The sequence below is a fragment of the Bacillus sp. SB49 genome, from assembly GCF_000469135.2.
Lineage (GTDB): Bacteria > Bacillota > Bacilli > Bacillales > Halobacillaceae > Halobacillus.
Window position 1 is genome coordinate 598,014 of the sequence record NZ_CP048117.1, and the last position, 57,671, is coordinate 655,684.

Annotated in this window: 56 protein-coding genes and 3 riboswitches (2 of these 59 cut by a window edge); of the genes, 47 read left to right on the forward strand and 9 right to left on the reverse strand. The window is 45.6% G+C overall.

From position 1 onward, the window contains the following. From M662_RS03070 to M662_RS03085, 4 genes are all read left to right on the forward strand, one after another. A protein-coding gene (locus M662_RS03070) for a DUF58 domain-containing protein (protein ID WP_026578751.1) crosses the window boundary here: on the forward strand, positions 1–202 show its final stretch. The gene continues 1,064 nt to the left of window position 1, outside the view; only the last 202 of its 1,266 coding nucleotides appear in the window; the start codon falls outside the window, past its left edge; it ends in the stop codon at positions 200–202. Beyond that, entirely contained in the window at positions 199–2,400 is a 2,202-nt protein-coding gene (locus M662_RS03075; protein ID WP_152413305.1) for a transglutaminase TgpA family protein, read from the forward strand. Before M662_RS03070 ends, M662_RS03075 begins: the two co-directional genes overlap by 4 nt. Before the next feature lie 31 nt (positions 2,401–2,431). After that, positions 2,432–2,533, forward strand: a riboswitch (purine riboswitch). 116 nt (positions 2,534–2,649) lie between these two features. After that, the gene (gene guaA / locus M662_RS03080; RefSeq protein WP_008633576.1) at positions 2,650–4,188 is read left to right on the forward strand and encodes a glutamine-hydrolyzing GMP synthase; all 1,539 of its coding nucleotides are present in this window, start codon (positions 2,650–2,652) and stop codon (positions 4,186–4,188) included. Between the two features lie 78 nt (positions 4,189–4,266). Continuing rightward, a riboswitch (purine riboswitch) is annotated at positions 4,267–4,369 on the forward strand. Between the two features lie 158 nt (positions 4,370–4,527). After that, complete coding sequence (locus tag M662_RS03085) at positions 4,528–5,862, forward strand: NCS2 family permease (RefSeq protein WP_026578750.1); 1,335 nt, start codon at positions 4,528–4,530, stop codon at positions 5,860–5,862. A 152-nt stretch (positions 5,863–6,014) separates the two neighbouring features. Here the strand turns inward: M662_RS03085 and M662_RS03090 are convergent, their stop codons facing one another. Beyond that, positions 6,015–6,443 (reverse strand): Hsp20/alpha crystallin family protein, encoded by a 429-nt coding sequence (locus tag M662_RS03090; protein WP_008633570.1) that lies wholly within the window; start codon positions 6,441–6,443, stop codon positions 6,015–6,017. Positions 6,444–6,586: 143 nt separating this feature from the next. Between M662_RS03090 and M662_RS03095 the strand changes: the two genes are divergently transcribed. The 14 genes from M662_RS03095 to purD all read left to right on the forward strand — a co-directional run bounded on the left by M662_RS03095 (position 6,587) and on the right by purD (position 20,256). After that, positions 6,587–7,156, forward strand: coding sequence for a DUF2179 domain-containing protein (locus M662_RS03095; RefSeq protein ID WP_008633569.1), 570 nt, complete (start codon positions 6,587–6,589; stop codon positions 7,154–7,156). Then, positions 7,125–7,325, forward strand: coding sequence for an NETI motif-containing protein (locus M662_RS03100; protein ID WP_026578749.1), 201 nt, complete (start codon positions 7,125–7,127; stop codon positions 7,323–7,325). The genes M662_RS03095 and M662_RS03100 overlap by 32 nt, the downstream gene beginning before the upstream one ends. A gap of 80 nt (positions 7,326–7,405) precedes the next feature. Further along, positions 7,406–7,506, forward strand: a riboswitch (purine riboswitch). A gap of 93 nt (positions 7,507–7,599) precedes the next feature. Continuing rightward, complete coding sequence (purE, locus tag M662_RS03105; RefSeq protein ID WP_026578748.1) at positions 7,600–8,091, forward strand: 5-(carboxyamino)imidazole ribonucleotide mutase; 492 nt, start codon at positions 7,600–7,602, stop codon at positions 8,089–8,091. Next, positions 8,081–9,208 (forward strand): 5-(carboxyamino)imidazole ribonucleotide synthase, encoded by a 1,128-nt coding sequence (gene purK, locus M662_RS03110; RefSeq protein WP_026578747.1) that lies wholly within the window; start codon positions 8,081–8,083, stop codon positions 9,206–9,208. The genes purE and purK overlap by 11 nt, the downstream gene beginning before the upstream one ends. An 18-nt stretch (positions 9,209–9,226) precedes the next feature. Next, the gene (gene purB, locus M662_RS03115) at positions 9,227–10,519 is read left to right on the forward strand and encodes an adenylosuccinate lyase (RefSeq protein ID WP_008633561.1); all 1,293 of its coding nucleotides are present in this window, start codon (positions 9,227–9,229) and stop codon (positions 10,517–10,519) included. Positions 10,520–10,585: 66 nt separating this feature from the next. Beyond that, positions 10,586–11,308, forward strand: a complete 723-nt coding sequence (gene purC, locus M662_RS03120) for a phosphoribosylaminoimidazolesuccinocarboxamide synthase (RefSeq protein WP_026578746.1) — start codon at positions 10,586–10,588, stop codon at positions 11,306–11,308. Beyond that, positions 11,296–11,541, forward strand: coding sequence for a phosphoribosylformylglycinamidine synthase subunit PurS (purS, locus tag M662_RS03125; protein WP_008633557.1), 246 nt, complete (start codon positions 11,296–11,298; stop codon positions 11,539–11,541). Before purC ends, purS begins: the two co-directional genes overlap by 13 nt. Position 11,542: 1 nt before the next feature. Beyond that, positions 11,543–12,226, forward strand: coding sequence for a phosphoribosylformylglycinamidine synthase subunit PurQ (gene purQ, locus M662_RS03130; protein WP_008633556.1), 684 nt, complete (start codon positions 11,543–11,545; stop codon positions 12,224–12,226). Further along, a complete protein-coding gene (gene purL / locus M662_RS03135; RefSeq protein ID WP_026578745.1) occupies positions 12,210–14,438 on the forward strand; it encodes a phosphoribosylformylglycinamidine synthase subunit PurL in 2,229 nt (742 codons plus the stop codon). Before purQ ends, purL begins: the two co-directional genes overlap by 17 nt. After that, positions 14,414–15,826 carry an amidophosphoribosyltransferase gene (gene purF / locus M662_RS03140; RefSeq protein ID WP_008633552.1) on the forward strand — a complete coding sequence of 471 codons (1,413 nt, stop codon included), beginning with the start codon at positions 14,414–14,416 and terminating at the stop codon, positions 15,824–15,826. Before purL ends, purF begins: the two co-directional genes overlap by 25 nt. An 18-nt stretch (positions 15,827–15,844) precedes the next feature. Then, entirely contained in the window at positions 15,845–16,855 is a 1,011-nt protein-coding gene (gene purM / locus M662_RS03145; protein ID WP_026578744.1) for a phosphoribosylformylglycinamidine cyclo-ligase, read from the forward strand. Continuing rightward, entirely contained in the window at positions 16,852–17,430 is a 579-nt protein-coding gene (gene purN, locus M662_RS03150; RefSeq protein ID WP_008633546.1) for a phosphoribosylglycinamide formyltransferase, read from the forward strand. Before purM ends, purN begins: the two co-directional genes overlap by 4 nt. Continuing rightward, complete coding sequence (gene purH / locus M662_RS03155; RefSeq protein ID WP_026578743.1) at positions 17,427–18,959, forward strand: bifunctional phosphoribosylaminoimidazolecarboxamide formyltransferase/IMP cyclohydrolase; 1,533 nt, start codon at positions 17,427–17,429, stop codon at positions 18,957–18,959. Before purN ends, purH begins: the two co-directional genes overlap by 4 nt. Before the next feature lie 22 nt (positions 18,960–18,981). Further along, positions 18,982–20,256: a phosphoribosylamine--glycine ligase gene (gene purD / locus M662_RS03160; RefSeq protein ID WP_026578742.1), complete on the forward strand. Its 1,275-nt coding sequence runs from the start codon at positions 18,982–18,984 to the stop codon at positions 20,254–20,256. Here purD and M662_RS19670 read toward each other — a convergent pair. Together M662_RS19670 and M662_RS03165 are read right to left on the reverse strand one after the other, a co-directional pair. Further along, complete coding sequence (locus M662_RS19670; protein ID WP_328700171.1) at positions 20,221–20,328, reverse strand: EYxxD motif small membrane protein; 108 nt, start codon at positions 20,326–20,328, stop codon at positions 20,221–20,223. The two genes, purD and M662_RS19670, sit on opposite strands and share 36 nt — an antisense overlap. Before the next feature lie 59 nt (positions 20,329–20,387). Next, positions 20,388–20,633, reverse strand: coding sequence for a YgaP family membrane protein (locus M662_RS03165; protein ID WP_026578741.1), 246 nt, complete (start codon positions 20,631–20,633; stop codon positions 20,388–20,390). Between the two features lie 74 nt (positions 20,634–20,707). Between M662_RS03165 and M662_RS03170 the strand changes: the two genes are divergently transcribed. The 16 genes from M662_RS03170 to rlmD all read left to right on the forward strand — a co-directional run bounded on the left by M662_RS03170 (position 20,708) and on the right by rlmD (position 41,377). Next, on the forward strand, positions 20,708–22,453 hold the full coding sequence (locus tag M662_RS03170; RefSeq protein ID WP_026578740.1) for an adenine deaminase C-terminal domain-containing protein: 1,746 nt from the start codon (positions 20,708–20,710) through the stop codon (positions 22,451–22,453). 38 nt (positions 22,454–22,491) lie between these two features. Then, positions 22,492–23,505 carry a DUF3048 domain-containing protein gene (locus M662_RS03175; protein ID WP_026578739.1) on the forward strand — a complete coding sequence of 338 codons (1,014 nt, stop codon included), beginning with the start codon at positions 22,492–22,494 and terminating at the stop codon, positions 23,503–23,505. 14 nt (positions 23,506–23,519) lie between these two features. Further along, positions 23,520–23,822: a YerC/YecD family TrpR-related protein gene (locus M662_RS03180; protein ID WP_008636379.1), complete on the forward strand. Its 303-nt coding sequence runs from the start codon at positions 23,520–23,522 to the stop codon at positions 23,820–23,822. Positions 23,823–23,882: 60 nt separating this feature from the next. Next, entirely contained in the window at positions 23,883–24,365 is a 483-nt protein-coding gene (locus tag M662_RS03185) for a GNAT family N-acetyltransferase (protein ID WP_008636376.1), read from the forward strand. A gap of 71 nt (positions 24,366–24,436) precedes the next feature. After that, positions 24,437–25,033, forward strand: a complete 597-nt coding sequence (locus tag M662_RS03190; RefSeq protein ID WP_008636374.1) for a YitT family protein — start codon at positions 24,437–24,439, stop codon at positions 25,031–25,033. A gap of 253 nt (positions 25,034–25,286) precedes the next feature. Then, positions 25,287–25,976, forward strand: coding sequence for a heptaprenylglyceryl phosphate synthase (locus tag M662_RS03195; RefSeq protein WP_026578738.1), 690 nt, complete (start codon positions 25,287–25,289; stop codon positions 25,974–25,976). Between the two features lie 16 nt (positions 25,977–25,992). Beyond that, positions 25,993–28,230, forward strand: a complete 2,238-nt coding sequence (gene pcrA / locus M662_RS03200) for a DNA helicase PcrA (protein WP_026578737.1) — start codon at positions 25,993–25,995, stop codon at positions 28,228–28,230. 13 nt (positions 28,231–28,243) lie between these two features. Then, positions 28,244–30,244: an NAD-dependent DNA ligase LigA gene (gene ligA / locus M662_RS03205; RefSeq protein WP_008636357.1), complete on the forward strand. Its 2,001-nt coding sequence runs from the start codon at positions 28,244–28,246 to the stop codon at positions 30,242–30,244. Between the two features lie 61 nt (positions 30,245–30,305). Beyond that, on the forward strand, positions 30,306–31,451 hold the full coding sequence (locus M662_RS03210; RefSeq protein ID WP_008636356.1) for a CamS family sex pheromone protein: 1,146 nt from the start codon (positions 30,306–30,308) through the stop codon (positions 31,449–31,451). Positions 31,452–31,614: 163 nt separating this feature from the next. Continuing rightward, positions 31,615–33,165 (forward strand): L-glutamate gamma-semialdehyde dehydrogenase, encoded by a 1,551-nt coding sequence (pruA, locus tag M662_RS03215; RefSeq protein WP_026578736.1) that lies wholly within the window; start codon positions 31,615–31,617, stop codon positions 33,163–33,165. 494 nt (positions 33,166–33,659) lie between these two features. Continuing rightward, entirely contained in the window at positions 33,660–35,171 is a 1,512-nt protein-coding gene (putP, locus tag M662_RS03220; protein WP_026578735.1) for a sodium/proline symporter PutP, read from the forward strand. 180 nt (positions 35,172–35,351) lie between these two features. Next, positions 35,352–35,642 carry an Asp-tRNA(Asn)/Glu-tRNA(Gln) amidotransferase subunit GatC gene (gene gatC / locus M662_RS03225; protein WP_008640230.1) on the forward strand — a complete coding sequence of 97 codons (291 nt, stop codon included), beginning with the start codon at positions 35,352–35,354 and terminating at the stop codon, positions 35,640–35,642. Positions 35,643–35,654: 12 nt separating this feature from the next. Further along, on the forward strand, positions 35,655–37,124 hold the full coding sequence (gene gatA, locus M662_RS03230) for an Asp-tRNA(Asn)/Glu-tRNA(Gln) amidotransferase subunit GatA (RefSeq protein ID WP_008640228.1): 1,470 nt from the start codon (positions 35,655–35,657) through the stop codon (positions 37,122–37,124). Continuing rightward, positions 37,124–38,554, forward strand: a complete 1,431-nt coding sequence (gene gatB / locus M662_RS03235) for an Asp-tRNA(Asn)/Glu-tRNA(Gln) amidotransferase subunit GatB (RefSeq protein ID WP_008640227.1) — start codon at positions 37,124–37,126, stop codon at positions 38,552–38,554. Before gatA ends, gatB begins: the two co-directional genes overlap by 1 nt. Before the next feature lie 153 nt (positions 38,555–38,707). Beyond that, positions 38,708–39,613: a diacylglycerol kinase gene (locus M662_RS03240; protein WP_008640224.1), complete on the forward strand. Its 906-nt coding sequence runs from the start codon at positions 38,708–38,710 to the stop codon at positions 39,611–39,613. Positions 39,614–39,994: 381 nt separating this feature from the next. After that, positions 39,995–41,377 carry a 23S rRNA (uracil(1939)-C(5))-methyltransferase RlmD gene (gene rlmD, locus M662_RS03245; protein ID WP_035388715.1) on the forward strand — a complete coding sequence of 461 codons (1,383 nt, stop codon included), beginning with the start codon at positions 39,995–39,997 and terminating at the stop codon, positions 41,375–41,377. Here the strand turns inward: rlmD and M662_RS03250 are convergent. Both M662_RS03250 and M662_RS03255 read right to left on the reverse strand, forming a co-directional pair. Beyond that, positions 41,367–42,851 carry a recombinase family protein gene (locus M662_RS03250; RefSeq protein ID WP_026578733.1) on the reverse strand — a complete coding sequence of 495 codons (1,485 nt, stop codon included), beginning with the start codon at positions 42,849–42,851 and terminating at the stop codon, positions 41,367–41,369. The two genes, rlmD and M662_RS03250, sit on opposite strands and share 11 nt — an antisense overlap. Beyond that, on the reverse strand, positions 42,848–43,000 hold the full coding sequence (locus M662_RS03255) for a hypothetical protein (protein WP_162129274.1): 153 nt from the start codon (positions 42,998–43,000) through the stop codon (positions 42,848–42,850). The genes M662_RS03250 and M662_RS03255 overlap by 4 nt, the downstream gene beginning before the upstream one ends. Before the next feature lie 637 nt (positions 43,001–43,637). Between M662_RS03255 and M662_RS03260 the strand changes: the two genes are divergently transcribed. The 12 genes from M662_RS03260 (at position 43,638) to M662_RS03310 (ending at position 53,144) form a co-directional block, all read left to right on the forward strand. After that, positions 43,638–44,114 carry a hypothetical protein gene (locus M662_RS03260; RefSeq protein ID WP_026578732.1) on the forward strand — a complete coding sequence of 159 codons (477 nt, stop codon included), beginning with the start codon at positions 43,638–43,640 and terminating at the stop codon, positions 44,112–44,114. Between the two features lie 138 nt (positions 44,115–44,252). Further along, a complete protein-coding gene (locus tag M662_RS03265; RefSeq protein WP_026578731.1) occupies positions 44,253–45,542 on the forward strand; it encodes a hypothetical protein in 1,290 nt (429 codons plus the stop codon). Beyond that, on the forward strand, positions 45,542–47,614 hold the full coding sequence (locus M662_RS03270) for an McrB family protein (protein ID WP_051348991.1): 2,073 nt from the start codon (positions 45,542–45,544) through the stop codon (positions 47,612–47,614). The genes M662_RS03265 and M662_RS03270 overlap by 1 nt, the downstream gene beginning before the upstream one ends. Next, a complete protein-coding gene (locus M662_RS03275; protein WP_026578730.1) occupies positions 47,598–49,448 on the forward strand; it encodes a DUF2357 domain-containing protein in 1,851 nt (616 codons plus the stop codon). Before M662_RS03270 ends, M662_RS03275 begins: the two co-directional genes overlap by 17 nt. A 1,064-nt stretch (positions 49,449–50,512) precedes the next feature. After that, complete coding sequence (locus M662_RS03280) at positions 50,513–50,818, forward strand: hypothetical protein (protein ID WP_026578729.1); 306 nt, start codon at positions 50,513–50,515, stop codon at positions 50,816–50,818. A gap of 35 nt (positions 50,819–50,853) precedes the next feature. After that, positions 50,854–51,255 carry a hypothetical protein gene (locus M662_RS03285; protein ID WP_152522241.1) on the forward strand — a complete coding sequence of 134 codons (402 nt, stop codon included), beginning with the start codon at positions 50,854–50,856 and terminating at the stop codon, positions 51,253–51,255. 96 nt (positions 51,256–51,351) lie between these two features. After that, positions 51,352–51,675, forward strand: a complete 324-nt coding sequence (locus M662_RS03290; protein ID WP_026578727.1) for a hypothetical protein — start codon at positions 51,352–51,354, stop codon at positions 51,673–51,675. Between the two features lie 24 nt (positions 51,676–51,699). After that, positions 51,700–51,897, forward strand: coding sequence for a hypothetical protein (locus M662_RS03295; protein ID WP_026578726.1), 198 nt, complete (start codon positions 51,700–51,702; stop codon positions 51,895–51,897). 203 nt (positions 51,898–52,100) lie between these two features. Continuing rightward, positions 52,101–52,226: a hypothetical protein gene (locus M662_RS19625; protein WP_268897237.1), complete on the forward strand. Its 126-nt coding sequence runs from the start codon at positions 52,101–52,103 to the stop codon at positions 52,224–52,226. Beyond that, positions 52,177–52,518, forward strand: coding sequence for an LA2681 family HEPN domain-containing protein (locus tag M662_RS19720; RefSeq protein WP_442858828.1), 342 nt, complete (start codon positions 52,177–52,179; stop codon positions 52,516–52,518). The genes M662_RS19625 and M662_RS19720 overlap by 50 nt, the downstream gene beginning before the upstream one ends. Beyond that, entirely contained in the window at positions 52,500–52,868 is a 369-nt protein-coding gene (locus tag M662_RS19630) for an LA2681 family HEPN domain-containing protein (protein ID WP_268897557.1), read from the forward strand. Before M662_RS19720 ends, M662_RS19630 begins: the two co-directional genes overlap by 19 nt. A gap of 153 nt (positions 52,869–53,021) precedes the next feature. After that, a complete protein-coding gene (locus M662_RS03310) occupies positions 53,022–53,144 on the forward strand; it encodes an NUDIX hydrolase (protein ID WP_236096535.1) in 123 nt (40 codons plus the stop codon). A 269-nt stretch (positions 53,145–53,413) separates the two neighbouring features. On the opposite strand, the gene M662_RS03315 is transcribed toward M662_RS03310, so the two are convergent. From M662_RS03315 to M662_RS03330, 4 genes are all read right to left on the reverse strand, one after another. Next, a complete protein-coding gene (locus M662_RS03315; RefSeq protein ID WP_026578723.1) occupies positions 53,414–54,058 on the reverse strand; it encodes a hypothetical protein in 645 nt (214 codons plus the stop codon). Beyond that, complete coding sequence (locus M662_RS19725) at positions 54,048–54,251, reverse strand: helix-turn-helix domain-containing protein (RefSeq protein WP_026578722.1); 204 nt, start codon at positions 54,249–54,251, stop codon at positions 54,048–54,050. The genes M662_RS03315 and M662_RS19725 overlap by 11 nt, the downstream gene beginning before the upstream one ends. Next, positions 54,220–54,999 (reverse strand): rolling circle replication-associated protein, encoded by a 780-nt coding sequence (locus M662_RS03325; RefSeq protein WP_026578721.1) that lies wholly within the window; start codon positions 54,997–54,999, stop codon positions 54,220–54,222. The genes M662_RS19725 and M662_RS03325 overlap by 32 nt, the downstream gene beginning before the upstream one ends. A 428-nt stretch (positions 55,000–55,427) precedes the next feature. After that, complete coding sequence (locus M662_RS03330; protein ID WP_026578720.1) at positions 55,428–55,985, reverse strand: hypothetical protein; 558 nt, start codon at positions 55,983–55,985, stop codon at positions 55,428–55,430. Between the two features lie 182 nt (positions 55,986–56,167). Here M662_RS03330 and istA point away from each other — a divergent pair, with 182 nt between their 5' ends. Then, positions 56,168–57,671: the 5' portion of an IS21 family transposase gene (gene istA / locus M662_RS03335; RefSeq protein WP_051348847.1), read on the forward strand. The gene runs 44 nt beyond the window's last position; 1,504 of the gene's 1,548 nt are visible here — the first part of the coding sequence; the start codon lies at positions 56,168–56,170; its stop codon lies off the right edge, out of view.

Consider the following 57,671-nt stretch of genomic DNA (forward strand, 5'->3'; position numbering starts at 1 on the left):
TCATCTGGATAAAGATCTGCAGGTAGCTCTTGTCAAACTGGCTAAGAAGAGCAAGCGCCTTCTCTTTTATTACGTACATCCATACAATCGAATCGGACTTCAGGAGCACCAGACGTTAAAGCAGTTGAAAAGAGAAGGTGTGACGGTGGAACTGCTGACGGAAGAGCAGCTTGTGAAGCCTGGATTTGAGGTGAGTACATGATGCAGGACCGGCAGACGTTCTACTATCGGCTGGCTTTATATGTAATTGGTTTTTTACTGTTTTGTGAGTGGTTGCGGCCGTTGGAAGAAATTTCGGAAACGAATGATACGAGGATCTTCTTCCTCTATGCGGGATTCTGCTTCTTTCTCTCTTTTCTGCAGGTGCCTTGGTGGATTTCAGTCCCGCTGAAAGGATTGGGACTTGCCTTTATTCTCGACGGGATGTATATAGCGGAACGAATTTTCTCGCCGGAGTGGTTTTCGGTCCTCTATGATCAAACCGTTTTCAATTTTGAGATGATGCTTTCCCAGGAATGGTGGCAGATGACGCCGCTGTTTCGCAGCTTGTTGTTCCTTATTCTTCTGTGGTTAATGAGTTACTTATTGTATTACTGGTTCGTTATTGCAAGACGTATGTTCTTTTTCGTTGTTCTTACCTTAGTGTTTATAACCGTAACCGATACGTTTACAACGTATGAAGCTGATTGGGCTATCATACGAACCTTCATTCTTGGAATGGCGGCACTCGGTGTTTCGAGTTTCTCCAGAGAGATGGACAGGGAAGAGATTCCTTTCAAGGATTTCAGGCGTGCGAATGTCTGGATCCTTCCCCTGATCGGAATTATCCTCCTGTCTTCCGCAATAGGATACGCAGCTCCGAAACTTTCCCCTCAGTGGCCCGATCCACTTCCATACCTGCAGAGTGCGACAGGCGGTGAGGGTGGCAGTGGAACGGTCCGGAAAGTAGGGTACGGGGAAGATGACAGCTCGCTTGGTGGTTCCTTCGTCCAGGATGATACACCGATGTTCCGTGCTACGGTGGACGGAGATCGTTATTGGCGAATCGAATCGAAGGATACTTACACAGGAAAAGGCTGGGAAGATACACTCGCTGAGCCTGTGGACACGGTAAACCCATCCTCGATTCCTTTTGAAACGTTCACGAACGCCGTGGAATCCGAAGAACAGAGTGCTCTCGTGCAAATGACGGAGGATGCTCCTTTCCGTAAGCTCGTCTATCCATACGGAATTACCGGACTTGTAGAGTATCCGGAGCAATATAACCTTGCAGTCCATGAAAATACCGGGGAAATGGATACGATTTACAACGGGTCGGAAGCGAAGATGAATACGTATGTGCTGAATTATGACTATCCTTCCTTTGAATACAACCAGCTGCGGGAAGCAGACGGGGAAGATCCGGAAGAGATTCAGGACCATTACCTGCAGCTTCCGGATAATCTTCCGAACAGAGTCAGGAATCTTGCCTCCCAAATTGTCGAAGGGGAAGACAACAGGTATGATCGTGCCAAAGCGGTGGAGTCCTACTTTGCAGCAAACGGGTTCGAATATTCGACGACGGATGTTGCCGTTCCGAGAGATAATCAGGACTATGTCGATCAATTCCTGTTTGAATCACAAGTAGGGTATTGTGATAACTACTCCACTTCGATGGTGGTGCTGCTGAGGTCGGAAGGGATTCCTGCCCGTTGGGTGAAAGGGTTCACTGGTGGGGAGCGTCTCGGTGCGGAGGAGAATCCTTTCGCAGAAAACGAAGTCCAGAACGTTTATGAAGTGACAAGTGCCAATGCCCACTCCTGGGTGGAGGTTTATTTCCCTGAAATTGGGTGGGTTCCATTCGAACCGACGCAAGGGTTTTCCAATAACGCCGATTTTTATACAGATATCGAGCAGGATACGGAGACGGAAGAAAGCGATGCTCGTGAGCAGGAGACGACTCCTGAGGAAGGAGCCGGAAATCCTCAGGAGATGGAAGAGGAAGAGAACAGCTCGGATTCTGCTGCGCTGGAAGGTACATCTTCCGAGCAGAACGGAATGTGGGGTTGGATCATACTGTTTGTCCTTGTGATTCTGGCCGCTGTCCTCGTTTTCTTGATGAGATATCGTTTGCTTGCCTTTTTCTATATCCGCAGGCTTCGTCAGACGAATAAGGAAGATACGTTTGAGAAGGCCTATGCGTTTCTGTTAAAAGCGCTGCACCATAAGGGTCTGAAGCGCAAACAGGATCAAACCCTCCGGGAATACGCGGAAGAGGTGGACCGGCGTTATCAGTCGAACGAGATGCGCCGACTGACGAATCATTATGAACGTCTCCTCTATGGAGGAGGGGACTCTATGAAGCGCTGGCCGGAAGTCACTGAATTATGGGAAAATTTAATTAAAAGGACATTGTCTTGATTACTTTTGTCGCGGTTGATAGAATGAATGGCAATTAGATGCGTTCTTCCTTCGTATATCCTCGAGAATATGGCTCGAGAGTCTCTACCGGGATACCGTAAATTTCCTGACTATGAAGGTGGAAATCACGTGACATGTCTCGGCATGGGATGGATTTCTGCCTTCGTTTATATTAGACGAGGCGGGAATCCATTTTTTTATTGCCGGCAGGAAAGAAGGCAGTCGAACATAAATAAGGAGTGGAAGAGTATGGAACAAGTGAAAGGCATGATTCTAGTGCTTGACTTCGGAAGTCAATACAACCAGTTGATCACCCGGAGAATCCGTGAATTCGGAGTGTACAGTGAACTTCATTCTCATAAAATGACTATTGAAGAAATCAAGGAATTGAATCCCAGCGGGATCATCCTGTCCGGTGGACCGAACAGTGTATACGGGGAAAACAGCTTCCGTTGCGATGAGCAGATCTTTGAATTAGGCATTCCAGTACTGGGAATCTGCTACGGCATGCAGCTGATGACGCACCACTTCGGCGGCAAAGTAGAGCGTGCGAAAGAACGGGAATACGGCAAAGCGGATATCACTGTTAAAGAGAGCCCGGTCATCTTCCGTAAAACTCCTAAAGAGCAGACCGTTTGGATGAGTCACAGTGATAAGGTAATTGAAGCGCCGGAAGGTTTCCGCGTCGACGCGACAAGTCCTTCCTGTCCTGTAGCAGCGATCAGCAATGATGATGCACGTATGTACGGCGTCCAGTTCCACCCGGAAGTGCGTCACTCTGAATATGGAAACGATATTCTGCGCAGCTTCGTTTTCGACGTTTGTGAAGCGACGGATGACTGGACGATGGAGCACGTCATTGAAATGGAAGTGGAGAAAATCCGTGAGCAGGTAGGAGATCGTAAAGTACTCTGTGCATTAAGCGGAGGAGTCGATTCTTCTGTCGTCGCCGCTTTGATTCACCGCGCGATCGGAGACCAATTAACCTGTATCTTCGTTGACCACGGTCTTCTTAGAAAAAACGAAGCGGATGATGTCATGCGTTTCCTTGGAGAAGGATTCCAAATGAACATTATCAAAATTGATGCTAAAGAACGTTTCATGAGTAAGTTGGCAGGCGTTTCCGACCCTGAAAAGAAACGTAAGATCATTGGTAACGAGTTCATCTATGTGTTCGATGATGAAGCAGCCAAGCTGAAAGACATCGATTTCCTTGCTCAAGGAACGCTTTATACAGATATTATCGAAAGTGGTACGGAAACAGCGCAGACGATTAAATCCCACCACAATGTTGGTGGTCTTCCTGAAGATATGGAATTTGAATTAATTGAGCCTTTGAATACGTTGTTTAAAGACGAAGTCCGTGCGCTCGGGCTTGAACTTGGTGTGCCGGAACATATCGTTTGGCGCCAGCCGTTCCCTGGTCCCGGCCTTGCCATCCGTGTCCTCGGTGAAGTGACGGAAGAGAAGCTGGAAATCGTTCGCGAGTCGGACGCTGTTCTTCGTGACGAAATCAAGAAGGCAGGGCTTGACCGCGACATTTGGCAGTACTTCACAGTTCTTCCTAACATCAAGTCCGTCGGTGTCATGGGAGATGAACGTACGTATGATCACACGATCGGCATTCGTGCCGTAACATCCATTGACGGTATGACATCTGATTGGGCGCGTATCCCATGGGATGTGCTGGAGAGGATCTCCACGCGTATCGTCAACGAAGTCGATCATATTAACCGCGTTGTGTATGATGTAACGAGCAAGCCGCCGGCAACCATTGAATGGGAATAAGCGAACGATTTTAATTTTATTAAGTGTAATGTTCGGAAATAGGCTTGACTCTCTTCTTCTGACCTAGTAAGATAGAATCAAATAATAAAGTATCACCGTCGTATAATTTTGGGGATAGGGCCCATGAGTTTCTACCAGACCGCCGTAAATTGGTCTGACTACGTTGGTGGATGGATGTTGTGGTTATGTGAATTTACTTCAGGGCCCTCGTCCATCTCCTTCGTTTTCGTAGACACTCTCGGGAATCTCCCGGGGTGTCTTTTTTATTTGTTCAACCATGTTCTTGGAATGCCGGGCATTTCAAGAAGGATCAGGGAAAGAAAAGGGAGGAAAAAGAACGTGCGCAATTATTTTAAATTCAAGGAGAACGGCACGACCTATCGTCGTGAAATCATAGCAGGACTAACGACCTTCCTGGCTATGGCATATATTTTGTTCGTCAATCCATCGACGCTTGCGTTGGATGGAATCGATCAGCTTCCTGAAGGTGTTACGCGGATGGATAAAGGGGCTATCTTTACAGCTACTGCGATCGCAGCTGCTATCGGAACATTAATCATGGGGGTATTCGCGAAATATCCGATTGCTCTCGCTCCGGGTATGGGCTTGAACGCCTTCTTCGCCTATACGGTTGTTCTTGGCTATGGAATTCCTTGGGAAACGGCACTTGCCGGTGTATTGGCTTCCGGACTTATTTTTATCGTTTTAACTCTTACAGGACTACGCCAATTAATCATCGATGCCATTCCTGGAAACCTTAAGCTCGCTGTAGGTGCCGGAATCGGCCTCTACATCGCTTTTATCGGCTTTCAGAATGCAGGAATTGTCGTGAACAGTGATGCGACTCTTGTTCAAATGGGGGACCTTACTTCAGGCCCTGTACTGCTTGCTGTCTTCGGAATTGTCATCAGCGTCATCTTGATGGCGTTGGGGATGAAGGGCGGCATTTTCTACGGTATGGTGCTGACAGCTGTAGCGGGTATGGTTTCCGGACTGATTGCACCGCCTTCCGGGTTGAGCGATATCGTCGGTTCTGCACCTTCGGTTGCGCCGACGTTCGGGGCAGCATTGGAGCATTTCGGAGATATCTTCACGATGGAGATGCTTGTCGTCATTTTGACTTTCTTGTTCGTTGACTTCTTTGATACAGCTGGAACGCTCGTAGCAGTGGCGACCCAGGCTGGATTTATGAAGGATAACAAGCTCCCAAGAGCGGATAGAGCTCTATTTGCTGATTCTACAGCGACTGTAGCAGGTGCTATTGTAGGAACGTCTACGACGACTTCTTATATTGAGTCGACTGCAGGGGTTGGGGCCGGCGGGCGTACCGGATTCACTTCTGTTGTGACGGCTTTGTGCTTTATTCTTGCATTGTTCTTCTCGCCTCTCTTGTCCATCGTGACTGCTGAAGTGACGGCTCCTGCCTTGATCATCGTCGGTGTATTGATGGCTTCTGCTTTGAAAAGCATCGATTGGGACGAGTTCGAAGTTGCTGTTCCGGCCTTCTTCACAATCGTAGCGATGCCGTTGACGTACAGTATTGCGACGGGGATTGCAATCGGGTTTATCTTCTATCCGATTACGATGCTTCTAAAAGGGAGAACAAAAGAGATTCATCCGATCATGTACTTCTTGTTCGTTATCTTTATTTTGTACTTCATCTTCCTTGCGTAAGGCAGACAGGATGAGGGAAACCGTCAGCCGCAGGCTGGCGGTTTCTTTTGAAAGGTGATGGCGGGCTCCCGTGAGACGGTTTTCGTTCCTTCCCGATACGGACAAGTATATAGGGGGAGATCCGGAGAGCTGCCGCATACTCTTCTCTCCTTTTATTCCTTTTCTTCCAGGTGGCGGATCTGGATAGGGCGCTGGTTGGTGGCATCTGTGATATAACGTTGCAGCTTGATAATCAGCAGCCCGTGCTGATAAGTCGCGTCGATTTTATCATGACGAACAGGGAACGGGAGATCGATCGTCCTTTCAAACATGCCATCCGGAATTTCGGATTTGACCTGCTTGCCGCCGCGCTTGTTGAACGAAATTTTCCCTTTTAAGGTTAGTGTCGTATGATCGACAAGCACGTCGATGTTCTTTGGTTTATCCATTCCGGGAATATTCACATAGCATAAGAGCTCCTGGTCATATTGATAGATGTTGACAGCTGGAATGGGGGGCTTCATCATCCCGTCGAAATCATCCCAGAATTCATGGCCGAAGAAGCGGTCCATGTTGGTTTTCCAATCCTTGAATTGGTTCATGTCATCAGCCTCCGTAAATTGTCATTAATTGCGGTAAAAAAAGATTGTGTATGGACATTCCCATGGTTTATAGTGTATGCATGAATATTGACGAGAAGAATTTCTTGGGTCTATATTTGCAACATAAGTAGGGGGATGCATCCATGTTAGAAAACCCATTATTGCTCATTGTGATCATTTTAGCCGTTAACATTGTCTATGTTTCGTTCTTTACATTACGGATGATTTTTACGTTGAAAGGCCGTCGTTATATTGCCGCGTTCATCAGTACATTTGAAATAGTTACCTACGTCTTTGGTCTTGGGCTCGTCCTTGATCGTCTGGATCAGATAGAGAATGTCCTTGCCTATGCTCTTGGTTATGGTCTTGGTGTTATCGTTGGTATGAAGATTGAAGAGAAATTGGCTCTCGGTTATATTACAGTGAACGTGATATCGTCCGATCCGGATATCGAATTCACGCGGAAGCTCCGGGATAAGGGGTACGGCGTGACGAGTTGGTATGCTTATGGAATGGAAGGGGATCGGCTGGCCATGCAGATTCTGACTCCAAGGAAATACGAGCTTTCCTTATATGAAACGATTCGTCATATCGATCCGAAAGCGTTTATCGTCGCTTATGAACCGAAACAGATCCATGGCGGGTTCTGGGTGAAATCCGTTAAGAAAGGAAAGATACGTCATGCCCAGCAAGAACAGCAAGAAGCGCTTTGAAGTGCAGGAGAATGAAACCATCGGCCAGTGCCTCGATCGGATGAAGCGGGAAGGCTACAGGCCGATCCGCCGGGCGGAGGAGCCGATTTTTCGGGAGGAAACCCGAAATGGGGAAAAAGTAATGGAACCGATAGAGAAAAGGATTGTTTTTCACGCAGTGAAAGAATAAAACCGAACGATTAGTATTTTTATTTTCTTTAATGTTCGACTTTGCGTTGACATCGACAAGTTTCTCCTGATATGATGAAAGCAGAATTGCATAGGCGACCTCATATAAGACGGGAATAAGGCCCGTTCGTCTCTACCTGGGAACCGTAAATTCCCGGACTATGAGGGGAGTTTAAGCTTGGATGCTTTCAAGTGGGACACGTGTGCCTGCTCGACTCCTCTCATTAGTTGAGAGCGTCGAGCAGGTTTTTTTATGAAGAAAGGGATGAATATGAATGGCTAGTGTTGGCGTAATCATGGGCAGCATTTCCGATTGGGAGACAATGCAGGGGGCATGTGCCGTCCTGGATGAACTTGGGATCGGATACGAGAAGGAAATCATATCAGCTCACCGGACACCGGAGGATATGTTCACTTACGCAGAAGATGCGCGCGGACGAGGGTTGAAGGTCATCATTGCCGGAGCGGGAGGGGCAGCCCACCTTCCGGGAATGGTTGCTTCTAAAACGACCCTGCCTGTCATCGGAGTCCCTGTTGAATCAAAAGCATTGAAAGGAATGGATTCCCTTCTATCTATAGTACAGATGCCTGGAGGAGTTCCTGTGGCGACTGTAGCGATCGGAAGTGCCGGTGCAAAGAATGCAGGTCTTCTTGCTGCGGAAATCATCGGAGCTTTTGATGAAGAGGTGGCCGGCAGATTGTCGGTGTACAGAGAACAGATGATGGAGAAAGTAGAAGGAATGAGGAGGGATTTGCGTGAGTCCTAAGGTTATTCGACCAGGTCAGACGATCGGAATTCTTGGAGGCGGCCAGCTCGGAAGAATGATGGCGGTCGCTGCCAGACACATGGGATACAAAATCGCCGTCATGGACCCGGCGGAAGATTGTCCGTGTGCACCGCTTGCAGATGAGCAGATCATCGCTGCTTATGACGATAAAGAAGCTGCTCAAAAACTGAGTGAAGTCAGTGACGTCATTACGTACGAATTCGAAAATGTCGACCTTGAAGTCGCCAAGCTGTTTGAAGAAGCCGGCAAACTGCCTCAAGGATCTCTGGCCCTCGCCGTTACGCAGAACCGTTCCAAAGAAAAGCAGGCAGCGGTCGATGCAGGCTTGTCTGTTCCGGAATACCGGATTATCGAATCCTATGACCAATGCAAAGAAGCATTGGAAAGCATCGGTTACCCTGCCGTCGTTAAGACGATCAGCGGGGGGTACGATGGTAAGGGACAGCTGAAGCTGGAAGATGAGAGCAGCCTGGACGAGCTATCTTCTTTCATTAAAGAGGGCGGCATCTATATTGTCGAACAGTGGCTGCTATTTGATTTAGAAATCTCTCAAGTATTCACTAGAGGCATGGACGGAATCATCCGGACCTTCCCGCTTGCAGAAAATATCCATAAGAATCATATCCTTCATGAAACAAGAGTCCCTGCCAACGTATCAGAGGCCGTCCGTCAGAAAGCGGACGAGGCGGTTCGAGTGCTGGCAGATGAGATCGGAGTCGTCGGAACGTTCGCAGTGGAGATGTTCGTCAAAGGAGACGACATCTATATCAACGAAATGGCACCAAGGCCGCATAACTCCGGTCACTTCACGATCGAGGCTTGCAACGTATCCCAGTTTGAACAACATGTCCGTGCAATCTGCGGTCTTCCGCTTCTTCCGGTGCATACATTCGGAGCGGCAGTGATGGTCAATGTCCTAGGCAAGCACCGCGGGATACTAATTGACAAGATCGAGCAATATGAGGGTTGTCATTTTCACGATTACGGTAAAGGAGAAGCAAGGACCAACCGTAAGATGGGGCACCTGACTTTTATCGGTAATGATCTAAAAGAAATTGCAACATACATGGAAACCAACCAGATACATTTATGGTAGAAACCAAGGAGGAAGACGATGATAGAACGTTATACAAGACCGGAAATGGGCGCCATTTGGACAGAGGAAAACCGCTATCAAGCATGGCTGGAAGTCGAGCTGCTTGCCTGTGAAGCTTGGAGTGAGCTTGGAGTCATCCCGAAAGAAGATGTAGAGAAACTGCGTGAGAAAGCTTCCTTTGATATCGCGCGTATTCATGAAATTGAATTGGAAACACGTCACGATGTCGTAGCGTTCACACGTGCTGTGTCCGAGACGGTCGGCGATGAGCGGAAATGGGTGCACTACGGACTTACATCTACAGACGTGGTAGATACGGCACTCTCTTACCAATTGAAGCAGGCGAATGAGATCATTCGTAAAGACCTTGTCAACTTCATCGAAATCCTTGGTGAGAAAGCGAAGGAACATAAGCACACGGTCATGATGGGTCGCACGCACGGGGTCCACGCAGAACCGACGACGTTCGGGTTGAAGCTTGCCCTTTACTATGAAGAAATGAAACGGAACCTGGAGCGCCTGGACCTTGCAATCAAGCATATTCAAGTCGGAAAGCTTTCCGGCGCAGTTGGAACGTATGCGAACATCGATCCTTTCGTAGAAGCTTATGTATGTGAGAAGCTGGGCCTTGATTCGGCATCTGTTTCTACACAGACACTTCAGCGCGACCGTCACGCTCATTACGTTTCCACACTGAGCTTGATTGCAACATCCATCGAGAAGATCGCTGTAGAGATCCGTGGTCTCCAGAAGACGGAAACAAGGGAAGTGGAAGAGTACTTTGCCAAGGGACAGAAAGGTTCTTCTGCTATGCCTCACAAACGTAACCCGATCGGATCCGAAAACATGACAGGGATGGCACGTGTGATCCGCGGACACATGTTGACAGCATTTGAGAACGTTCCTCTTTGGCATGAACGGGACATTTCCCACTCCTCTGCAGAGCGCGTTATTCTGCCGGATGCCACGATTGCTTTGAACTACATGTTGAACCGCTTTGGAAATATCGTGAAGAACTTGACGGTATTCCCTGATCGTATGCAGGAAAATATGGAGAAAACGTACGGCTTGATTTTCTCCCAGCGTGTGCTGCTTACATTAATTGATGAAGGCATGGTACGCGAAGAAGCATACGACCTTGTCCAGCCGAAAGCGATGGAAGCATGGGAGCGTGGAGTACCGTTCCGTGAGCTGATTGAGGCGGATGAGAAGATTACGGCTGCCCTGTCTGAATCCCAGCTTGATGCCTGCTTCGATTACAAGCATCACCTGAAGCAAGTGGATCGTATTTTCGACCGTATCGGTCTGTAAGTAAACTGTTTTATCCGGGGATGTCGAGGACATCCCCGGCCAATCCCCATGAGTGAGGTGTTCTTCATGAAAGGTTCCTTATTGTATGAAGGTAAAGCGAAACGTGTGTATGTGACGACTGATGACCAGGAGCGTCTGGTTTTATCCTATAAAGATGATGCGACAGCATTCAACGGTAAAAAGAAAAGCGAGTTTGCAGGCAAAGGCCGCCTGAATAACTTGATCACCTCTAAAGTCTTTCAATACTTGCATAAGCAAGGAATTCCCACCCACTTTATTGAAGCGCTGAACGATACAGAGCAGTTGGTAAAGCGCACGACGATCATTCCACTGGAAGTCGTGGTCCGGAACAAAGCAGCCGGAAGTATTACGAAAAGGCTCGGTATTGAAGAGAAGACGCGCTTCCACCCGCCGATCATCGAACTGTTCTACAAAAAGGACGAATTGAATGATCCACTAATCAACGACGTTCATGCCTATCATCTGACAGACGTCAAAGAACAAGAACTCACATTCATCAAAGAACAAGCCCTGATTATTAATGAACAATTGATTGCATTATTCCAATCCGCAGGCTTGGAACTCGCTGATTTCAAATTGGAATTCGGCCGTCTGCCGGACGGGACAATCGTATTGTCGGACGAAGTTTCACCGGATACATGCCGCTTATGGGATATCAAAACAGGTCAGAAAATGGACAAAGACGTATTCCGGGAAGAAATCGGCAGCCTGATCGAGGTTTATGAGAACATACTACAACGACTGGAGGAGAACGTATGCGCAAAGTAAAGATCCACATCACACTCAAAGAGGGCGTTTTAGATCCACAAGGAAAGGCTGTTCAGAACTCATTGAAGTCTTTGGAATATAACAATGTCCAGGACGTACGCGTCGGTAAATACATGGAGGTCCTTTTAGAAGACTCGGAGAATCTGGATCAGCAGGTCGATCAGATGTGTGATCAACTACTTGCCAACCCTGTCATCGAGAACTATACGTACACGATCGAGGAGGTAGGCTGACGTGAAATTTGCTGTCGTTGTTTTTCCAGGTTCCAACTGTGACCGTGACATGTACCACGCTGTCAAGGACGGTTTGGGGCAGGAAGCGGACTTGGTTTGGTACCAGGAAGCGAATCTAGCAGACTATGATGCCATCCTTCTGCCAGGAGGATTCTCATACGGAGATTACCTTCGCTCCGGAGCGATTGCTTCTACGGCTCCGATTGTCGAACAAATTCGTGAAGCTGCCGAAGCAGGAAAACCGATTCTCGGTGTATGTAATGGATTCCAGGTCCTGCTTGAGATGGGGCTGCTTCCAGGTGCGATGCTCGCGAACGAACGCCTGAAGTTCATGTGCCATTATGAAACACTGACTGTGGAAAATGCAGATACCCTTTTCACCCACCACTATGAAGAGAAAGCAAAAATCCAGATTCCGATCGCTCATGGCGAAGGAAACTATTATTGTGATGAAGAAACATATGCGAAGCTGCGCGAAAATAATCAGATTGTCTTTACTTATGAAGAGAACCCGAACGGCTCTGTAGGGGATATCGCAGGCATTATGAATGAGCAGGGGAATGTCCTCGGTATGATGCCGCACCCGGAACGGGCAGTGGAAGCGCTGCTTGGCAGCGATGACGGTCTGCGCTTATTTGAATCCATTCTTACACACTGGAGGGAACACCATGCCATCAATGCTTGAGATCACCCCGGAAACGATTGAAGAACAGCGCGTCTATGCGGAAATGGGTCTGACGGATGAAGAATATGAATCGGTCAAAACCATTCTGGGACGCCGTCCGAATTATACAGAAATCGGTTTGTTCTCGGTCATGTGGTCCGAACACTGCAGTTATAAGAATTCAAAACCGCTTCTAAGGAAATTCCCGACAGAAGGCCCTCACGTGCTGCAAGGTCCCGGGGAAGGAGCCGGCATCATCGATATCGGTGACGATCAGGCCGTCGTTTTCAAAATTGAAAGCCACAACCATCCTTCTGCAGTCGAGCCGTATCAGGGCGCTGCAACAGGTGTCGGAGGGATTCTTCGGGACGTCTTTTCCATGGGTGCCCGTCCGGTTGCGCTTCTGAACTCTTTGCGCTTCGGTTCATTGGAACAGCCTCGTGTGAAATACTTGTTTGAAGAAGTCGTACGCGGAATCGCGGGCTACGGAAACTGTGTCGGTGTACCGACCATTGGTGGAGAAGTCCAGTTCGACGATGCCTATAACGGCAATCCACTTGTGAACGCCATGTGTGTTGGTTTAATTGATCATAAAGATATTCAAAAAGGGATCGCAGCCGGAATCGGTAACACGGTCATGTATGTCGGTGCGAAGACCGGCCGGGACGGGATCCACGGAGCGACATTCGCATCAGAAGAATTGTCGGAAGAGTCCGAAGAAAAACGCCCTTCTGTCCAAGTAGGCGACCCATTCATGGAGAAATTGCTGATCGAAGCCTGCCTTGACGTCATTCACCATGACGCGCTTGTCGGGATTCAGGATATGGGAGCAGCCGGTCTCACTTCCTCTGCCAGTGAAATGGCGAGTAAAGCAGGTACGGGAATGACGATGAACCTTGACCTTATCCCGCAGCGGGAACAGAACATGACAGCCTATGAAATGATGCTGTCCGAGTCACAGGAACGCATGCTTCTTGTCGTAGAAAAAGGTCGGGAAGACGAGATAGCGGAAGTATTCCGTAAGTATGATCTGGAAGCTGTCGCTGTCGGAGAAGTCACGGATACGAAGCGCTTCCGCCTGGAACATAAAGGAGAAGTCGTCGCTGACGTGCCTGTCGATTCTCTTGCCGAAGACGCTCCAGTCTATCATAAGCCGTCGAAGAAACCGACGTATTACGAAGAATTTCAGGCAATGGACGATTACGCGCCTGTCGTCGACGATTATGCAGCAACGCTGAAAAGTCTGTTGAAACAGCCGACGATTGCAAGCAAGGAATGGGTTTACGATCAGTATGACTCGATGGTACAGACAAACACGGTCGTCGCTCCAGGGTCCGATGCAGCCGTATTGCGTGTACGTGGAACAGAGAAGGCTCTTGCAATGACGACGGATTGTAACTCCCGCTATATCTATGTCGATCCGGAAGTCGGCGGACAAATCGCTGTTGCTGAAGCAGCCCGTAACATTATCTGCTCCGGTGGTCGTCCGTTGGGAATCACAGACGGATTGAACTTTGGTTCTCCGGAAAATCCGGAAATCTTCTGGCAGATGGAGAAAAGCGTCGACGGCATGAGTGAAGCGTGCCGCGTCCTGAACGCACCGGTCATCGGAGGGAACGTTTCCTTGTATAACGAATCATTTGGTGGCAAAGCGATCTATCCGACACCGATCGTCGGCATGGTCGGCCTGATTGAGGATGTAGCTCACATCACCCAGTCCCACGCTAAGAAAGCAGGCGATCTCCTTTATGTCATCGGGGAGACGAAGCCGGAATTCGGTGGAAGTGAACTGCAGGGGATGTTGGAAGGAAAGCACTTCGGCAAAGCGCCGGCGCTTGATCTGGAAGTGGAAGCGAAGCGCCAGAACGCTCTTCTATCCGCTATTCAAAAAGGTCTCATCGAATCTGCTCATGATTTGGCAGAAGGTGGTCTTGCGGTCGCTCTTGCAGAGAAGCTTTTCGATCAGGAACTCGGTTGTGATGTCCAGGTAGAAGGGGATGTCCTTGCAGCCTTGTTCTCAGAAACGCAGTCCCGTTTCCTTGTAACTGTAAGTCCTGAGCAGCAAGATGCGTTCGAACAATCGGTGAATGACGCAGTCCGGATCGGAAAAGTGACGGAGGACGGCATCTACCGTGTAAGCAATAAGGATCGAATCGTAGTGGAAGAGCAGACAACAACGTTGAAGGATACTTGGAAAGGAGCTATTCCATGCTTGGTGAAATCAAAGGCTTAAATGAGGAATGTGGCATTTTCGGAGTCTGGGGCCACCCGGACTCCGCCCAACTGACGTATTATGGTTTGCACGCTTTGCAGCACCGCGGTCAGGAGGGCGCCGGAATCGTCACAACAGACGGAGACCATCTGAAGCTTGCTAAAGGACACGGATTGATCAATGAAGTTTTTTCCGAAAATCAGCTGGAAGACTTGCAAGGACACGCCTCCATCGGGCACGTCCGTTACGCAACTGCAGGGGATGGTGCATATGAGAATATCCAACCTCTGATGTTCCGTTCTCAGACAGGGGGGCTTGCGCTTGCCCATAACGGAAACCTGGTCAACGCCCACGCGTTGAAGAGCCAGCTGGAAGCACAAGGGAGCATTCTGCAGACCAATTCCGATACAGAAGTAGTTGCCCACTTGATCAAGAGAGCGCGCCATCTCCCGCTTGACCAGGCTATTGGAGAGGCATTGTCCATGATCAAGGGAGCTTACGCGTTCCTTGTGATGACGGAAGACAAGATGTTCGTTGCCAATGACCCGCGTGGCCTTCGCCCTCTCAGCCTTGGACACCTTGGTGATGCTTGGGTCGTATCTTCGGAAACGTGTGCGTTTGATGTGATCGGAGCCCAATACGACAGGGAAGTGAAGCCTGGTGAACTGCTGATCATCTCTGATGAAGGAGTAGAGACGAAGCGTTTCTCTGCCCCGATTCAACGTACATTGTGTTCCATGGAATATGTGTACTTCTCTCGTCCGGACAGTAATCTGGACGGTAAAAACGTCCATGCATCACGGAAACGAATGGGGAAAGCCTTGGCGGAGGAAGCACCCATCGAAGCGGATGTCGTAACAGGAGTACCGGATTCCAGTATTTCTGCTGCCATCGGATATGCAGAGGCGTCCGGCATTCCTTATGAGCTTGGTATGATCAAGAACCGCTATGTCGGTCGTACGTTCATCCAGCCGACTCAGGAACTGCGGGAACAAGGGGTCAAGATGAAGCTGTCTGCTGTAAGAGGTATTGTCGAAGGGAAACGTGTCGTCATGGTCGATGATTCCATCGTCCGGGGTACGACAAGCCGGCGGATCGTAAAAATGCTGAAAGAAGCAGGAGCGAAGGAAGTGCATGTCCGTATTGCATCTCCGCCGATTGAGAACCCATGTTACTACGGAATCGACACCTCGAACAGTGGAGAGTTGATTGCGGCAAACCACTCTGTAGAAGAAATGGAGAAATTGATCGGGGCTGACAGTCTCGCTTTTCTATCCGTGGATGGTTTGAACGACAGCATCTATCAGGGGGATGAATCGCTGGAGCATGGCGGCTGTATGGCCTGCTTTACAGGCAATTATCCTACAGAAATATATCCTAATACGGTCCACCCGTATGAGAAAGCGTGACGATGAGGAGGCAGAATGATGAGTGAATCCTATAAACAGGCAGGAGTCGACGTCGAAGCTGGTTATGAAGCGGTCGAACGGATGAAGAAGCACGTAGCCAGAACGATGCGCAAGGAAGTGATAGGCGGTCTCGGTTCTTTTGCCGGGTTGTTCGATATCAGCGGAATGAGTTATGAAGAGCCCGTCCTTGTCACTGGAACGGACGGTGTCGGGACGAAGCTTCGGCTCGCTTTTGAAATGGACAAGCATGATACGATCGGTGTCGATGTCGTGGCTATGTGTGTGAACGATATCGCGGCACAAGGAGCAGATCCGCTTTTGTTCCTTGATTATATCGCTTGTGGAAAGAATGAGCCTGCCCGCATCGAACAAATCGTCAAGGGCATCGCGGATGGCTGCCAGCAGTCGCACGCTGCGCTCGTTGGCGGGGAAACGGCAGAAATGCCCGGCATGTATGAGGAAGAAGAATATGACCTTGCCGGCTTTGTTGTAGGAATGGCAGATAAACGGAAGCTGATCACCGGAGAAGGAATAGAAGCAGGGGATGTCATCATCGGCCTTCCTTCCTCTGGGGTTCATTCCAACGGTTTCTCGCTTGTCCGCCGAATTATCGATAATCAGGGGCTGAGTCTCCAGGAAACTTATGAAGGATTCGACCGCCCGCTTGGGGAAGTATTACTAACTCCTACCGTCATTTACGTCGAAGCTGTCAAACAGCTGAAGGAAGCGGTGAGCATCAAAGGACTTGCCCATATTACCGGCGGCGGTTTCTATGAGAATATTCCAAGAGCGCTTCCGGAAGGCCTGGGTGTAGCAATCAACCAAGGAAGCTGGAACGTGCCGGCGATTTTCCCGTTCCTTCAAGCACAAGGAGACATTCCTGCCGATGAAATGTACGGGGTCTTCAATATGGGAATCGGTATGATTGCCATCGTTTCGGAAGCGGACGCAGAGAAGGCAGCGGAAGCTATCGGAAATGGTGTCATCATTGGACGAGTGACAGGCGAAGAGGGAGTGCAGTGGACATGATCAACCTTGCCGTCTTTGCTTCCGGAACAGGATCGAACTTCGATGCCATTGTCGAAGCCGTCGAAAATGGAACCCTCCATGCAGACATCAAGCTGCTTGTCTGTGACAAAGTAGGCGCTCCTGTCATTGAGAAAGCGCAGCGTCACGACGTGGATACCATTGTTTTCAACCCAAAAGTCTACGAAAATAAAGCAGCCTATGAAGCCGCCTTGCTGGAAGACTGTCGTTCGCGCGGCGTTGACTACATCATTCTTGCTGGTTATATGCGTCTCGTCGGCCCGACGCTGCTTCAGCCATATGAGAAACGGATCATCAATATCCACCCGTCCCTGCTTCCTGCTTTTCCCGGTAAGGATGCCATTGGACAGGCGATAGATAAAAAGGTAAAAGTGACTGGTGTGACCGTCCATTTCGTTGATGACGGAATGGATACAGGCCCGATCATCGCCCAGGAGGCGGTGACGATCGAAGACAACGATACACCGGAAGAAGTGAAACGGAAAATTCAGGCGGTCGAACACCGCTTATACCCGCAAGTCATCGAGTCATTATTCACCAAGGAGGAATCCAAATGAAAAAACGTGCCCTACTCAGCGTATCCAATAAAGAAGGTTTGGCTGATTTCGCTAAACAACTCCACGAACTAGATTACGAGCTTGTTTCCACAGGTGGAACGAAGCGCGCGATCGAAGAAGCAGGGGTTCCTGTCCTGTCTATTTCTGAAGTGACGAATTTCCCGGAAATTATGGATGGACGTGTCAAGACGCTTCATCCGGCGGTCCATGGAGGCCTCCTTGCCAAGCGCGGCAACGCCGACCACATGGAACAGTTGGATGGGCTGGATATCCAAACGATCGATCTCGTCGCAGTCAACCTGTATCCTTTCAAGGAAACGATCGCTAAAGAGGGAGTGACCGAGGCGGATGCTATCGAAAATATCGATATCGGGGGCCCGACCATGCTCCGCGCGGCGGCGAAGAACTTTGCAGACGTCGCTGTCGTTGTCGATCCTTCCGATTACGATACGGTGATCGAAGGCTTTAAAGCAGACAGCCTTTCTTATGAAGCACGTCGCAGGCTTGCTGCGAAAGTGTACCGCCATACGGCGAATTATGACGCGATGATCGCCGGTTACTTCTCGGAACTTACAGAGGAAGCTTATCCGGAGACATACACCGTAACATATGAGAAAGTACAATCCCTGCGTTACGGAGAGAACCCGCACCAGACCGCTTCGTTCTATAAGCAGGCTAATGCGGAAGGGACGTCGCTTGCGAATGCGGAACAGCTGAATGGAAAAGAGCTCTCTTATAACAACATTCAGGATGCTAATGCTGCATTGGAAGTGGTTCTTGAATTCGGCCAGCCGGCTGCTGTAGCTGTCAAACATATGAATCCTTGCGGCGTCGGAGTAGGGGAGAATCTATACGATGCTTTCACCAAAGCATACGAAGGGGATCCGGTTTCCATTTTTGGTGGAATCGTCGCCTTGAACCTTGAAGTCGATGCTGATACAGCAGCGAAGCTGAAAGAGATTTTCCTGGAGATCATTCTCGCTCCTTCTTTCAGTGAGGAAGCGCTCGAAATCCTTACGAAGAAGAAAAACCTTCGCCTCTTGAAAATCGATCTGAAGAAATCCGATCGTCCTGCGCACAAGCTGACGAGCGTCAACGGTGGACTGCTTGTTCAAGATACGGATGAAGGGAATCTTGACGGGGTGGATTTGACAGTAGCGACGGAACGGGAACCATCTGCACAGGAGCTGGAAGACTTGAAGCTCGGCTGGAAGGTCGTGAAGCACGTGAAGTCGAATGCCATCGTAGTAGCGAAAGGGGATCGTACCCTTGGAGTAGGTGCCGGACAAATGAATCGTGTAGGCGCAGCCAAAATCGCTTTTGAACAAGCGGGTGAAAAAGCAAAAGGCAGTATTCTCGCCTCTGATGCGTTCTTCCCTATGCCGGATACGGTAGAAGCGGCAGCTGAAGCAGGCGTTACTGCTATCATCCAGCCGGGTGGATCGAAGCGTGACCAGGACTCGATCGATGCCTGCAATAAACACGGCATCGCAATGGTCTTCACAAGCATGCGTCATTTCAAGCACTAAGAACAAGGGAGGATGGACGACGATGAATATCATGGTAATCGGACGGGGCGGCCGTGAACACAGCCTTGTTCAAAAATTAGCAGCAAGTAAACAGACAGAGAAAATTTACGCAGCTCCCGGTAACGCCGGTATGAAAGAAGCCGTCTGCGTGGCGATTGAAGAAGGGGATCATGATGCCCTCGTTTCTTTTGCGAAGGAAAACGACATTCATCTGACAGTCGTAGGTCCGGAAGTTCCTTTGCTTGAAGGGATCGTCGACCATTTTCAAGCGAATGACCTGAAAGTATTCGGACCCACCAAGGATGCGGCGCTGATCGAGGGAAGTAAACATTTCGCGAAACAGATGATGGACAAATATGATATTCCCACAGCGGAATATCAGGCTTTCTCCGACCTGGTGGAAGCGAAAGCGTACATTAAAGAAAAAGGCGCTCCGATTGTCATCAAGGCAGACGGCCTGGCTGCTGGAAAAGGTGTCGTTGTCGCCGAAACGCTGGAACAAGCGTTGGAAGCGGCCGATTCCATGCTCGGCGAAGGGCAGTTCGGAGAAGCAAGCAGTGAAATCGTTGTGGAAGAGTTTTTAGCAGGGGATGAATTCTCCTTGATGGCCTTCGTCCACGGTCCGAACGTCTATCCAATGATTCCTGCAAAGGATCATAAGCGGGCATTCGACGGGGATGAAGGACCGAATACAGGAGGTATGGGGGCATTCGCTCCCGTCCCGGGACTGGCCTCGTCTTCCTATGATACAGCTGTGGAATCGATTGTACGTCCGGTCGCTGAAGCGATGGTCCAGGAAGAACGTCCGTTTACGGGAATTCTTTATGCCGGACTGATCGAAACAGACAAAGGACCGAAAGTAATTGAATTTAACGCTCGTTTCGGAGATCCGGAGACCCAGGTGGTCCTGCCTTTGCTGAAGAATGACCTGGAGCAGGTGTTTTTGGATGTCATGGACGGAAAAGACCCCGAACTTCAATGGTCGGAAGAATCGTGTGCAGGAGTTGTCGTCGCATCGAGCGGATATCCGGGGGGATATGTGAAAGGGCGCCCGCTTCCTGCACTCGAAACGTCAGATTCAGCCTTCCTTGTCCATGCAGGTACAGCATTTGAGAACGGAACCTATGTATCGGACGGAGGACGTGTCCTGCTTGTTGGCAGCAAGGGGAATGACCTTTCACGTGCGCTTGATTGTGCTTATGAAGCGCTGCGTCCGTTACATGCAAATGAAGATTTTTTCTATCGCCGTGATATTGGCAGATCATCGATCACGTCTTCTTCTGGAAGCGACGAGTAAGAGGGCTGCAATTGTGCCGATGACGGTTACGATGACGAAACCTACGTCTGTAAAGTATTCCATGAAGTCCATTATTCTCATCCTTTACTTATAAGAGCGGAGCTTATGCTTCCGCTCTTCATTTTTGTTGATTATTTAGGGAAGTTTTGCTGCCAGCCTTCTTCTTTGCCGTCTGTTTCGACGGTCATCTTCTCGATTGCTTCAACCATCGGGCAGTAACGCACGATGCCTTCTGCTACTTTCATGGATGCGAGAGCGATTAGAAAAGGATGGGAAGATCCATGACCTCTGGATCCGCGAATTGTGAGAAGGGTGAGCATGCTCAACCCTGTCGCAATACGTATCATGCTGTTAATTGTGCCGATATTTTGTCTCATATAAGCTCCTCCTTACAAGTATGGCTTCTGCTGTGTTACGATAATAGATAATCTGATTAAGGGAGGGATCCTCCATGAATGAAGCACGATTCCGGTGGCGGAACCGCCAGTTGCGAGTACATGCATCTGTCTTGGACGGTGACGCGGCACCGACGAAATTGATAAAAAATACTACGTACCTGAACGTCTATTTAAAGCAATGGATGACAGGTCATATATGGATTTACGAAGACCGAATCATTTATACGGGTAAGGAGCTCCCTTCCAATATGGAAAATACGGAAGTCATCGATGGGAAGGACAGTTATATCGTCCCGGGCTATATCGAGCCGCATGCCCATCCGTTTCAATTATATAATCCCCAGACCCTTGCTGAATATGCAGCGGAGACGGGTACGACCACGCTGATCAATGATAACCTTATGTGGCTTTTTTTAACTGAAAAGAAGAAAGCGTTTTCTTTATTGGAAGAGTTCATGCATCTTCCTGCAACCATGTACTGGTGGGCGCGCTTCGATCCTCAGACGGTTTTAAGGGAGGAAGACAGAGAGTCTTTCGACGAACAGGTGCTGGATTGGATTGAGCATGATGCGGTCATTCAGGGCGGGGAATTGACGGCCTGGCCGGATGTGCTATATGAAAGAAATGAGCAGATTCTGCACTGGATGCAGGAAACGAAACGATCACGGAAGCCGCTGGAAGCCCATCTTCCAGGTGCATCGGAGCGTACGTTAGTGAAGATGCGTCTCCTCGGGATGGATTCTGAGCATGAATCCATGACGGCGGAGGACGTCATTACCCGGCTGTCGATCGGCTACCATACGGGGCTGCGTTATTCTTCGATACGTCCGGATCTTCCTGACATTTTACAGGGACTTGAGAAAATGGGGCATACCCAGTATGACCACATGATGTTTACGACGGATGGATCCACCCCCGGCTTTTATGAGGAGGGGATCATTAACATGTGCATTCGAATTGCTATAGAAGCGGGCGTTCCTGAAATTGATGCCTATATGATGGCCACGTATCAGGCTGCGAGGCACTTCGGAATCGAAAGCAGGGTCGGCAGTCTTAATGCAGGACGTGCCGCCCACCTTAATTTCCTTAGAGATCCTAAAGATCCGACCCCTCACTCCGTCATCGCCAAAGGGGAGTGGGTGAAGAAAGAGGGAGAGGTTGTCCCGACAGGCATCGAGATTCCGTGGGAAAAGAACGGGATAGAGAAGCTTTCCCTCGACTGGGAGCTCGCGGATAAGGACATGCAGTTCTCCATGCCGATCGGGCTTGAACTGGTCAATGACGTTATTATGAAACCATATGCGATAGATACGGATGCTTCCGTGGAGCGTTTGTCTGATGAGAATAAGGAAGCATTCATCATGTTGATGGACAGAGATGGCGAATGGATGGTCAACACTCTGCTGAAAGGATTCACACAGTCCCTTGGCGGGTTGGTCAGCTCGTTCAGCAATACCGGGGATATCCTCGTAATTGGTAAATCAAGGACCGATATGAAAAAAGCATTCCAACGGATGAATGAAATCGGCGGCGGTATCGTATTTGTTAATGAAGGAGAAGTTCTGTTCGAGCTTTCACTGCCGTTGGGCGGGGTGATGTCTGATCTTCCTTTGCCGCACTTAATGAAGGAGGAGAGACGGATGAAACAATGCTTGAACGAACACGGGTTTTCCTTTTCGGACCCGGTGTACACCTTGCTTTTCCTATCATCCATGCACCTGCCGTATATCCGCATTACACCGCTTGGAATTATGGATGTGAAAAAGAAAGAGGTACTCTTTCCTTCTATAATGCGTTAAAATAGAAGAGGGAATATAGGACAAAGGGAAGTGCTTCCATGAGAAAACTTACCTTCTTACTTGTGCTCACGCTGCTGGCTGCCTGCGGCTGGTTCGGAGTTGATCGAGAGGAAGGGTCCGTGACAGACCAGACGGCGGACGATGAACGAGTGATTATCAATGAAGGAGAGCAGACCGTTTTCCCGTTGACAGGAGAAATCAATCCGGATCAACAGAACGATCCAATTGTAGCTGTCATGATTAACAACCATCAGAATGCAAGACCCCAAGCAGGGCTCAGTAAGGCGGATGTCGTCTATGAAGCGCTGGCGGAAGGGTCGATCACTCGCTTCCTAGCTTTGTTCCACAGTGATATTCCTGATACAATAGGTCCGGTCCGAAGTGCAAGGCCTTACTTTCTTGAACTTGCGGATGGGTGGAATGCTCTCTATATCTATCACGGGGCATCCACTGCCATCCAGAAGCAAGTGACGACGAGCGGTGTGTCCTACTTGAACGGTTCCATCTACGATAACAACGGCTGGCTCTTCCAGCGTACTTCAGATAGGAAAGCGCCCCACAACTCCTATCTAATCACAGATGGGATACTGCAAGCTGCCTCAAATAAAGGATATACCTCCTTCAAGAGACACGAACCGCTGCCGTTTGATTCTGAGCAGGAACTGGACGGGAAGCCGGTAAATCGAATGGCCATTAGATATGCGGAGGCGCAGCAGGTTCTATTTAATTGGAAAGAGCGATCCGGCTTTTTCCAGCGCTCAAGTGATGGAGAAACGACGATAGATGCGGCGGATGGAACTGCCATCGGGGTCGAAAATGTCCTGGTCATCCGTGCCGGCCATAAAGTAATAGATACGAAAGGGCGGCGTGCAGTCGATTTGAAGTCCGGTGGAGACGGCTGGCTTCTGCAAAAAGGAATCCGGAAAGAAATACAATGGAGAAATATCGACGGACGCCTCCTCCCCTTTGCGGACGGCAAAGCACTTGCTTTCCTGCCGGGGAAAACGTGGGTGAACATCATCCCGTCATCGGTGGAGGTCCGTTTTGATTAAGGAGGGAAACGGGAATGCAGATCGATAAACTGAGAGGGAAGACGCTTGATCAGCTGTTTGAAGCGGTGCTGTCCCTGCAGAACCTCGAAGAATGCTATGAATTTTTTGATGATCTTGCAACAATGAATGAAGTCCAGTCCCTGGCACAACGGCTGGAAGTTGCCCGCATGCTGAGAGAAGGGTACACGTATCATAAAATTGAAACACAAACAGGAGCTTCCACAGCGACGATTTCTCGCGTGAAGCGCTGCTTGAACTATGGGAACGATGCCTACACGAAGGCACTCGACCGTGTTCAGGCGAAACATGTAGAATAAAGGAGAAAGGCTGCCGACAACCCGGCAGCTTTTTTTATTCAAAAGGAGCAGGGATCAGTCATGGAAATACGTAATGTCCGGAAGACGGACTTGGATTCGCTGATGACGATTGAAAGAGAAGGGTTTACAGAGGGAGAAGCTGCAACGAAGCAGGCAATGCTGGAACGGATCCACTTAATTGCGGATACCTTTTTGGTAGCAGAAAAAGGAGGAGTCGTTCTAGGCTACATCAACGGCCCTGTCATAGACAACCCGTTCATTACAGATGATTTGTTTGAAAGAATTACAACGAATCCATCGCGCGGAGGGTATCAGGCAATTCTCGGTGTCGCCGTTTCTGAACAAGCAAGAAGGCAGGGGATCGCTGCTTCCCTTTTCCATGAGATAGAGCGGCTGGCGAAGGAAAATGGAAGGGAGGGAGTCACCTTGACGTGCAAAGAAGAGCTGATATCTTTCTATGAGAAGCTTGGTTATGTCCATTGTGGAAGGTCAAATTCCGTCCATGGTGGAGTCGCGTGGTACAATCTGATAAAAAGGATGTAGGGAGGTTCGCTCTCGTTCTTCTAACCTATTCCGGACAGGCATAGACTGTATTAGAGGAGGGGGACGGGGAGATGAGAGAGATGTGGATAAAAGGGATGATGATCGTGATCGGGAGCTTGGTTCTATCCGTCGGTATCAACTTATTTCTCATCCCTGATCATGTGCTGGACGGGGGGATCATTGGTCTTGGTATGATTTTTAACTACATATGGGGACTGCAGGTCGGGCTGACGATAATTTGCTGCAGTATTCCCATCTTTCTGCTTGCCTGGTTCTTTTACCGTCCCTACTTCTATAACAGCCTCCATGGATTGTTGATCTCCTCTTTTTCCATTGATTTGTTCAGCGGTCTCCGCTTTTATCATCTGCCTCTCGACCCGGTGATCAGTTCGATCATCGGCGGGGCTCTTGTCGGGGGAGGAATCGGGTTAATGCTCAGGCATCATACCAGTACCGGAGGGACCGACCTCCTTGCGCAGATGATTGCAGACTGGTTTAAAGTCAATGTCGGCTTTATCATTCTTCTGCTGGACGCCTTGATCATTGGGGCGAGCGGCTACCTGTTTTCCCTGGAAACGCTGCTCCTTTCGGCTATGACGATCATGAGTGTCGGTCTCGTCACGATGTTGTTCACGTCATCCAGACTGCTGCCACACGTAATCAAGTAAATCCACCTTCCCATGAAGGGAAGGCTCACATAGTTTCCTTTCTTTTTACTTAACCATCCAAAAAGGAAGGGATGGTTTCTTTTTTTATGACATAGAGCTTCCCGACAGCCTTTACAGCCGCCTCTTCTTTTAAGGGGCGGCTTTTTGTATGTCCTGATGTCACGGAGTCGACAATTTTCCCTGTGGAAACACTCAACCCACGCTTCAAAATTTGCTATAATGAGTGAATGGATAACTGTTTTGGAGGACGGAAATGTACAAAAAACGCTCGTGCCATCATATGTTCAAGCTTGACCCAAACAAAGATTTGTCGGAGGATGCGTTGAGGAAGGTCTGTACGTCGGGAACGGATGGGATCATCATCGGCGGAACGGATGGAGTGACTTTTGAGAATGTAACGGATCTTCAGGACCGGGTACAGCAGTATGATATAGCTGTGTATTTGGAAGTTTCCGATATTGAAGCGATTGCGCCGGGTTTTCAAAAATACTTGATCCCGATGGTGTTGAACAGCCAGGATAAGAAATGGATGATTGACGTGCAGCACCAGGCAATTGTGGAATATGCGGATGCCATCGCTTGGGAGGATATGATGCCGGAAGGGTATTGTGTTCTCAATCCGGAGGCCAAAGTATTCCAGCGGACTAACTGCACCATGCCGCAGGACAGAGATGTGCTTGCCTACGCAGAGATGGCGGAGCATATGTTCCGACTGCCGTTTTTTTATATGGAGTACAGCGGGATGTACGGCGATCCTGATCTGGTTAGACAAGTATCAGAACGATTGGAAAAGACGTCGCTGATATACGGCGGGGGCATACGTTCGGCGGAACAGGCCGGAGAGATGGCATCCCATGCCGATATCGTCGTCGTCGGTAATGTGATTTATGAAGATATGGAATCTGCTATCGGGACGGTCGAAGCAGTGAAAACAATACATTGAAGGATGGTGGACCCCTATGACACAGGCATTGAACGCATTGATTCAAGGCTTGAACGAAGAACAAAGGAATGCGGTTACTCACACAGAAGGGCCGCTTTTAATCATGGCAGGTGCCGGAAGTGGAAAGACGCGTGTTTTGACACACCGCATTGCTTATTTACTCAGCGGAAAAGACGTAGCGCCTAGAAATATTCTGGCGATTACTTTTACTAATAAAGCAGCACGTGAAATGAAAGAACGTGTGGAATCGCTTGTCGGTCAGGATGGAGAAAAGATACTGATGTCCACGTTCCACTCGATGTGTGTACGGATGTTGAGAAGGGACATCGACAGGATCGGTTATGATCGTAATTTCTCTATCCTTGACTCCAGCGACCAGCTTTCTGTCATCAAACAGGTGCTGAAGGAAATCAACCTTGATCCAAAGAAATGGGACCCGCGGGCGATGCTTGGTGCGATCAGTAACAGCAAGAACGAGCTGATGACGGCTGCTGATTATGCACGACAGGCAGGAAACGTCCATGAAGAGCAGATCGCTGAAATTTATAAAGGCTATGAGAAGAAACTGAAAAAGAACCAGTCGCTCGATTTTGATGACTTGATTATGCAGACGCTTCGTTTGTTTGATGAAGTACCGGAAGTGCTGGAATATTACCAGCGCCGTTTTCAATATATCCACGTCGATGAGTATCAGGATACGAACCATGCGCAGTATCAACTCGTCAAACAGTTGGCGAGCCGTTATGAGAACCTCTGTGTCGTCGGTGACTCGGACCAATCCATTTATGCATGGCGCGGAGCGGATATTCAGAACATCCTGAACTTCGAACAGGATTATCCGACAGCCCGGACCATTCTGCTGGAGCGGAACTACCGTTCGACAGAGACGATCCTGAATGCTGCCAACAATGTAATCGACAACAACAGCGGCCGCAAACCGAAGCATTTGTGGACAGACAACAAAGGTGGAGAAAAGATCCGTTACCATCAAGCTGGAACGGAACGGGAAGAAGGACTGTTCGTCACAGATAAGATCGAGGATCTGATCCGGCAAGGCAGATACCGCTACAAGGATATCGCCATCCTCTACCGGACGAACGCCCAGTCCCGTACCATCGAGGAAACGTTTGTGAAAGCAGGCGTCCCTTACCAAATGGTCGGCGGCACGAAGTTCTATGACAGGAAAGAGATCAAAGACATGCTCGCCTATCTCCGTTTGATTGCGAACCCGAATGATGACCTCAGCTTCCAGCGTGTCGTCAACGAACCGAAGCGCGGCGTCGGGAAAACGAGTATGGATAAGATGCTTGCGTATGCAGCGGATCATGACATTTCGCTTTATGAAGCGGCGGCGGAAGTCGACTTCGTCGGTGTCAGTGCAAAAGCGGCAAAAGCGATCATCGGTTTCCGGAAGATGATCCAGAACTGGACGAGTCAGCAGGAGTTTCTGTCCGCCACCGATATGGTTCAGGAAGTAATCGACAAAACCGGGTACGAGGAGATGCTGCTGAACGAGAAAAGTATTGAAGCACAGAGCCGACTCGAGAACATTGAAGAATTCAAATCCGTTACCAAGAACTTCGAGGAGAGTGCAGAGGACAAGACTCTGATCGCATTCCTGACTGACCTGGCGCTTATTGCGGATATTGATTCTATGAATGAAGACCCTAATAGTGATGACACGGTCACACTGATGACGCTCCACTCTGCCAAAGGCCTGGAGTTCCCTGTCGTCTTCCTGATCGGGATGGAGGAGAATGTCTTCCCTCACAGCCGTGCGCTGATGGATGAAACGGAGATGGAAGAAGAGCGCCGTCTCGCGTATGTCGGTATTACAAGGGCAGAGAAGGAACTTTACCTCTCTCATGCGAAAATGCGGACGCTTTACGGCCGGACGAATATGAACCCGGTCAGCCGCTTTATCGGCGAAATTCCAGATGACCTTCTGGATGGAAAAGAAGAGAAGGAAGAGCTTCCGTTCTTCAACAAGAAGAGGGAGAGTATGCCGTTTGGTTCGAAACCGATGGCTGCGCCTGCACCGAAGAAACGGGCGGCGAAGAAGAAACCAGGGTCGACTGGTGGAGAGAAGATCGGCTGGCAGCCTGGTGATAAAGCAGAGCATAAGAAGTGGGGGACAGGGACAGTTGTGAAGGTTCAGGGAGAAGGAGATTCCATGGAACTGGACATTGCTTTCCCTGCTCCGACAGGCATTAAACGATTGTTAGCCCGGTTTGCTCCGATAACGAAAGCTTAAGGAAGTGAAAAGCATGAACGCAGCGGAAGCGCAGCAGCGCATAGAGGCTTTAAGACAAGAACTGGAAACATACAGCTACGAGTATCATACGTTGGACACACCGAGTGTCCCGGATGCCGTGTATGATCAAAAGATGCGGGAGTTGATGGACTTAGAGGCGGAGTTTCCCGATTTGAAGACTCCGGATTCGCCTTCTCAACGTGTTGGGGGCGAACCTCTCGACGCCTTCCGGAAGGTGCAGCACGACATTCCGATGCTCAGCCTCGGGAACGCATTCGACGATCAGGAATTACGTGATTTCGATCGTCGTGTAAGGAACGGGACAGAAGAAGAAGTCAGCTATGTCTGTGAATTGAAAATAGACGGTCTTGCCGTCAGCCTTAAGTATGAAAACGGGGTGTTCGTCCGCGGGGCAACCCGGGGGGATGGTACGACAGGGGAAGATATAACGAATAACCTTCGTACGATCAAGAACATTCCGCTTCGCTTGAAAGAGCCGGTCACACTGGAGGTTCGCGGAGAAGCCTATATGCCGAAGCAGTCGTTTATCCGTCTGAACGAAGCGAAAGAGGCAAATGGTGAGGAACCGTTTGCCAATCCAAGGAACGCAGCGGCAGGATCACTCCGTCAGCTTGATCCGAAGGTTGCTGCCAAGCGGAACTTGGACGTCTTCCTTTACGGAGTCGGTGTCTGGGAAGAAGACCCGACAAGCTCGCACAGCGAACGACTGGAAAGAATGAAGGACTATGGACTTAAAACGAATCCAGAATGGAAAAAATGTAACAATATCGAGGAAGTAATCGACTATGTTCACAGCTGGGTCGAACGGAGACCTGATTTGGATTATGAAATTGACGGCATCGTCATCAAGGTAGACCGTCTGGATCAGCAGGATACCCTCGGCTTTACAGCAAAAAGCCCGCGTTGGGCCACCGCTTATAAATTCCCGGCAGAAGAGGCGGTTACGAAGCTGAAAGATATCGAATTGAGCGTCGGCCGCACGGGCGCAGTGACACCTACGGCTGTGCTTGAGCCTGTCAAAGTTGCAGGAACGACCGTACAGCGTGCCTCGCTCCATAACGAGGACCTGATCAAGGAAAAAGACATCCGGATCGGGGACACCGTCGTCATCAAGAAAGCCGGCGACATTATTCCAGAAGTGGTGCGTGTATTGACAGAGCAGAGAACAGGGGAAGAAGAGCCTTACCAGATGCCGGATACATGCCCGGAGTGCGGCAGTGAGCTTGTCCGTCTGGATGAAGAAGTGGCACTGCGCTGCATCAACCCGAACTGCCCGGCTCAGCTTCGTGAAGGACTCATCCATTTCGTTTCCCGTAATGCTATGGATATCGACGGCCTTGGGGAAAAGGTGATCGCTCAGCTTTTCCAGGAGTCCCTCATCCACAATATCGCGGATCTATATAAACTGGACAAGGAAGAGCTCCTTCAGTTGGAGCGTATGGGGGAGAAGTCGGTACAGAATCTATTGAACGCTTTGGAAGCATCGAAACAGAACTCTTTGGAGCGGCTGTTATTCGGACTTGGAATCCGTTATGTAGGATCGAAAGCGGCAAGCACCCTCGCCCAGCATTTCGAGCACATCGATGCGTTGATCGCAGCAGATGTCGAAACGCTGGAGCAAGTGCCGGAGATCGGCAGTAAGATGGCTGATTCGATTGCCAGCTACTTCCATGAACCACACGTCATCGAATTGATTGATGATCTGAAAGAATTAGGATTGAACATGGAATACTTAGGCGCGAAGAAAAGCGATCAGCCGGCAGATTCACCATTTGCGGGCAAAACAATCGTCCTGACAGGAAAAATGGAGCACTACAGCAGATCTGAGGCGAAGAAGCTCGTGGAAGAACTCGGCGGCAGTGTCACCGGAAGTGTCAGTAAGAAAACCGATCTGCTGATTGCAGGGGAAGATGCGGGTTCCAAGTACACAAAAGCATCCGATTTGGGGATTGAAATTTGGGATGAAGCACAGTTTCGCAGCGCTTTATCCTGAAGGAAGAACGTCATGGCCCGTGTCCGGGCCTGTCGCTTGTTAAAGATAAGGGAGTGGAAACATGAGGAAGATGCACGCACTATTGTTGAGTTCCGTTCTGTTTATGAGCGCGTGTACACCTGTATTTGATAATCAGGAAGAAGTCATTCAGGAGACGACAGACGAAACGAACAACCAGGCAGCAATTGTCCCGAACTACTCGATGTCCGACGAGGACTACCGGATGATTCTGACAGAAAGCAGCCCGAAAGTTTCATCAGCAAGAGGAATCACGACGAACCAGATGGGGAACCGGCTCGATATTGATGAATTTGAGAGCGGACTGCGCCGTCATTCCAAGGAATATTACGATCCGGAGGATTATTATTTCCAGCCGGGACAGTACCTCACTGATCAGACATTGTTAGATTGGCTCAGCAGGAAGTCCGCTGATAAAGAAGAAGGCTTGAATCCGGAATTGAACGAAGATGAAGCATCGGAAGAGGATTTCCGTGAAAGCCCTCGGTACATTTCCAATATTATTGAGCAGGACTACTTAGTGCAGAAAGACGACAACGTCGTCGAACTGCAGGGTGTCACCATTGGTATCTCTCTCCGTACCGTTTATAAGTTCACAACGGAAGGAAAGAACTTCGAAGAGGATCACTCCACTGAAGAGCTGCTTCAAAAAGGGAAAGAATATGCCGATGAAATCTTGACCCGCATACGTGCCAAAGAAGAGCTCAAGGATGTTCCTGTCGTCTTCGCTATTTACGAAGAAGAGGAAGCGAGTTCGAAAGTTCCCGGTAAGTTCCTTGCGAAGACCTATGTCAAAGGTTCTTCGGGTAGTGTCGGTAGCTGGGATAATATCGACGAAGAACATGTCCTCTTCCCATCAAGTGAGGCAGAGAAGGAGCACTTCGATCAATCCCAGATTTTCTCTGAATTCCGTACGCAGGTATCGAATTACTTCCCTAACTTCGTCGGAATGATCGGAAATGGATTTTACAAAGACGGCGAACTGCATGATATTACCATCGAAATACCGATTCAATTCCAATCCGAATCGGAAGTGGTCGGATTTACGCAGTACGTGTATAGTCTTGTAAATGAGATGTTCCCGGACCACTACTCTGTGCAGGTGAACATTCATAGCCTGGACGAACCGGAAAGCTTGATCGTTAAGAAAGCAGGAGACGAAGAGCCGTTTGTCCATGTCTACAAATAAAGGAGAGCAACCGTCCGGGTGTACCGGGCGGTTTTTTTGTTCCTTCTGTTCCTTTTAAACCCCTACACACTATGCTAAAATATGGATGGAAACGCTTGAAGTGTTAATTTTCAAACAATTATAAAGCGTGCGACCTATTTAATCTCAAGGAGGCGGTTTAAGTATGGTAGTCCCGTACAAGCATGAACCATTCACGGATTTCACGGTGGAAGAAAATCGGAAAGCGCTGCAATCTGCCATCAAGCAGGTAGAAGCGGACCTTGGGAAAGAGTATCCGCTGATTATCGGCGGCGAGCGGATCATGACAGATGACAAGATCAAAGTCGTGAACCCGGCAGATAAGAAAGAAGTCATCGGATATGTTTCTAAGGCGAACCAGGAACTTGCAGAAAAAGCACATAAAGCAGCGGACGAAACGTTCCAGTGGTGGAGAAAGACGAAAGCGCAGTTCCGTGCGGATATCCTGTTCCGTGCCGCGGCAATCGTCCGCCGCCGTAAGCATGAATTTACGGCGCACTTAGTCAAAGAAGGCGGAAAACCGTGGAAAGAAGCGGATGCCGATACGGCCGAAGCGATTGACTTCCTCGAATTTTATGGACGTCAAATGCTGGAAATTGATAAAGGCGTGGAGATCAACTCCCGACCGATCGAGAACAACCGGTTCCATTACATACCACTCGGCGTCGGTGTCGTCATTTCTCCATGGAACTTCCTGTTCGCCATCATGTGCGGGACGACGGTCGCAGCGATGGTTTCGGGGAATACGGTCCTTCTCAAGCCTGCCAGCGCGACGCCGGTCATCGCTTATAAGATGATGGAGGTACTTGAAGAGGCGGGACTTCCGAACGGCGTGATCAACTATGTTCCGGGCAGCGGAAAGGAAGTCGGGGACTACCTTGTCGATCATCCACGGACACGCTTTATCAGCTTCACGGGTTCCAGGGAAGTCGGTACCCGGATATTTGAGCGAGCGGCCAAGGTCCATGACGGTCAGCAGTGGCTGAAGCGTACGATCATTGAAATGGGAGGCAAGGATACGATCGTTGTGGATAAGGAGGCGGATCTTGAGCTTGCCGCTGATGCCATCACTTATTCTGCCTTCGGGTTCTCCGGACAGAAATGTTCCGCATGCTCCCGGGTCGTCGCACATGAAGAAATCTATGATGAACTCTTGGACAGAGTCGTTCAGAAGACGAAGGAAGAAGTGAATTACGGCAACCCGACTGATAACAGCAACTACATGGGTCCGGTCATTGATCAGGGAGCCTACGATAAGATCTTGGAATACATCGGTATCGGGAAAGAGGAAGGAAAGCTGATGACAGGAGGCAAGGGAGACGATTCTAAAGGGTGGTTCGTCGCACCGACCGTCTTTGCCGATCTCGCACCGGATTCCCGGATCATGCAGGAGGAAATCTTCGGTCCTGTCGTCGGTTTCACGAAAGCTTCGTCGTTCGATGAAGCTCTCGATATTGCCAACAATACGGACTATGGCCTTACAGGCGCCGTTATTTCCAATAACCGGGAACATATAGAAAAAGCACGCGAGGATTTCCATGTCGGAAACCTGTACTTCAACCGCGGCTGCACCGCTGCGATTGTCGGATATCATCCGTTCGGCGGATTCAACATGTCCGGAACCGACTCCAAAGCAGGCGGACCGGACTACTTAATCCACCATATGCAGGGTAAAACGACATCGGAAATGCTCTAAATAGACAAACCCCTTTTTCCTGATGCAGGAGGAAAAAGGGGTTTCATTATTTTGCGAAAAAGGAACATACTATTCGTATGTCCTGTTACAGATTGGTGTCGTTTGTGACAGAAACATGAAAAATAATTAAAAAACTTTTGTGAATGTTTATTACTTCAAACACCTATATATGTATATCTATTCGTATTTAGTGAATATTTATTCACAATAGGTAAATTATATCAATTTTTGCAATGTTCAAACAAAAGTTATATGATATAGTTGTACCTGCATTTGGATTTTTCGATGGAATTCAACAGGAGAATCCGACAAACGGTATGGTTGTATAGAGTTGTATATTACAGTTTTGGGAGGTGATCGACGTGTTGGAACTCGCTGCAGCATCATCCGTAACAATTTCCGGGGCAACGTGGTTCTGGTTATTTGTCCCAATGCCATTACTAATCATTCTATCCATCATTACACTATTCACTGAAAGGAGCGAATAACAAAACATGAGTACTGCTACGTTAATAACATTCATCGTCTATTTGATCGGTATGCTGGGAATTGGTTTCGCCGCATATCGTCTAACAAGTGATTTATCCGACTACGTGTTAGGTGGTCGTCGTCTGGGGCCGGGAGTTGCCGCCTTATCCGCCGGAGCCTCCGATATGAGTGGCTGGCTGCTGCTGGGTCTGCCTGGAGCTATTTATGCATCCGGTTTATCGGAAGCGTGGATCGGAGTAGGTCTTGCTATCGGTGCCTATTTGAACTGGCAATTCGTTGCCCGTAAACTTCGTGTCTTCACAGAGGTGGCGGACGATTCCATTACGGTTCCCGACTATTTGGAGAATCGTTTCCAGGATAAATCCCATACATTACGAGTCATTTCCGCAGCTGTTATCCTTTTATTCTTCACCTTCTACACATCTTCCGGTATGGTTGCCGGGGCGAAGCTGTTTGAAGCTTCCTTCAACATTGACTACACAACAGCACTATGGATCGGTGCAGTCGTCACCATCTCTTATACCTTCTTAGGCGGTTTCCTTGCCGTCAGCTGGACGGACTTCGTTCAAGGGATCTTGATGTTCCTTGCATTGATTGCCGTACCGATCGTAGCCGTATCCGAACTGGGCGGCTGGGATAAAGCGACAGATGCTGTCGCTCAAATCGATCCGACACACCTGAACATGGTTCAAGGCGTAGGCGCGATGGCTATTATTTCTTCTCTTGCCTGGGGACTCGGCTACTTCGGTCAGCCGCACATCCTTGTCCGCTTTATGGCCCTTCGTTCACCGAAAGACGTTCCGAAAGCGCGTTTCATCGGAATGGGTTGGATGATCCTTGGTCTTTACGGAGCAATCTTCACGGGTCTGTTCGGACTTGCTTACATTAATACAGCAGATGTTACGGATCTATCCACCTTTAATGCAGAAGTTATGACAGAAGGCGGCATTCAGATGCTTGCCGACTCTGAGAAGATCTTCATCACCTTCTCTCAAATTCTGTTCCATCCGATCATTGCAGGTATCCTGCTTGCAGCGATCTTGTCTGCAATCATGAGTACCATTGACTCTCAGCTGCTTGTATCTTCTTCTGCACTGGCGGAGGACTTCTATAAAGCACTGTTCCGTCCAAACGCGACGGAGAAAGAATTGGTTTGGATCGGTCGTATCGCAGTAGCGGGTATCGCTCTTATTGCGATTCTGCTTGCCGGAAATCCGGACAGCACGGTCCTTGATCTCGTATCTTATGCATGGGCAGGATTCGGCGCCGCCTTCGGTCCGATCATCATCCTGTCTCTGTTCTGGAAAGGCATCACCCGTAACGGGGCGCTCACCGGTATGATCGTCGGTGCTGTCGTAGTCGTTGTCTGGGCTGATGTACTGAACGGCGGTATTTTCGAGCTCTACGAACTCGTACCAGGATTCATCCTGAGTGCTCTTGCAACCATTGTTGTAAGTATGTTCGGGAACCCGCCGGCCAACGCAGAAGAATTCTTCGAAGAAGCGAAGAAGCATTAATAAAACCAAAGGTCCCCGGCAATGTGCCGGGGGTTTTTTTATTCCTGTCTTCCTTATTGGAGAAAAGACATGGATGGGGCCGGTATGTTAAGATAAGAAAGATGTGCAACGAACGTTGATAATTGATTCGAATCTTTGGTATGATCATATATTATGTGAGATCGAAATGGAGGTCGCATTATGTCTAGAATCAGTAAAGAAGAAGTGAAGCACGTCGCGAATCTTGCGCGTCTGGCGATCACGGATGAAGAAGCAACGACATTCTCTAAGCAGCTGGATGATATCATCACCTATGCAGAGCAATTGAATGAATTAGATACAACCGGTGTAGAACCGACGACGCACGTTCTTGACCTGAAGAACGTACTTCGCAAGGACGAGCCGAAGAAATGGATTACACAAGAGGAAGCGCTGAAGAACGCACCGGACCACCAGGATGGTCAGTTCAAAGTGCCATCCATATTGGAATAAGGAGGTACGACGATGTCTTTATTTGAGTTTTCACTACGTGAGCTTCAAGAGAAGCTACATAACAAGGAAATCACAGTCACGGATCTAGTAGAAGAATCCTACAAGCGCATTGATGAAGTGGACGGGGAAGTCCAGGCGTTCATCACGTTGAATAAAGAAGCAGCGAAAGCGCAGGCGGCGGCACTGGACAAAGAGCAGGGGAACAGTGACGCGGCTCTCTTCGGTCTGCCGATCGGTGTGAAAGACAACATCGTGACGAAAGGTCTGCGCACGACGGCGGGAAGTCAGATCCTTTCTAACTTTGAGGACCCATTGTATGATGCGACGGTCGTCAACAAACTGAACGATGCAAAAGCCGTCACCATCGGGAAACTGAACATGGACGAATTCGCGATGGGTTCTTCCAATGAGAACTCCAGCTACGCATCTGCTCGTAACCCTTGGAACACGGATTACGTACCGGGTGGTTCCAGTGGTGGATCTGCAGCCTCTGTAGCGGCAGGAGAAGTTCCCTATTCTCTAGGGTCTGATACCGGCGGATCCATCCGTCAGCCGGCAGCTTACTGTGGTGTCGTCGGTCTTAAGCCGACATACGGCCGTGTTTCCCGTTTCGGATTGATCGCATTTGCGTCTTCCCTTGACCAAATCGGTCCGATCACCAGAAACGTCGAAGACAATGCTTTCCTTCTGGAAACTATTGCAGGCTACGACAAAATGGACTCCACGTCTGCCAATGTAGACGTTCCGAAATATACCGAATCTTTGACAGGCGATGTCAAAGGTTTGAAGATCGCTGTTCCAAAAGAATACCTTTCTGAAGGTGTAGCACCGGAAGTGAAGGAAGCGGTCCAAGCTGCTTTGAAAGAGTATGAAAAGATGGGTGCGACATGGGAGGAAGTTTCCCTGCCACACTCGAAATATGCTTTGTCTACGTACTACCTGCTTTCTTCTTCGGAAGCATCTGCCAACCTGGCCCGCTTTGACGGAGTCCGTTACGGTAAGCGTGCAGAAGACGCAGAAACGATGCTTGACATGTTCATGCGCTCCCGCTCGGAAGGCTTCGGGGACGAAGTGAAGCGCCGGATCATGCTCGGAACGTTCGCGCTCAGCTCCGGTTACTATGATGCGTATTACAAGAAAGCCCAACAAGTCCGTACGTTGATCAAAAACGATTTTGAGAAAGTGTTCGAAGAATATGATGTGATCGTCGGACCGACGACTCCGACTCCTGCCTTTAAAGTAGGGGACAAAGTCGACGACCCGATGACGATGTATGCCAACGATATTCTGACAATCCCTGTCAACCTTGCCGGCGTACCGGGAATCTCCATTCCTTGCGGCTTCTCCAGCGAGGGACTTCCAATCGGTCTGCAGATCATCGGGAAACACTTCGACGAAAGCACCGTTTACCGTGCAGCCCACGCCTTTGAGCAGGCGACAGAATTCCATAAACAACGCCCGTCCCTTGGAGGTGCGCGCTAATGAACTTTGAAACGATTATTGGACTAGAGGTCCACGTAGAATTGAAAACGAACTCTAAAATCTTCAGTCCGTCTCCGAACATGTTCGGGGATGATCCGAATACGAACATCAACCCGATCGACCTCGGGTACCCGGGTGTTCTGCCGGTACTGAACGAAGAAGCTGTCAACTTCGCTATGAAAGCAGCGATGGCACTCAACTGTGAAATCGCAACAGATACGAAGTTTGACCGCAAAAACTATTTCTACCCGGACAACCCGAAAGCCTACCAAATTTCTCAGTTTGATAAGCCGATCGGTGAGAACGGGTATATCGATATTGAAGTAGACGGTAAGAAGAAGCGGATCGGAATCACGCGCCTTCATATGGAGGAAGATGCCGGCAAACTGACGCACAGCGACGATGGATATTCCCTTGTCGACTACAACCGTCAAGGTACACCGCTTGTCGAAATCGTTTCCGAGCCCGACATCCGCTCTCCGAAAGAGGCGTACGCCTACTTGGAAGCACTGAAGAACATCATCCAATATACAGGCGTTTCCGACTGTAAGATGGAAGAAGGTTCCCTTCGCTGTGATGCCAACTTGTCCATCCGCCCGATCGGACAGGAGCAATTTGGTACGAAAACCGAGCTTAAGAACCTGAACTCCTTCTCCTTCGTACAAAAAGGTTTGGAATTCGAAGAGAAGCGCCAGCAGAAGGAACTGATGGCAGGTGGGGAAATCCTTCAGGAAACACGTCGCTATGACGAGCAGACGAAGGAAACGATCCTGATGCGTATCAAAGAAGGATCCGATGACTATCGCTACTTCCCGGAGCCGGACCTCGTTCCCCTTCACATCGACGAAGCATGGAAAGAGCGTATCCGCGCGGAAATCCCTGAACTTCCGGATGCCCGTAAGAAGCGCTACATCGAGCAGCTGGAGCTTCCTGCCTACGATGCGATGGTCCTGACGAACAACAAAGAGCTTTCCGATTTCTTCGAAGAAACGATCGCTCAGGGAGCCGACGTCAAGCAGGCTTCCAACTGGTTGATGGGTGAAGTGTCTGCCTACATGAACAAGCATTATAAAGAGCTTTCTGATCTTGCTTTGACACCGGATTCTCTTGCGAAGATGATCCAGCTGATCGAAGACGGTACGATCTCTTCCAAGATTGCGAAGAAAGTCTTCAACGAACTTGTAGAAAACGGCGGCGAGCCGGAGAAGATCGTTAAAGAGAAAGGGCTTGTCCAAATTTCCGATGAAGGTCAACTGACGGAAATCATCGTGAAGATTCTGGATAACAACCCTCAATCCATTGAAGACTTCAAGAACGGGAAAGACCGTGCCCTCGGCTTCCTTGTCGGTCAAGTGATGAAAGAAACAAAAGGACAGGCGAACCCGCCGATGGTCAACAAGATCATCCTTTCTGAAATGGAGAAGCGCTAAAGCCATATAGAAGGAAGAAAGCACGCACCGGACGGCGAGTGCGTGCTTTCGTATGACTTGGGACATCCAGTCATATACTAGAAAAACAGTTTGCAAAAAGAGGAAAACAAGCTATGATGATAATTGGAGCAATCTGGATGAGGGGGTCAAAACATGAAACGTGCCCGAATAATTTATAACCCGACCTCTGGAAGAGAAGTCATACGCAAGGTTCTCCCGGACATCCTGCAACGATTCGAACAAGCCGGATACGAAACCTCCGCCCATGCGACGACCTGTGCAGGTGACGCGATCAATGCCGCGAAGTACTGCGTCGAACAAAAATTCGATGTAGTCGTGGCAGCGGGTGGAGACGGAACCATCAACGAAGTCATCAATGGACTAGCCGAACAAGAACATAAACCGAAGCTCGGCATCATTCCAGTCGGGACGACCAACGATTTTGCACGTGCACTGCACATACCTAGAAACGTTCATAAAGCGGTCGACATCATTTTGGAGGATTATACCCATCCATTGGATATCGGGCGCGTCAACGATCATTACTTCATGAACATTGCCGGTGGAGGGAAAATCACCGAAATCAGCTATGAAGTACCAAGCAAGCTGAAGACGATGCTCGGTCAGCTCGCCTACTACTTGAAAGGGATCGAAATGCTGCCATCCATCCGTCCGACCCGTGTCGAGATGGAATACGACGGCAAATGGTACGAAGGCGAGATCATGCTCTTCCTCGTCAGCAACACCAATTCCGTCGGCGGGCTCGAGAAGCTTGCGCCGGCCGCCCGTATGGATGACGGTCTTTTCGATCTGATGATCATTGAAAAAATGAACATTGCAGAATTCGTACGGCTCGCAACTCTTGCGATCCAAGGGAATCACCTCAACCATCCGAAGTTTGTCCACCTCACCGCCAGCCGCGTGAAGGTGAAGACGGACGAGAAGATGCAGTTGAATATCGACGGGGAATTTGGCGGATTATTGCCCGGGGAATTTGTCAATTTATACCGTCACTTGGATTTCTTCGTGCCTGAACAGCATTTCAAGACGGAGGAATAATAGGAAGCGCTACTGTATAAAGCAGTGGCGCTTTTTCCATGTTGAATGAAGGTCGGTGTATCTCTGGGAATTTCAGTTGGAAGAGAGAGCATTTCCCGGGACATGAATGGATGCATAAGTCCATCGACGGCGAAAAGGAAGAGCGCTTTTCTCCATCAATGTTCTTATGCTTGTCGCAGCTATCAGGGCGACTCCGCACTTAGTGTTATCCGGCTGCGTCGCCCAGCTGCTCGAGGTCATAAGTCCATTGACGGCGAAAAGGAAGAGCACTTTTCTCCATCAATGTTCTTATGCTTGTCGCAGCTCCCAGGGCGACTCCGCACTTAATGGTCAGATATGATAAACTACGTATAGAATATAGAAAAAAAGGACGGATGAATGATGGCGAAAGTGAAACCGCCGGTTGAGAAGAATGAGACAGTCGAGCTTACGTTTGAGGATTTGACGCATGAGGGGAACGGGGTCGGCAAAGTGGACGGCTATCCTCTGTTTGTTCCCTATGGTCTTCCGGGTGAGACGGCAACGGTCAAGGTCGTCAAAGTGAAAAAGAACTTCGGATTCGGAAAGATTCTTGAAGTGAAAGAAGCAAGTGAAGACAGAGTGGAACCTCCATGTGATGTTTTCTATCAGTGCGGCGGGTGCCAGCTTCAGCACATGAGTTATCAAATGCAGCTGGACATGAAGCAGAAGCAGGTCAAAGATAACATGAAGAAGATCGGACACCTGGAGCACGTACCGGTGCATCCGACAATCGGTATGGAAGATCCGTGGCGCTACCGCAACAAAGTCCAGATTCCAGTCGGCCAGAAGGAAGACGGGCAACTGATGACAGGCTTTTATCAGAAGCGAAGCCATAACATCATCGATATGGACACATGTCTGATTCAGGATGAAGTGAATGACCGGATGGTTGAAACGGTACGCCGTATCGCTTCCAGATACGGAATCGATGCCTACGATGAACAGACGCACCGCGGCGTACTTCGTCACATCATGGTCCGGACGGGGCAGACGACGAAGGACATTATGATCGTGATCGTCACGAAGACGAAGAAACTTCCTCACAAAGAAAAAATCGTAGACGAAATCCGCGATGCGTTCCCGAATGTAAAATCAATCGTCCACAACATCAACAGTGCAAAGACGAATGTCATTTTAGGAAGAGAAACGAACGTACTATGGGGAGAAGAATACATCTACGATACGATCGGAGATATCCGTTTTATGATTTCCCCGAAATCGTTTTACCAGGTCAACCCGACCCAGACGAAGACGTTGTACGACCAGGCACTTTCTTATGCCGACCTGCGTGGTGGAGAAACGGTCATCGATGCCTACTGTGGAATCGGAACTATTTCCTTATTCCTCGCCCAGAAGGCAGAGAAGGTGTATGGAGTGGAAATCGTTCCGGAAGCCGTGGAAGACGCGAAGAAGAACGCCCGTCTGAACAAGATGGACAACGCCGAATTCTTCGTCGGGGAAGCAGAGAAGCTCATGCCGTGGTGGCGTAATCAAGGCCTTCGTCCGGACGTCATCGTCGTCGACCCTCCGCGTAAAGGCTGTGATGAGCAGCTTCTGAAAGCGATGCTCGACATGGAGCCGGAGCGGATCGTGTATGTATCCTGTAATCCGTCTACGCTTGCGCGTGATCTGCGGGTGCTGGAAGACGGTGGTTATGAAACGAAGGAAGTGCAGCCGGTCGATATGTTCCCGCAGACGAGTCACGTGGAGTGCTGTGTGTGGTTAGAAAAGCCTAAAGTTTAAGCAGACGAGGGCCCGAGAATTTATAAAAGATTCTCGGGCTTCCGTCTGCTTTTATTTCTATTCGTTCAATTAATCGATGCAAGAGCTCAGGGCTTAGTACATTTAGATTCATTATTTCTTGGATGTGTGTAAGAATCGCTTTAAATTTGGCTTCATCGTTTTCATGTGTATGTGTCTCGTTTAAGAATTCAAGTTCAGTCATGACTTCACTTATCTCATTCGACGTTATTTCATAAGTAAGTTGGTAATCATCTTCGCTAATGATTCCATCTACATGACTGACAATCAACTTAGCTTTTCTTTCTTTTAATCCTGTTAGTTTTTTCTCAAGCCTATTTATATGAGCTTTTTTCTTTTGATTTGCATGTTTGAATTTATCGTTTATTTTCTTGCTTAAGGACGACCCATCATTGTTACCAGCTAGCTTTTTAATATCTTGAAGTATAGCAGCCTTCAACTGGTCTTCTTTAACATAATGAGAAAGGCATGCTTTAGCTCCAAGCTTATTATATTCACCACATACGTAACCATTTCTGTTCTTCTTATAATGCATGCTTTTGCCACAATCAGCGCAATACGCTGTATTCGTGAACAAATGTTTTTCATGACTTGGTCGTTTCCGCCTTCGAGCTTTCATTAAACCTTGAACTACATCAAAGTCTTCTTTTGAAATAATACTTGGATGGACGTTGGGAACAACAATATAATCATCATGGTTTTTCTGCTCTCTAATTTTGCTTGTAACGCTCTTGGTAGTGGTTCTTCCTTGAACTAAATCACCAGTATAATTCGGATTAGAAAGTATACTCCTTACGCTGGATCCATTCCAACGATTAGTCGCATTTCTCTTATTAGCAACTTGAGAGGGAGATGGTATCTCTTCGTTATACAAGTCTTTGGCAATTCGGTCGAAGCCTTTTCCAGATATATAATCACGGTATATTCTCTTCACTATGGAGGGGGTGCTATCGTTTCTTATTGTTAGTTTTCCTTCATTCAGAGTGTAACCATATGGCGGGACGGATCCTTTGTAAACCCCCTTCTTAGCTCTATTTATTAAGGCTGTTTTAACTCTGTCACTGGTCCTTTGAGATTCTTGTTCATACATCCAAGCGTAGAGACCAAACATATGGTTATTACCTTCAAGGGTGTTTACCGCATTATCTAGGGTAATAATGTGGACCCTGCTTCTCTCAGCTATATCTTTTATCTCATAAGAAAGTCCACCATTACGTGCAAAACGAGATAATTCTTTTGCTAGCATGACGTCAAATTTGTTCTGTTTAGCGTCCGCAATTAGCTTTTGAAGCTGCTCCCTTTTTTCCGTTGTTCCACTTTCTATATCGACATATATTGCTTCTAAATCCCATCCTTTATCGGATAAATATTGAATGAAAAGCTCTTTTTGGTTCTCTAGAGACTGTTTCTGCTCTAGTTTATCAGTAGATACTCTTATATAAACTGCACATCTCATTGGATTTCCTCCTTCGGAGATGTAGCAGTGTTCACCTTACCTAGATCATAATCTTGGGATACGATAGTGTCAATTTTCTCAATAAAGTAAGACTGAAGCATATCTTCGACAGTATGATCACTACTTGCAAAAATTCTTTCTACTTTCATAGCTATTCCTCCTATTTTGGAGGCCCGGACCTTAATATAAAAAGATATCTTTTATCGTAAATATTCTTAAGTAATCTCAGCTGATTTCTAATTCTTATTATAATTAACCAGGCTTAAAAGAGCGATGTTACTCAGTTGAAATCTAATAGAATCTCAGTAGGATAATACATAGTGTGTGTCTCCAATTCTACTTAAAGCATAAAAATGCTTCTATTTAAGAGGTTTCATTAAAAATACCTATTATTTTGATAAATTTATAAAAAAATTTGTGGGGTAGTACCTTATGTGTAAGTCGGTAAACGTCTGCGTTTTACGCCCCACCCCCCTTAAAAGATTGTTAAGTTAACTGAACAAAAGCTGTGAGCTAACTTGATCCAATAAACAGCCTCTCCTAGGGAATTGCATTATCGTGATATTGCACATGTCACTTATGGACTGGTGTATTACACCTCATCCTGGATAGTTCTCTAGCAGAACTCCTTTTTTCTTATAATAGATCATTTAGTTTCAACGGACGTTCATGGGTAATGCACTTATTTAAAAAGTGGGAAAAAGCGTGAGCAACACAAGAAGTTTTTGGTATTATGACGCAGGAAAATATACCCTCTTGTCGAAATTATTCGATAGGAGGGATTACATGCCGGTATGGATGCAAGTTATTAGCTTCATTTTATCCATAGTGGGTACGGTTTTTGGTGGATACGCTCTAGTGCTAAATCATCAGAGAACCAAGATAACTAAGACAAAGGAAAATGAAAGATTAACTAATAAGAGGAAGGCGTCATTTGCCATCAGTAGAGACAAGGAAATACGGGTGAAGCGAGACCGTGATGTGTTTATTTTAAAAAACACTGGCGAAGCAGAGGCGAGGAATTTGACAATTTCATTTTATATTCACTCTGAAAAAGGCAAAAGCATTAACAGCAGTACGCCTGAAAATGAGAAAACTTTAGTGAATGTATTACTTCATAAGATCCCTGACAAAATCAATTCGAATCAGGTGACGAAAACTACAATGATTATGCATGCTGGACAGGCACCTCCATTTGAAGTGGTTTTAAAATGGGAAGACGATCACTCCTCAAAAAATGAGCTGAAGGAAATTCTACAGTAAAATAAGATCTAGATGAGGCACTCCATTGTGAGTTGCTTTTTTATATGTAAGGGAATTTGATTGAAGGAGGTGGTTCACCTTGAAGGATGAAACCTTAACTGAAAGACAATTGAATAATTCAAAAGTGAGGAGAGTTCCATGGATGAAATAAGGACGTTAGTGAAGGCGCTTACGAAGGCAGAAGCTGCAACCATTGTGCAGAAGTTCAACATAAAAGTGCATGGGTTTCAGAAGAACTTCAGTCGAGCACCAGAAGAGATGTTGAAGAATTTTATTATTAAAGAGTTGAAGGCTGGTGCCAAGCCGAAAGCAAACAACAAACGGAAAGGTAAAAAGTACACAACGGTTCAGGAAGTATTTAAGTTCATCAGTGCATCGTTCATTAATGATCATCCAGAGGTCGAAGAGATGTCAGTGGAAGATTTAGCACTAAAGTTAGAAATGGACTATAAATTTTCAAAAGGAGCGATCCTATCCGTCATATATACCCAGTTTCCTGATACCTATCAAGAGCATAAAGAGGTTCTGGAAAGAAACGTAGAGGAAGGTAAATCGTTGTTGGACGGCATAGTAAAGCAAATGTCTTCCGAAGAAAAAATGGAGATGTTGAGAGAAGAGTTCTCCCAAGAAGAGTATATATATGAGCGATTGAAAACTTACGTTGAGAAATCAAAAGAAATAATAGGCGATAAACGGTACGAAGAATTCAAACAGAGCGTTAATCGAGAAGGTGAGGCTAGCTTTGCAAATGAAGTGTCATCGACTCCTAAAAGCCAAAGGCAATATCCTGTACTGGCTTTTTTAATGGAAAATAATCGCTACAAGGATGAGAGATATAAAGATTTTCTGATGTATGTAGAGCGATGGTTTGAAAGCAAAAAAGATGAGGATAATGGCTTTGCTTTATCTGTTATGGAAGAAGAGGCGGAAAGCTTCCGAAAACAGTCTGATGAAATGCAAAAAGAGTTAGATCAACTTTGTTCTGTTGATGAGAAGAATGACGATTTGACTTTTTTCTTGCAAGAGAAGGAAAAAGAAAACCAAGAATTACGAGATCGACTCATTGATCTATCTGATTGTCAAAGCATCAACAAGCCGTTCATTGATTACTTCCAAAGGTTATTAAGGAGTAGAGGTGCAGTTATTGTCACAAACGACCGAGAGCTGTTTACAGGAACGGAATTGATTGGTTATGTCGAGAGTTTAGAGACGTTCCACCAACATAAGAGGATGAAGGATGTGGCGAGGTACAAGAACAAATTGGTTCTTATATCTAGAGCTGCTTTTTCTACAAGTGCGAAATGGTTGGTGACTAAAAGGTATCTAGAGAATAACGGAATACATTATTACGAGTTATCTGGATATGACTTAAGCGAATATTTAAACCAAATTGTGGATTACCTCCACAGAGAGAGGGTGCGAACTTAATGACATTTGTAGAACAAAATGTTCAAGAGATATCCCAAGCGGACAGACAAAAAATTGAGGAGTGTTATATTTTAGGGAAGATAGCGGAGGACAATAGTCCATTTCCTCGTCTAGGGGCAGAGTTTGACCGAGCGGTTACGTATTCCAAAGATGGAGATGACAGGATTGTGTTCTTCATTAAAGCTCTCTCGAGAGAACCAGAACTACTGAAGCGTTTGTTGGGTAAGAACAAAGACGAATTTTATATTTCTTTTGACAATCGCAATAAGAGATACTTACAAAAGGTCGGATACTTTGAACAAGATAACCCAGTGGAATTTTTGAGAGAACATTTCAAAGGAAGGCTAATCTTGTTCAAGCCAGAATTGACATACGATAAGAAAAGAGATATGTATCACTACAACTTAGAGGTGCTGTTGGTTGAAAAAGCAGCTAGTGAAGAAGAAATGCAAGAAGATTTTGTTCCTGTTCCTGAAATGAGCAATTCCACTCCAGCTACTCGATTTGAGAGAAAGTTATTGGATGAAAAACCAATAGAGTTGAGTTGTTATAACCATGCCTTTGACGTACCAGAATTCATCATTTGTGATAGTTACATTTATCAAATTCCAGATGATACAGTGTTGGAAAAGTACAAAGTGAATTCCAATATGTATATCTGTCGTAAACCAGAATCTATTAAGAGGATTGACATTCCAGAAGATTATGATCGGAATATGCGTATGGTGCATAAAGAGATTGCATTCATTTCTAACAACAACCGTTTAAGCTGGATTGATCAATTTGAAGAAGAAGGTACGTCCATTGCAGAATTGGAGAGACAGAAAAAGCTAGAAGAAAAAAAGGCATCCGAAGGCAAGGTGAGGGAAGAGAAATCTTCTCAAGAGCAAGAGCAAGTATCCAAAGAAGATGTTGCTGATAAAATTGGTGAAGGGGACTTCATTCTTCGTCTTGATTACCTGGCGAGAAAAAAGAAATTGAGATATTCGCTTGAGGATCTATACAATTTTCATACCTCGTTAAAGACATCAAATTTTACAATACTGGGTGGCATGAGCGGAACAGGTAAAACACAATTAGCTATGCTATATGCAGAGGCAATGAAAATGGATGAAGGTGACAACCTTCTGTTTGTACCTGTTAAGCCCTCGTACACAGAGCCGAGTGATTTGTTAGGGTTCTTGAATCCTCAAACAGGAGTATACACAGAGAGTGATGTAGGACTTGTTTCTTTCTTGGATCGTGCAAGTAAAAATGAAGACAAGATGCACATGGTTGTGTTTGATGAAATGAACTTAGGTCAGGTCGAACACTATTTCAGTGATTTTCTATCGATATTAGAGTTAGAGACGGGACAAAAGCGCCTTCGGTTGTTCAATAAAGGGGCGATGTGTGTTCAGGAACATCTGAGGGAAGGTATCCTGATTGGAAATAATGTTTTGTTCGTCGGAACAGCGAATTTCGACGAAACAACACGAGATTTCTCTAATCGGATGTTGGATCGAAGTAACGTCATTCTTCTAGAGAAGACATCGTTTGCGGATGCTTACAAACACGAAATCAATGAAAATATTGAGAGTCCGACTGATTATGCGGATCAAGAGAAGAATGAAATCAAAAACCCTGATGCTGAAATTACCGCAGACAACTATAAAGAGTGGGTTGTGAATAACGGGAAACGATTAGCTTCGTTGGAAGAGCGGGAGTTATCTATCCTCGATAAGTTACATGAAGAGATTAGTAATTTTGATTCTCAGACAGGAGTATCGTTCCGTATTGCGGAGCAAATTGGTCACTATCTGGATAATATTCCTTGTGATGAGAGTGGCGTTCCGTTCTTGAACAGGAATACTGCTTTCGACTTCCAAGTCAAACAACGTATTCTCTCTAAAATCAGAGGTCATAGAGATCAAATCGAAAAGTTAGTTGGACGATACGATGAAGAGAAGGGATACTCAGGTGGACGTATTAGTTCTGTACTTGACACGGAAGATCGAAATAATTGTGAAAAATCTATTGCGTACCTTGAACAAAAGGCGAAAGAGTTGATGCGAAATGGCTACACATTATAAAGGGAAAGTCTTACCTTTTCGGTGTTATTTTGAAGACCGATTCGGACGTCCTTATGAAGTAGAGCAACTCTGGAAAAGTGAAGAAGATATAGATGTTTCAAGGCTTACAGTTTTGAAAGAGAACTCTCGTATTGGACTTCAGTTTTATGTTGATGAAAAAGAGGTTCATGAATCGGGGGCGGTTTGTAAGATACAAACGAATGTATATGACTCCTCTGATGAACAAGTTGTATTCGATCATCCGTTGCAAGTGGGAAGAGGAAGAAAGAAGTGGCTTTATCAAGCTAACGATAACGAAGAGTTTCCATGGCGTATGGGGGTTTATTTTATTGAGGTGCTTTTTGGCGGGGAAAGGTATGTTGGGGGGATTAACGTCCTCCCTCACCACCTTGATGAGTCTCAAGTGAGGCATTTGCATGAGTATTTAAATGAGCAGGTGCAAGATATTATCTATGACTTCGTATATAGCAATAAAACCTTGTCAAATGATGATGAGGCGGACTTGCCGAAGTATTGGTACTATGACTACGCTCGTAAGATTGCGGAGATTTACGACGAATATATGTACTGTATGACAGCGATAGAGAGAAACCCTCACGATTATATCCGGACATCCTATAAACCTTCTGTACGGGCGGGAAAAATAGATCACAAGAGCATTCGGTGGGCGAATTCGAATAAGGGGTTAGCTAAGAATGCAGGTGTCCAACAAAGTAATTTTCAATTGAACAAGAAGAAAATAAGGGATTTTGATTCTAAAGAGAATCGCTGGTTGAAGAACATTCTGCTTATGTGGCGGAAGGACTTGTTAGAGGTGTCTTCCTACATCGAAAAAGATTTGGATAGTTATCAGCGGAAGTTGAAAGAGCAGCAAGATAAGCATAATAAGGTGAAGCAAGAAAAAGGAATGCTTTTAGTAAAAAGAGACACTGGTGAAAATACAAAAAAAAATATCAAAAGCCAAATGTATATGTTAGATAAAGATATCAAAAAAACTAGAACAAAGGTTTCGATTTTGAATGAGCAACTTAGGGTTTTAGAAAAAATGGAGAGTAAGCTCATTTTCTTTATCGATAACTCTTTCCTTAGGGATGTTGAACGAGGTTTTAGAAAGCCATTCTTGAAAAAGAATCAATACTTTCGAGTGGATGCTATATTCGAAGAATTGAGGAAGATTCGAGAAAATAAAGGGGAAGACAATCAGCTGACTCCGATTCTTAAACCTACATGGCAAATATACGAGTATTTCTGTCTTTTTAAAGTGGTTAAGACATTCACGGATAAAGGGTTTGAAATCGTGCAAGGCATTGACGATGATGTGTTGAACCTTTATTTCGAAGATCGGATACAAGAAGGGACTAAATTTGTCTTGGAGAATGAGGAGAAAATAGTGCATGTGTGGTATGACCATTACCATCCTCATACCGAAGGAGAGGCTATTGAGAGAGGAGAGTACTTCTACACAAACCTTGCTAAGAAGAAGCCTGATCTTAAGATAGATGTATTTAAGAAGACGGAAGATGGGAAGTTGTTTGATACTTCGTTAGTTATGGATGCGAAGTTCAGTCAACTAAGGAACATATATAATTCACAATATATGAATAAAACAACGGAACAATTGACTGAATACTATAGTTTCTTCTCCGTGTTGGAAGAAGCGGGATTCCGAGCTTGTGTGGATCGAGTGGTATGTTTATATGCAGGGGCTGGAACACAAGAAGTCCAAAAAAGATTGGGAGTTGTCACTTACTTGAGATTTCACCCTGAAATAGATGAGGATGGTCCTCGAATCGTAGGTGAGGAAGAATTGAAAGGGTTACTCTCTCACATATAATAGAAAGCACTTCCAAAGTTTGGAGGTGATTTTTTTGGTGTGCCAGGCATGAGCATAGACTTTAGGGTTCAAGTCCTGCACTGTGAATGTCGTTGTAACCGTTAGCAAAAGGCAAGGGTGCTAGGGCGACCTAGAATCTAGGTGGATGTCTGACCCCCAATTCAGTAATCGAAACAGATAGAATGTTTTAAAAAAATGGGTGTTGATTACGGCCACTGAAATGTACCACTAATGCCACCTTTTGCAACAAAAGGCAATCGTAGCAGTCCTTGATACTGAGTAGACAGATATGATAGGTGCCTGGCTGGCAGCTCCCGAGTGACCGTAGGGAACGTCCTAAGGGGGATGGTGGCAAAGGATGCCACATCATATCTGCCGGAGGCTCAGTGTCAAGGATGCCTTTAGAACAACCGAGTGAAGTGATTGTCACGCCTTTAATAGTTACTTAAAGTTTTTTATGGAAAACGGGGAGTCAACAGCTGGTGAATTGTTTGTCAAAGAGTGGTCCAAAAGATGGCAGGGATTGTAAGATCCAGTGGCTGTAATCAGGTGTTGAAAGTGAAACAAAAGTATTTGTGGTACAAGTCAGAAGGTGGAGCTGTTGCAAGTAATACTACAAACGAAGATGAATATTTTGAAATTACTGCATAACAAGCAAGTACATTAAGAGATCTATATAATAATTAGTTGATAATACTAAAGAAAACCAGATAACAGTTGTTTTTTATTTCAATATTGGTGCAAAGAAATAAATATTTTGAATTCGATTCTTCAACTATAAGGGGCAACTCTTTAGCAGGATAATTGCCCCTTACTTAACGTTTTGGACAGGTTTGCTGAAGATTTGAATTCGTGATAACATTCAGATTTTCGGAACAATATCCATACTCATTCGTATATGAATTAAAGTGATTATTAGGAGTTATCTTAGACCTAGTGATATTTGGTGTCTGTTGGAGATATAGGGGTTTGTTCTCAATGAGTTTCCTGGGAGAATGTCAACGAAAAGCTTAGATTGATTTATTTCATTTATCATATTTTAAAGACAGAAGAGGAGGTGTAAAGTGAAAAGTAATTTTGATTTTAAATTTGATCCAAATCATATCTTAGATCAATTAAAATCTATTTGTAGTAATTATCCTAATCTAATTAGTTCTTTAGAAGACTTTCAAGATAGATTAGATAGAGGCCTTAAAGATGATGAACAGAAATATAAACAGCTTATGTTGGTAGCCGGTTTTCCACCTATTAGTACCATATCGATGAATGAAGTAATTGATATAGTAGAACTTACTGATAAATATGGGGCTGAAGAGGTGCTTGGAAAATTAAAAAAATATTGGTGGAAAGATATAACGAAAGTAAATTAAATACGTTGCTTACTCATTGGTCAAACATTTCGTGGATGAAGAGAAGGATCCCGATAATTAGTCAAGTCTTCAAAGCGCATATTCAGGGAGATTATTTTTTATCCGTAGCTACAATTCTGCCTCAAATTGAAGGTATTTTTGCTGATGCAACAGATCATGTAGGAAATATGAATATAAGGAAGAAGATTACAACAATTTTGAACACGGAAGATAAGGCATTTTCTTTTGATAAGGAGATTCAAAGTTTCTACCTAAACATTATTTTACATGGTTTTGAACATAACACCACGCCACTCCCAGTTTTTAGTAGGCATGCAATACTTCATGGTGCTGATATAAAATACGGGAACGTAGAAAATTCAGTTAAAAGTATTATGTTGCTTGAATTTATTGTGAAGAAATTAGAGGATTACCAAAAAGAAAAGACACAGGTGTAAATCCATTAAAGAAAAGTAGCTTAATATTTAATTTGAGTCTTTTTATGGAAAAATAATGAAATTTAAGATTTGTAATTAATTGGAGGGTGAGGTTTTATGAAATTCAAAATGGATGGATTTGATGATTTTGAAAAGATAATCCAGCAGATGGAGAAAGGTGCTAATGAGCTAGAAAATACAAAAAGTGTTTCATTTGACGAGTTGTTTCATGATGGTTTTATGAAAAAGTACACAAGTTATTCTACGATCAGTGAGTTCTTTAATCAGAGTCCTTTTGGAATTGAAGAGGATAAAGATTTCGATAACATTGACGAGAATGAACTTGATAAATATGTAAGCGAAAATTCATCTTTTTGTTCTTGGAATCAGATGTTAGAAGAGGCTGGCGCAGAGTATTCTTGGAAGAAGCTAGGCTTTTAATTTTTGATAAGGAGTTGAGAATAGGTGATTTGTAAGTATTGTAAAGAAGAGATGATGGGGCAGGATAATGACCCTTTCCCTGGAGGTTATTCAAAGCTATATGTGTGTTTGAATAATGTTTGTAGAGCGATATTTGAAGAATGGACAGATAATAAGCATAGGCGCACTCCAGATAAAGATAGATGGTTTAATCCTAAGACTAAAGAGTTTGAAGATATTTAATTACAATGGGATTTCATTAGATATATCTTGAAATCTAGTCTTCCTGTATTGGGGGCAATTCTTTAACAGAAGAATTGCCTCTTCTTAATGTTTTGGGAAGGATTGTGGAAGACTCAGTTTCGAGGTAATATATATAAATTGAAACGCATTACTTAGATCACATGTAAATATAGTAATCAAAATAAAGGTTAGGAGGAAGCTGTTTGAAAGATTATTGGGGTGAATTGTCTCAAAAAGTCAAAATGATCAGTAGTTCATTAGATGAATTTGCAGCTATTTATGAACCAGATAAAACAAGATTATGTTTCAACCAGATTTTTGCTTTTTGATTCCATAAAACCTAAAAGTAAGGTTCATTTTTCTGACAAGAATGTCCATCAAGTAGATACGCTTGATTATGCAATTCATTCTTTAAGCGATTTTAAAATAAAAATGGTATTTAAATCGGCGCATTCACTGTTTGATAAGATCGCATACTTAATTAATGAATACTACCAGACCGAGATTAAAGAGAAGGATGTTAATTTTAATACAATTTGGAAATCTGAACACGGAAACAAAAAAGAAGGTACAAGTATAAAAACCCTATTATACAAAAGACAATATATAACTTACCATTAAGAGGATTATATTGGATCGCTAAAGATTTCTTTCCTGTTTTCAATTCAATTATTGAGCCCAAGAGTAAAGTGATACGTGATATCAGAAATCATTTGGAGCATAAATATGTGAAAACTGTTATTTATAAAATCAGCCCTGATAAAGTGAGTGGTGATAAACTAGCATATTACTTAACCACAGAAGAGTTACTAAAACATACATTAACTCTTTTAAAATTAAGCAGGGATGCAATAATCTATCTTATTATGGAAATTCATGTGGAAGAGAATTTTAGAGAAAAGACAAGAAAGAAGGATATCATACCATTTCCCATGAAGCTATATGGAATAGATGAAGAGTGGAAACTATAACTTCTTATATAATCGGGGCGCTTGCTTGATATAGACAATAATTAATTATCAGGGAGCAAATAAAATACAACTATTATGGAAGAATGATTTTAGGTGGATTGAGTTGATGTAGCTTACGCCTTTATTTTTGATGAAATCAAAGAGAAGGTTTTAATGGTAAAGAATAAGGGGAGTGGTTTGTCTCTTCCTGGTGGTGCTGTTGAAAGAGGTGAAACATTTGACCAAGAAGCAATGAAGGAAAGCAAGGAAGAAAGTAATCCTTATTCTTCAACATAACCTCGAAATCTAGGAAGGTTTACAACAAAAAAAGACCGCTAACCTTTTATAAGAGAGCGATCTTTTTACTTGAAGTAAGTTGAAATGATTTTGAATGGAAAAATCATGTGTAACGTAAGTTAATATAAAGTGGGTTAATGCTACAATCATACAAAGAAATCTATATTAATAAAAGCATAACCCAGTATTAAATCTAATTTGCAGTATATACCTTGGGTATTATTGTCCGGTTTCTAAAAGGTAGAGTATCTCTCTAGCGAGCTTGGATGCTACATGAAAGAGTATTGATAAACACTTGTTGAACCGCCGCTATAATCCATTAAGCTTTCTTGAGAAAGTAAGTCTCGTTGTTTTATATTGATGCTGTCCAAGAATGATACCGCTTCGTCGCCATATATAAATTCAAGAGAGTCCAAATGTTTTTTTATGAATACACTTGTAGCTCTGGGAACACTTACATCATTACTTGCTCTATCCATTGAATCCTCAATAATTGAGGTTAATTCAAATGCAGTGAAAAATTTATAGTCCATCCATTCATCCCAATACCTCTCGTTTTCATTTTCATGTGGGATAACTCCAGCAGGAATATCGGATAAGAAATAAATCATACCAGGATCGTTTTCAATAGGCATTTTTATTACAGCAATGTACTTAAATTTATTCAATACAGATGACTTTAGATATTGGATGAATTTTTCTAGTCTTTTTTTTACATTATAAAATTCACTTTCATGGAATTCTAAACACATTATTGGCTCTGTAATATAAGGATCCCTATAAAAGTTAGTTTGGATGAGGCGTCCATATTCCAATGGCTTGCTCTTCTCAAAGGTGAATTTACCAGAATTTAGTTTTCTTTCGTGATCATACACCCAAACAAGATTTCCACCGTGTACTACTTTAGTAAACACTTAAACCACCCTCTCCATATAACCAGTTACAGAAAACTGTTTTTGAAATTTTTATCCTTCTGCCAACCCTTATTGAATGAAAAGCCCCTGAATTTACTAAGTCATAGGCTTGCTTCCTGCTTATTCCCAGTATCATTTGAATATCTTCAACATTTAGTACCTCAGGAAATTGGTCGAGTAGCATTTTTTGCATGTATTTTCACTCCATCGAAGTTATTTATATAGTATGTTGCCAGGTTAACTGCACCGTATATAGGTGATTGGTAAGATTCTTCACTAAGTTTTAATGTGTTGGAATTTATGAGCTGGTCCAACTTCTCTTGATCCTCAGTAAGGTCAATATATATAGGTTTCTCTAAATGCTGGGATCGAAAGTATTTTTTCCTTTTGTTTAGCCTAGGATCAGATATTCCTTTTTTCATGTAACTAGATATCTTCTCATTATCAGTTGGGGAAGCAACAACCTGTTGAAGGTTAACCCACCCATTCCCCCATAATTCTTCAACCTTAAGTCTATTTACAGTATTAAGGTTACATACAAGGTGATAATGTATGGCTCCATTTCTTTGGTCTTGAAACTCTGTAACACCTATATATTTAAATACCGGCAGCTCCATTGTCTTCAAATAGTAAGAAAGACGTTTTTTGAAATCACAAAATGCCTTATAGCACTGAGAGTAATCTGTTATATCATGAGTGGTGTCTTGGTTGAAAGTGAGAGTTAGAAATGAATAGCCGAACGAAAAGTTACACTCTAATAATCTCCTTATGTTTTTGCGGGCACGGTTCACGCTTACTCTATGGTTTAACTCATTGCAACTATCCTCGGTAGCATTAAAGTTCTTCTTGCGTCCTCCTCTTTGTGTTCTAGGTATAAGAGGGGGGATACTTTGCCGTTTTACTTCAATAAATTGCTTGCTTATTATTACATTGGTGTACATCTCTAAGCTCCCTATATATTCGTCAAATTAATCACTATTTATCAAGTTAGAGAACTGGCCAGTTCTTGAAATTATCTATTGTTAATTTAAGTGATCACTTATGTTTAAATTCTATATCTTATTAGCTTTTTTGACGAACTCGGTCAGCATGGTACTGTTCATGTAAAGGGAGATTAGAAGAGTTTCTATAGGGAGGGGGAAATAATCCCTTACAATTCTTATTTATAACAAGTAATAGCTCTGTTTTTATACAATTTCGCTAATTATTCATATAGATTGGCAAACATTAAGCCCCATTTATAAGAGACATTCTAAGTTAAGAAGAATGTAGGCGTAGAGTGCAAAGAAAAAGTGAGAGGCGTAAAGCCATCTCACTCATTTAAATAAAGTATTAGTTTTAAATAACTTTTCACATAGGAATTTTATGTTTATTTTTGTATAATATTGCGTGCTGCATTATTTGCAGCTTTAAAAAAAGGGTTGTAAGTACGTAATCCCTTATCCAATTGCATATGATGAAAGGAAATATCATGAAAATCTCTGTTTAATTTATTGAATAGTTGATTGATATATTGCACATTATTTGACAGATATAGAGGGTGGTGTCCTAAAACATCAATTCCATTTGATTCTAAAGTAGAATATATGTTTACTATTTTAGGTTTTATTATTTTACAAAGCAGAATATCTTCTAATTTTATTAAAGAGAAAATCATAGATTGAACCATTACTTGTTGAATTTTCCCTTTCTGAGTAGGGAAATAAAACTTTCTAGATTTAGTAATTACTTGACTCTGTCCAACATATGAAACACCTAAACCAAAGACTCCCGTATTTCCATCTAATTCTGAAGAACTGTTAAACACATGCAGCTCAACCTCGTTTAATCTCATTTCTTCCGCTCTTTCCTTAGCTTCAGAGGGGGGAGTTTTATTTTTGTTTAGCAAGTATTGTTTATGAATGCCTTTTCTTTCATGCTGCTTCATATAGACCAGCCCATTTCATGTTTGGTGTATAAAGAACCGATTTAATATACTGTAAACGCTAGAATAAAGTTGACAGTTTTCGCTTGATAAGATTTTACACTTTTGCTCTATCAGCCTATTACTTTAGTAAAATAGTTGGTGACATTATTTTACTGGAGGTTAGGATTTTGGAGGAGAAATTAGTGTTGTATTTAAATATCAAAGACCTACATAAACGGAAGTTTAAAATAGCACAAATTGCTAAGGAGCTTAAGATCTCAAGACCAACTGTCTATAAATATTTAGAGATGACTTTTGAAGAAGCCAAAGCTTATACGGAACAACCGATTGGCAAGAAAAAGAAATTAGACAGCTACAAAGATTGGATACTCGCCTGGTTAGAAGAGTATCCCCACTTGAGTGCTGCACAGATACACGATTGGCTTTTAGAGAGATACCCCGACCTAGCGGTCGGTGGAAGTACAGTGAGGTCATATGTTAGAGAAGTCAGGGAAGTCTACCAAATTGAGAAGAAACAATTGGTTCGCCAATATGAGGCAATACCTGAACAACCAATGGGGAAACAACTCCAGGTAGACTGGGGTGAAACAAAACAGAAGACAACTGACCGTAAAGAGATTAAGTTGTATTTCATTGCGTTTGTACTCGCCCACTCCAGACAAAAGTATATGGAATGGCAGTCAAGACCATTTACCACGAGAGATGCGATTCGCTGCCATGAAAATGCCTTTCAATTCTACGGAGGGTGTACAGAAGAAATTGTATACGATCAGGATCATTTAATTACGGTTAGTGAAAATGCAGGACAGCTGCTTTTAACAGCTGAGTTTCAAAGTTATGTGAATGAACGTAAGTTTACGGTTCATTTGTGTAGGAGAGCTGATCCGGAATCTAAAGGAATGATTGAGAATGTAGTGAAGTACATTAAAGGCAATTTCGCAGACAGTCGAGTGTTCCGTGATATAGAGGATTGGAATCAGCGGGCCCTACAATGGCTAAAGCGTACCGGAAATTATCAAGTTCATCAGACAACAAAAAAAAGACCAGCCGAAGTGTTTCTCGTCGAAAAGCAACACTTAAAGCCGGTCTCTTCCCTACTTTCATTTGAAAGTACCAATAATCAAAGTATATCAAGAAGTGTAAGCAAGGACAATACAATCCGGTATAAGTCTAATCGATATTCCGTCCCTCTCGGGACTTATCAAACAAACGTTGATAATCATGTTTTGATTGAAGTGACAGGCCAAGAACCGGCGACGCTCGTAATTCGAAAGGAAGCAGAAAGTGAAATCATCGCCGAACACTGTGTCAGTTTAGAAAAAGGAAAGCTCATTCAAAACCGCAATCATACCCGTGATCGCTCCAAAGGGGTTGAAGAATTCAAACAACGGTTGGTCTCCTTTTTTGAAAATCAAACACAGGCAGCTACTTACTTTGACGAGATTAGCCAAAGATACCCAAGGTATCGTCGAGACCAGTTTGCGATCATTCACCAGGTCATCCAACAGTACCCAACGGTAATCGGAAAAGTATTAGCCAAATGTATGAGAGAAAAGCTGTTTAGTGCGAATGACTTTCGTGATATCGCCCAGCACATTCATAAATTACCTCATGACCCGCTAAAAGAGATAAAACCCTTTAATACCTATTCAACAAGACGTTGTCATATTAAAGCCTCTACTCGAT

What these genes read in the sequence shown, in the direction of transcription:
- ligA (WP_008636357.1), top strand. Translation starts at nt 28,244, where the DNA reads ATGAACGCAGCGGAAGCGCAGCAGCGCATAGAGGCTTTAAGACAAGAA.
- M662_RS03165 (WP_026578741.1), bottom strand. Translation starts at nt 20,633, where the DNA reads ATGAGACAAAATATCGGCACAATTAACAGCATGATACGTATTGCGACA.
- pruA (WP_026578736.1), top strand. Translation starts at nt 31,615, where the DNA reads ATGGTAGTCCCGTACAAGCATGAACCATTCACGGATTTCACGGTGGAA.
- M662_RS03190 (WP_008636374.1), top strand. Translation starts at nt 24,437, where the DNA reads ATGAGAGAGATGTGGATAAAAGGGATGATGATCGTGATCGGGAGCTTG.
- gatC (WP_008640230.1), top strand. Translation starts at nt 35,352, where the DNA reads ATGTCTAGAATCAGTAAAGAAGAAGTGAAGCACGTCGCGAATCTTGCG.
- M662_RS03180 (WP_008636379.1), top strand. Translation starts at nt 23,520, where the DNA reads ATGCAGATCGATAAACTGAGAGGGAAGACGCTTGATCAGCTGTTTGAA.
- gatB (WP_008640227.1), top strand. Translation starts at nt 37,124, where the DNA reads ATGAACTTTGAAACGATTATTGGACTAGAGGTCCACGTAGAATTGAAA.
- M662_RS03075 (WP_152413305.1), top strand. Translation starts at nt 199, where the DNA reads ATGATGCAGGACCGGCAGACGTTCTACTATCGGCTGGCTTTATATGTA.
- purF (WP_008633552.1), top strand. Translation starts at nt 14,414, where the DNA reads ATGCTTGGTGAAATCAAAGGCTTAAATGAGGAATGTGGCATTTTCGGA.
- rlmD (WP_035388715.1), top strand. Translation starts at nt 39,995, where the DNA reads ATGGCGAAAGTGAAACCGCCGGTTGAGAAGAATGAGACAGTCGAGCTT.
- M662_RS03195 (WP_026578738.1), top strand. Translation starts at nt 25,287, where the DNA reads ATGTACAAAAAACGCTCGTGCCATCATATGTTCAAGCTTGACCCAAAC.
- purB (WP_008633561.1), top strand. Translation starts at nt 9,227, where the DNA reads ATGATAGAACGTTATACAAGACCGGAAATGGGCGCCATTTGGACAGAG.
- purH (WP_026578743.1), top strand. Translation starts at nt 17,427, where the DNA reads ATGAAAAAACGTGCCCTACTCAGCGTATCCAATAAAGAAGGTTTGGCT.
- purL (WP_026578745.1), top strand. Translation starts at nt 12,210, where the DNA reads ATGCCATCAATGCTTGAGATCACCCCGGAAACGATTGAAGAACAGCGC.
- putP (WP_026578735.1), top strand. Translation starts at nt 33,660, where the DNA reads ATGAGTACTGCTACGTTAATAACATTCATCGTCTATTTGATCGGTATG.
- M662_RS03170 (WP_026578740.1), top strand. Translation starts at nt 20,708, where the DNA reads ATGAATGAAGCACGATTCCGGTGGCGGAACCGCCAGTTGCGAGTACAT.
- M662_RS03250 (WP_026578733.1), bottom strand. Translation starts at nt 42,851, where the DNA reads ATGAGATGTGCAGTTTATATAAGAGTATCTACTGATAAACTAGAGCAG.
- M662_RS03290 (WP_026578727.1), top strand. Translation starts at nt 51,352, where the DNA reads ATGAAATTCAAAATGGATGGATTTGATGATTTTGAAAAGATAATCCAG.
- M662_RS03210 (WP_008636356.1), top strand. Translation starts at nt 30,306, where the DNA reads ATGAGGAAGATGCACGCACTATTGTTGAGTTCCGTTCTGTTTATGAGC.
- M662_RS03090 (WP_008633570.1), bottom strand. Translation starts at nt 6,443, where the DNA reads ATGAACCAATTCAAGGATTGGAAAACCAACATGGACCGCTTCTTCGGC.
- M662_RS03175 (WP_026578739.1), top strand. Translation starts at nt 22,492, where the DNA reads ATGAGAAAACTTACCTTCTTACTTGTGCTCACGCTGCTGGCTGCCTGC.
- M662_RS03325 (WP_026578721.1), bottom strand. Translation starts at nt 54,999, where the DNA reads ATGTACACCAATGTAATAATAAGCAAGCAATTTATTGAAGTAAAACGG.
- purC (WP_026578746.1), top strand. Translation starts at nt 10,586, where the DNA reads ATGAAAGGTTCCTTATTGTATGAAGGTAAAGCGAAACGTGTGTATGTG.
- M662_RS03185 (WP_008636376.1), top strand. Translation starts at nt 23,883, where the DNA reads ATGGAAATACGTAATGTCCGGAAGACGGACTTGGATTCGCTGATGACG.
- M662_RS03260 (WP_026578732.1), top strand. Translation starts at nt 43,638, where the DNA reads ATGCCGGTATGGATGCAAGTTATTAGCTTCATTTTATCCATAGTGGGT.
- M662_RS03275 (WP_026578730.1), top strand. Translation starts at nt 47,598, where the DNA reads ATGGCTACACATTATAAAGGGAAAGTCTTACCTTTTCGGTGTTATTTT.
- M662_RS03265 (WP_026578731.1), top strand. Translation starts at nt 44,253, where the DNA reads ATGGATGAAATAAGGACGTTAGTGAAGGCGCTTACGAAGGCAGAAGCT.
- M662_RS03310 (WP_236096535.1), top strand. Translation starts at nt 53,022, where the DNA reads ATGGTAAAGAATAAGGGGAGTGGTTTGTCTCTTCCTGGTGGTGCTGTT.
- M662_RS03100 (WP_026578749.1), top strand. Translation starts at nt 7,125, where the DNA reads ATGCCCAGCAAGAACAGCAAGAAGCGCTTTGAAGTGCAGGAGAATGAA.
- purM (WP_026578744.1), top strand. Translation starts at nt 15,845, where the DNA reads ATGAGTGAATCCTATAAACAGGCAGGAGTCGACGTCGAAGCTGGTTAT.
- purE (WP_026578748.1), top strand. Translation starts at nt 7,600, where the DNA reads ATGGCTAGTGTTGGCGTAATCATGGGCAGCATTTCCGATTGGGAGACA.
- M662_RS03330 (WP_026578720.1), bottom strand. Translation starts at nt 55,985, where the DNA reads ATGAAGCAGCATGAAAGAAAAGGCATTCATAAACAATACTTGCTAAAC.
- pcrA (WP_026578737.1), top strand. Translation starts at nt 25,993, where the DNA reads ATGACACAGGCATTGAACGCATTGATTCAAGGCTTGAACGAAGAACAA.
- purD (WP_026578742.1), top strand. Translation starts at nt 18,982, where the DNA reads ATGAATATCATGGTAATCGGACGGGGCGGCCGTGAACACAGCCTTGTT.
- M662_RS19670 (WP_328700171.1), bottom strand. Translation starts at nt 20,328, where the DNA reads ATGGACTTCATGGAATACTTTACAGACGTAGGTTTCGTCATCGTAACC.
- M662_RS03095 (WP_008633569.1), top strand. Translation starts at nt 6,587, where the DNA reads ATGTTAGAAAACCCATTATTGCTCATTGTGATCATTTTAGCCGTTAAC.
- M662_RS03285 (WP_152522241.1), top strand. Translation starts at nt 50,854, where the DNA reads ATGAAGAGAAGGATCCCGATAATTAGTCAAGTCTTCAAAGCGCATATT.
- M662_RS19720 (WP_442858828.1), top strand. Translation starts at nt 52,177, where the DNA reads ATGAACCAGATAAAACAAGATTATGTTTCAACCAGATTTTTGCTTTTT.
- purS (WP_008633557.1), top strand. Translation starts at nt 11,296, where the DNA reads ATGCGCAAAGTAAAGATCCACATCACACTCAAAGAGGGCGTTTTAGAT.
- M662_RS03270 (WP_051348991.1), top strand. Translation starts at nt 45,542, where the DNA reads ATGACATTTGTAGAACAAAATGTTCAAGAGATATCCCAAGCGGACAGA.
- gatA (WP_008640228.1), top strand. Translation starts at nt 35,655, where the DNA reads ATGTCTTTATTTGAGTTTTCACTACGTGAGCTTCAAGAGAAGCTACAT.
- M662_RS03240 (WP_008640224.1), top strand. Translation starts at nt 38,708, where the DNA reads ATGAAACGTGCCCGAATAATTTATAACCCGACCTCTGGAAGAGAAGTC.
- guaA (WP_008633576.1), top strand. Translation starts at nt 2,650, where the DNA reads ATGGAACAAGTGAAAGGCATGATTCTAGTGCTTGACTTCGGAAGTCAA.
- M662_RS19725 (WP_026578722.1), bottom strand. Translation starts at nt 54,251, where the DNA reads ATGCAAAAAATGCTACTCGACCAATTTCCTGAGGTACTAAATGTTGAA.
- M662_RS03255 (WP_162129274.1), bottom strand. Translation starts at nt 43,000, where the DNA reads ATGAAAGTAGAAAGAATTTTTGCAAGTAGTGATCATACTGTCGAAGAT.
- purN (WP_008633546.1), top strand. Translation starts at nt 16,852, where the DNA reads ATGATCAACCTTGCCGTCTTTGCTTCCGGAACAGGATCGAACTTCGAT.